Origin of the sequence: Actinokineospora auranticolor (assembly GCF_002934265.1) — a bacterium.
GTDB classification, from domain to species: Bacteria; Actinomycetota; Actinomycetes; order Mycobacteriales; family Pseudonocardiaceae; genus Actinokineospora; species Actinokineospora auranticolor.
This window is the reverse complement of sequence record NZ_PTIX01000014.1, coordinates 1-57,671: the sequence shown is the minus strand read 5'-3', so window position 1 is coordinate 57,671 and position 57,671 is coordinate 1. Positions and strand designations below refer to the sequence as shown.

Genomic DNA, 57,671 nt, shown 5'->3' with positions numbered 1-57,671 from the left:
CGCGTTCCACTGGCGCCACCCCGATGCCGACCGCGCGAACCGCAGCCGCAACGCGTCGTGGTGCTCGTGCAACGCGGACAGGGCCGTCGAGAGGGCGGTGGCGTCGGGGTTCAGCGTCAGCGCGGCGTAGTGCGCCTGGTTGAAGTGGTGGTAGCCGGCGCGGGGCGCGTCGAGGAACCAGCGCTGGATCGGCGTCAGCTCCACGTCCCCGGTCACCGGGGCCTTGTCGGCCACCGTGTCCACCACGGTCACCACCGGCGCGAGGTCGGCGATCGTCTGGTGCAGGAACAAGTCCTTAGTGGACACTCCCAGTCCCGCCTGCCGGGCGCGGGCGGCGACCTGGATGCTCAGGATCGAGTCGCCGCCGAGGGCGAAGAAGTTGTCCGCCAGGCCGATCCGCTCGACGCCGAGCACGTCCGCCCACACCTTCGCCAGCGCGCGCTCGACGTCGGTGTTCGGCGGCACGTACGCGGCGGTGGTCGCGGTGAGGTCGGGCTCCGGCAGCGCGCGCCGGTCGACCTTCCCGTTCGGCGACACCGGCAGCCGGTCGAGCAGCACGAACGCGGTCGGCACCAGGTGGTCGGGCTGGCTCTCGGTCAGGAACTCGCGCAGGGCCGCGGCGTCCGGCAGCTCGGCCCCGGCGACGTAGCCGACGAGCCGCTTGTGACCGCCCGCGTCGGTGTGCACGGCGGCCACGGCGTCCGCGACCGCCGGGTGCGCCCGCAGCGCCGACTCGACCTCGCCGAGCTCGATCCGGAACCCGCGCACCTTGACCTGGTCGTCGGCCCGGCCCACGAACATCAGCTGCCCGTCCCGGGTCCACCGCACGACGTCCCCGGTCCGGTACATCCGACCCGGCTCGAACGGGTTCGCCACGAACCGCGACGCGGTCAACCCGGGCTGCCCCAGGTAGCCGCGCGCCAAGCCGACACCGGCCACGTACAGCTCCCCGGGAACCCCGACCGGCACCGGCCGCAGGTCCGCGTCGAGCACGTACGCACGGGTGTTGTCGATGGCCCGGCCGATCGGCGGCACCCCGCCCGGCACCAGCGGCTCGCTCCACGTCGACACGACCGTGGCCTCGGTCGGCCCGTACGCGTTGATCATCCGGCGGCCCGGCGCCCAGCGCGCCACCAGCTCCGCCGAGCACGCGTCCGCGCCCACGACCAGCGTCCGCAGGTCCGGCAGCGGCACGGCGGGCACGGTGGCCAGCGCGACCGGCGGGATCAGCGTGTGCGAGATCCGCTGCGACACCAGCACTTCCGCGAGGTCGTCGCCGACCAGCGGCCCCGGCGGCGGCACCACCAGCGCGGCACCGGCCCCGAGCGCCATGCACAGCTCCAGCACCGACGCGTCGAAGCTGGGCGAGGAGAACGCCAAGACCCGGTCGCCGGGCCGCACCTCGAACCGCTCGACCTCCGCCGCGGCGAAGCTGGAGATCCCCCGGTGCGTCACCACGACGCCCTTGGGCCGACCGGTCGACCCGGAGGTGTAGATGACGTACGCCGGGTTGTCCAACGACGGTCCCCGCAGCTCTCCGCCGGGTGCCTCCGGCAGCGCCGGGTCGTCGACGACGAGCACCGGCCGCGCGTCGTCCAGCATGTAGGCGATGCGCTCCGCCGGGTAGTTCGGGTCGACCGGGAGGTAGGCGGCACCGGCCTTGGTCGCGGCCAGCGAGGCGATCACCAGCTCGGCGGAGCGGCCGAGCCGCACCGCGACCACGGTCTCCGGTCCGGCGCCGAGCTCGGCGAAGGCCCGCGCGACCCGGTCGGTCCGCTCGTCGAGCTCCCGGTAGGTCAGCACGGTGTCCCCGGCGATGATCGCGGGCGCGTCCGGGGTGTGCCGGGCCTGGGCCCGCAGCAGCCGCGGCAGCGTCCACTCGGGGGTCGAGGTGCGGGAGTCGTTCCACCCCACCAGGACCTGCTCGACGGCGTCGTCCGGCATCACCGGCAACGCCCCGAGCGCGGTGCCCGGCGCGGCGGACGCGGCGGCCAGCAGGACGTCGAGCCCGGACACGAGCCGCGCGGCGGTGTCGGCGTCGAAGAGGTCGGTGTTGTAGTCGAGCGTGCCCGCGAGCGCGCCGCCGTCCTCCTCGTGGAACTCGACGGTGACGTCGTAAGCGGCGGTCACCACTGGGAAGGCCACGTCCTCGGCCGCCAGCCCCGGCAGCCCGTCGGCCCGTCCGACGGCGTTCTGGAGCACGACCATCGCCTGGAACAGGGGCGTGCGGCTGGTGTCGCGTTCCGGGGCGACGGCGTCCACGACCCGCTCGAACGGCACGTCCTGGTTGGCGAAGGCGTCGAGCACGGTTCCCCGCACCCGTCCCAGGAACCCGGCGAACGACTCCCGCGAATCCACAGTGGATCGAAGCACCAGCGTGTTGACGAAGAACCCGATGAGGTTGTGCAGCTCCGGGTGCTCCCGACCGGCCGACACGGTGCCGACGGCGATGTCGTCCTGGCCGGAGAACCGGTGCAGCAGCGTCTGGCAGGCCGCGACCAGCACCATGAACAGCGTCGCGTCCTGCTCCCGGGCGATCGCCCGCAGCCGGTCCGCCACCTCGGCGGGCACCGCGAACGGCACCTGCGCCCCGGCGGTCGTGTGCACGGCGGGTCGCGGCCGGTCGGTCGGCAGGTCGAGCGCGGGCACGCCGGCCAGCGTCGACCGCCAGTGGTCCAACTGCGTGGCCAGCACGTCGGTCCGGCCGCGCTGCCAGGCCGCGAAGTCGCGGTAGCGCACCGGGAGCGCGGGCAGGTCGGGCGCGCCGCCCTCGGTCTCGGCGCGGTACAGCTCCGCGAGGTCCGCCATGAGCACACCGGCCGACCAGCCGTCGGTGACGATGTGGTGCATGGTCAGCGCGAGCACGTGGTCCGACTCGGAGATCCGGAACACCACGGGCCGCAGCAGAGGGCCGCGGGCCAGGTCGAACGGCTGGGCCGCCGCCCGGTCCAGGGCCGCCGCCAAGCCGTCGGCGGCGATGTCGACCACCGGCACGGCCACCTCGGCCGCCGGGTGCACGACCTGCGTGCCCTGGCCGTCGACGCCGTGGAACGTGGTCCGCAGCGACTCGTGCCGGGCGACCAGGCCGGTCATGGCGGCCGTCAGCGCGCCCAGGTCCAGCGGGCCGCGCAGGCGCAGCGCCAGCGGGGTCACGTACTCGGTGCTGTCGGGCTCGAACTCGTGCAGGAACCAGAGCCGCTGCTGCGCGAACGACAGCGGCGAGTCCGCGCCGTCGGCCAGCACCGGGATCGACTCGGCGACGGCGGAACCGGCGAGCGCGGCGGCCAGCCCCTCCACGGTCGGGTGGTCGAACAGCAGGCGCGGGGACACGTCGGTGCCCAGCGCCTCCCGCAGCCGCGCCACGACCCGGATGCTCAGGATCGAGTCGCCGCCGAGCGCGAAGAAGTTGTCCGTGGCGCCGACCTCGGGGATACCCAGCACGTCGGCCCACGCGGCGGCCACGACCCGCTCGGCCTCGCTGCGCGGCGCCACCACGTCGGCGGCGGTCCACTCCGGGATCGGCAGGGCCCGCCGGTCCAGTTTGCCGTTGGCGGTCAGGGGAAGCGCGTCGAGCGCCACGAACGCGGCGGGGACCATGTGCTCGGGCAGGGCCGCCAGCAGCGCCTCCCGCAACCCGTCGGTCGCGCCGACGACGTAGGCGACCAGCCGCTTGACGCCGGGCTCGTCCTCGCGGACCACCACGGCCACCGACCGCACGCCGGGGCGCGCGCCGATCACGGACTCGATCTCACCGAGTTCGATCCGGAATCCACGCACCTTGACCTGGTCGTCGGCGCGTCCCACGAACTCCAGTTGTCCGTCGCGGGTCCACCGGACGACGTCCCCGGTCCGGTACATCCGGCCCGGCTCGAAGGGATTCGCCACGAACCGCGACGCCGTCAACCCGGGCCGACGCAGGTACCCCCGCGCCAAACCGACACCCGCCACGTACAGCTCACCCGGCACGCCCGCGGGAACCGGCCGCAGGTCCTCGTCCAGCACATACGTCCGCGTGTTCGGCAGCGGCCGTCCGATCGGCGGCGCGCCGTCGGCGGCGGACAGCGGCTCGGTCCACGAGGCCACCACGGTGACCTCGGTCGGCCCGTAGGCGTTGACCAGCCGCGTGACCGGGGCCCACCGCCGCACCAGGTCGGCCGACGAGGCGTCGCCGCCCACGATCAGCGTCTTCAGGTGCGGGAACTCCATCGGGGGCACCGTCGCCAGCGCCACCGGCGGGATGAGCGCGTGCGTGATCCGCAGGTCGCGCAGCGCCGAGCCCAGCGGTTCGCCGACCAGCGGCCCGGCGGGCGGGATGACCAGCGTGGCCCCCGCCGGGAGCGCCATGCACAGCTCCAGCACCGACGCGTCGAAGCTGGGCGAGGAGAACGCCAGCACCCGGTCACCGGCGGCGACCTCGAACCGCTCGATCTCGGCGGCCGAGAAGTTCGCCAGCCCCCGGTGCGTCACCACGACGCCCTTGGGTCGACCGGTGGAGCCGGAGGTGTAGATGACATACGCGGGCGCGTCGACGGAGATGTCCACGCGCGGCGGCACGGCCGAGTACCCGGACGCGTCGAGCGGCTCGTCGATCACGAGCACCGGACGCGCGTCCTCGAGCATGAACGCGATGCGCTCCGCCGGGTAGTTCGGGTCCACCGGCAGGTACGCCGCACCGGCCTTGAGCACCGCGAGCTGCGCCACCACCAGGTCGATCGAACGCGGCAGCCGCAGCGCGACGATCCGCTCCGGCCCGGCGCCGCGCTCGATCAGCAGCCGCGCCAGCCGGTTCGCCGCCGCGTCCAGCTCGGCGTAGGTCAGCACCACGTCGCCCTGCTCGACGGCGGGCTCCGCGGTGACCCGCAGGAGGTCCGCGAACGGCGTCGGCGTGACCGGCCGGTCGGTGTCGTTCCAGTCGCGCACCACCAGCGCCCGCTCGGCGTCGGTGAGCCACGGCAGCGCCTCCAGGGGCCGCGTCGGGTCGGCCATCAGCGCGTCGACCAGGTCGACCAGCCGGTCGACCAGGGTGCGGGCGGTGGCCTCGTCGAACAACGCCGGGTCGTAGCCGAGTTCGATCCGCAGGTCGCCGCCGTCGACGTGCGCGGCGACGCTCAGCGGCAGGGTCGTCGACTCCTCGCCGTCGACGGTCTCGACGTCCGGGGCGCCCTCGGTCTCGGCACCGTCGGGGAAGTTCTCGAACGCGACAACGCTGTCGAACAGCGACGGCAACCCGCTCCAGGTCTGCGCCTGGGCCAGGGACACGAAGTCGAACCGCCGCGACTCGGCCTGGGCGGCCTGCACCCCGCGCAGCCAGGGCAGCGCGCTGCCCTGGCGTTCCACCAGGACGCGGGTCGGGATGGTGTTGATGAACATGCCGACCATGTCCTCGACCCCGGCCAGGTCCGACGGCCTGCCGGACACGGTGGCGCCGAAGACGACCTCGCGCTCGCCGCTGTGCCGGGCCAGCAGCAGCGCCCACGCGCCCTGCACGACCGTGTTCAGCGTCAACCCGTGCGCGCCGACATCGCCCGCGGGCAGGCTCGCCCGGACGTGCGCGGACGACTCGGCGCGGTGCGCGTCGACCGGCTTGCGGTCGAACGGCAGCGGCGTGCGTCCCTGCACACCGGACAGCACGGCCCGCCAGTGCCGCTCGGCCGCCGCCGCGTCCTGCTCGGCGAACCAGCGCAGGTAGTCGGCGAACGGGCGGCGCGGCGGCAAGTCGGCGCCGGTGTAGGCGGCGAGGACGTCGGAGAACACCTGCGCGGTGCTCCAGCCGTCGAGCAGCACGTGGTGCGAGACCCACAGCAGCTCGACCGTGCCGGGCTCGACCTCGTGGATGACGAGCTTGGTCAGCGAGCCGTGCGCGAGGTCGAGGCCCGCGCGCTCGTCGGCGGCGGTGATCGGCCGGTACTCGATGTCCAGCGGCAGGTCGCGGTGCACGACCTGCACCGGCTCCGGCACGCCCTGCCAGACGATGGTGCTGCGCAGCACGGGCGTCTTGGCCGCCACCTCCTGCCACGCCCGGCCGACGCGGCGCGGGTCGGTGACACCGCGCAGCCGGACACGGGTCCGGTTGACGTAGGCGTCGCCGTCGAGCAGGCCGTGGAACAGGATGCCCGCCTGCAACGGGGTCAGCGGGTAGATGTCCGCCACCCCGCTGCCATCGCCGACCAACGCGTCCACCTGGGACTGGGCCAGGCGGGCCAGCGGGAAGTCCGACGGCGTGCGGCCACCGACGCCCGGCGCGGCGCAGTGCACCACGATCTCCCGCAGCGCGGCCAGCATCCGGTCCGCCAGCGCGCGCACGGTGGCCTCGTCGTGCACACCCGGCGCGTACTCCCAGTCGACGGTGAGCGCGCCGTCGGTCACGGCGGCGTTGATGTCGAGCAGGTGGCCGCGCGGCATCGGCGGCCGAGTCCGCTCGGGGTCCGCCACCTGCTCCCGCAGCAGCCCGTCGGCTTCCTCGGCGGTGTCCCAGCGACCGAGGTAGTTGAACGCGACCTCCGGCGTGGGCACGTCGTCCAGCTCGTTCTTGAGGTACCGCAGCGCCTCGAAGCTCATGCCCTTGTGCGGCACGGCCCGCAGGCTCTCCTTGACGGCCTTCAGCGTGTCCGCCCAGTCGTCGGCCACGGGCAGCGCCACCGGGAACTGGCTGGTGAACCAGCCGACGGTGCCGTTGATGTCGATACCGTCGACGACCTCCTCGCGCCCATGCCCTTCGAGCGTGATGAGCGCGTTCGACTGCCCGCTCCAGTCCGTCAGGGACCGGGCCAGCGCCGCCAGCAGCACGTCGTTGACCTGGGTCCGGTAGACGTCCGGGACCTGGTGCAGCAGCGCGTCCGTGGTCTCCCGGTCGAGGGTGACGGTGAACTCGGCGGGCTTGGTGTTGGCGCCGTTGTGGTCACGCGGCAGCGCGGGCACGGAAGGCACGGACCGCCAGTGGTCGAGGTCGGCGTCGAACCCGCCGCCGACGGTGAAGTCGCCCAACCGGTGCGCCCACTGTCCGAACGAGACGGTCGGGGCCAGGAACTCGCCGCGGTAGGCGCGTTCCAGGTCCGCCAGCACGACGCGCCACGACACGGCGTCGATGACCAGGTGGTGTACCTCCAGGTGCAGCCGCTCGTCGATGACCACGCGGAGCACCCGACCGGCCTCGATGTCGATCGGCCCGTCGATGCCGATGTCCTCGACCGGCTCCTGCGTCCAGCCGTCGGCGCCGTAGGAGAACCTGGTCCGCAGCCCCGCGTGGTGGCGCACGACGTGCTCGACGGCCCGCCGCAGCCGCGGCCGGTCCACGTCGGCGGCGAGGGCGAAGGTCATCGTCATGGTGAAGTGGTCGCGCTGCACCGGCGAGTGCGTGTCGAAGAACCAGTGCTGGATCGGGGTCAGCGGCGCGGGCCCGGTGATCACCGGTGCCGCCGCCGGGGCCTCGACCCGCCGCGCGACGGCGGCGAGTTCGGCGACGGTCTGGCGGACGAAGATGTCCTTGGACGTCACCTCGATGCCCGCCCGCCGCGCCTGCGACACGACCTGCATGCTCAGGATCGAGTCGCCGCCGACGGCGAAGAAGTTGTCCGCCGCGCCGACCCGCTCGACCCCGAGCACGGTCGCCCAGATCGCGGCCAGGTCGGCCTCGATCCCGGGGCGCGGCGGGACGTGGTCGGCCGCGCGCGGGGCTGGCGGCTCGGGCAGGGCGCGGTGGTCGAGCTTGCCGTTGTGCGTGACGGGCAGCTTGTCGAGCAGCACGAACGCGCTCGGCACCATGTACTCCGGCAGCGACTGGCGCAGGAACGACGCGAAGTCGCGGTCCTCCCCGACCACGTACCCGACCAGGCGCAGGTGGCCGCCGTGCGGGCGGGCGACGACGGCCGCGTCGCGCACGTCCGGGTGCTTGCGCAGCGCGGCCTGCACCTCGCCGGGCTCGATGCGGTGGCCGCGGATCTTGACCTGGTCGTCGGTGCGGCCCAGGTACTCCAGCGTCCCCTCGGGCGTCCACCGGACCCGGTCGCCCGTGCGGTACATCCGGCCGCCGGGCGCGCCGTACGGGTCGGCCACGAACCGGTCGGCGGTCAGGCCCGGTCGACCCAGGTAGCCGCGCGTGACCTGCGGTCCCGCCAGGTGCAGCTCGCCGGGCACGCCGACGGGCAGCATCCGGAACCGCTCGTCGAGCACGTACGCGCGGATCGTGGACAGCGGGCGGCCGATGGTGATCCGGTCACTGGTGATCATGGTCTCGGTGGCGTCGACGGTCGTCTCCGTCGGCCCGTACACGTTGTGCCCGCGCGACGCCCCCGGCGGGCTGCCCGCCGCCAGCGTCTCGGCGGTGACCTCCCGCAGCCGGGCCCACAGCGCGGCGTCGACGGCCTCGCCGCCCAACATGACCTCGCGGACACCCGCGTCGAGCAGCCCGGCGGCGATGAGCCTGCGGGCGTGCGCGGGGGTCAGGTCGAGGACGTCGAGCAGGCCGCGGGCGTGCTCGACGAAGGCGTGCGGGTCGAGCCGGGTGTCGTCGTCGATGACGTGCCACTCGTGCCCGGCGGCCATGAACATCAGGCCCTCGATGGCGGTGTCGAAGGAGAACACCGCGGTCTGCCCGAACCGCAGCGGGATCTCGCGCGGCGCGGCGACCCCGGCGAGGTGGTGGGTGAACAGCGCGGACAGGTTGCCGTGCTCGACGACGACACCCTTGGGCGTGCCCGTCGACCCGGAGGTGTGGATGACGTACACCGGCGACCTCGGGTCGATCGCCACGCCCGGGTCGGCGTCCGGGTAGTCGGACAGGTCCGGGATGGCGGGCACGACCACGGTCGGTCGGGTGTCGTCGAGCAGGAACTGGGCCCGTTCGGCGGGCATGGTCGGCTCGATCGGCAGGTAGGCGGCGCCGGACTTCATCACGGCGAGGATGCCGACCACCATGTCCGCCGAGCGCGGCAGCGCCAGCGCGACCAGCTTCTCCGGCCCGGCGCCCTGGTCGACGAGCCACCGCGCCAGCCGGTTGGACTGCGCGTCGACCTCGGCGAAGGTGCGCCGGTCGGCGCCGAACACCAGCGCGGTGCGGTCCGGGGTCCGCGCGGCCTGCGCGGCGAACACGCGCGGCATCGGCGTCGGGTCGACCGCGCGCTTGCCCTGCCAGGTGTCCAGCAGCAGCGCCCGCTCGTCCGCGCCGAACAGCTCCACGTCACCGGGCGCCACGCCCGGGTTCGCGGCGACGGCGGTGAGCAGCGCGGTCAGGTGCCGCACCATCCGCTCGACCGTCTCGACGTCGAACAGGTCGGGGTTGTACTCGACGGCACCCCGCAGCCCGGCAACCGACTCCTGGAACTCGAAGGTCAGGTCGACCGCCGACGTGGTGACCGGGACGTCGACCTCGGACACGGTCAGGCCCGGCAGCACCGGCACCTCGTCCGGGGTGTTCTGCAGCAGCACCATGACGTCGAACAGCGGGGACCGGGCCGGGTCGCGTTCGGGGGCGACCGCGTCGACCACCCGCTCGAACGGCACGTCCTGGTGCGCGAACGCCTCAAGCGCGGTGGCCCGGGCACCGGCCAGCAGGTCGGTGAACGGCCGGTCCACGTCCACTGTGGAGTGCAGGACGATCGTGTTCACGAAGAACCCGACCACCCGCTCCAGCTCGGCGCGCTCGCGGCCGGAGGCGACGGTGCCGAGCGTGATGTCGCGCTGGCCGCTGTAGCGGGCGAACAGGGCCTGGCAGGCGGCGAGCAGCGTGACGAACAGCGTGCTGTCCGCCGACCGTCCGACGGCCCGCAGCGCGACCAGCGTCTCCTCGGGCAGCGTGAACTCGTGCTTGGCGCCCGCGGTGGTCCGGATCGCGGGCCGGGGCCGGTCGGTGGGCAGGTCGAGCGGTTCGACGCCGGCCAGCGCACGCCGCCAGAAGCCCAGGTCGGCGGTCTGCTCGCGCTGCCACAGGGTGAAGTCGGTGTAGCGGACCGGGATGTCCGGCAGGTTCGGGTCCACACCGGACAGCTCGGCGCGGTAGAGCGCGGCGAGGTCGTCGGTGAGCACGGACGTGGACCAGCCGTCGGTGATGATGTGGTGCAGGGTCAGCACGAGCACGTGCTCTTCCGGCCAGGTGCGGACCAGCGTCGTGCGCAGCAGCGGCCCCCGCTGGAGGTCGAACGGCGTCGCGCCTTCCGCGGCGAGGACCTGCTCGACCTCGGCCTCGACCACGCGCAGGTCCGCCGGGTAGGGCTCGCCGACGAGCTGCACGGCCTCGCCGTCGATCTCGGCGAAGGTGGTCCGCAGCGACGCGTGCCGGGCGATGAGCCGGGTCAGCGCGGCGGTCAGCGCGGCGACGTCGAGGGGCCCGGACAAGCGCAGCGCGGTCGGGCTGACGTACTCGGTGTCACCGGGCTCGAACTGGTCGAGGAACCAGAGACGGCGTTGCGCAAACGATTGCGGAGCGGGTCCGTCCGAGGTGGACACCGGGATCGCGTCGGTCCGCTCCCCCGGCGCGACCTTGGCCAACGCGGCCACGGTCGGGTGGTCGAACACCACGCGCGGCGAGAGCTGGGTGCCGAACGCGGCGCGCAGACGGGACACGACCTGGATGCTCAGGATCGAGTCGCCGCCGAGGGCGAAGAAGTTGTCCTCCGCGCCGACCTCGGCCAGCCCCAGCACGTCGGCCCACGCGGCGGCCACGACCCGCTCGGCCTCGGTGCGCGGGACGACGTGGGTCGTGGTCGCGGCGAAGTCGGGGGCGGGCAGGGCGCGGCGGTCGACCTTGCCGCTGGGGGTGACCGGCATCCGGTCGAGGGTGATGACCGCGGCGGGGACCATGTAGTCGGGCAGCACCTTGGCCAGCGCGGCGCGCGGATCCGGGCCGGGGTCGCCGACGACGTAACCGACCAGTCGGGTGCCGGTGGCGTCGGTGTGCGCGACGACGGTCGCGTCGGTCACCCCGGGCCGCTCCCGCAGCACGGCGGCGACCTCGCCGGGCTCGATCCGGAAGCCGCGGATCTTGACCTGGTCGTCGGCGCGGCCCAGGTAGTCGAGCAGGCCGCCCTCGGTCCAGCGGACCCGGTCGCCCGTGCGGTACATGCGGGTACCGGCCGGGCCGTGCGGGTCGGCCACGAACCGACCGGCGGTCAGGCCGGGCCGGTCGAGGTAGCCGCGCGCCAGCTGCGCGCCCGCCAGGTACAGCTCGCCGGGCACGCCGGGCGGCAGCGGGTCGAGGTTCTCGTCGAGCACGTACGCGCGGGTGCCGCGCAGGGGCCTGCCGATGAGCGGCCGGTCGGCCTCGCCGGAGAACAGGCCGGTGGCGTCGATCGTGGTCTCGGTGGGGCCGTAGTAGTTGACCACCCGAAGGCCCTTGGCCTGGGCGTCGCGCCACAGCTTCTCCGAGGTCGCCTCGCCGCCGAGCATGAGCACCCGCAGGCCGCTGTCGAGCAGGCCCGCCGCGGCCATGTGGGTGGCGTGGGTGGAGGTGAGGTCGACGTAGGCGATGCCGCGCTCGGTGACGTAGTGGACGAAGGCGGCCGGGTCGAGGCGCAGGTCCTCGGGGATGACGTGCACCTCGTGGCCGTCGACGAGGAACAGCATGCCTTCGAGGGAGGTGTCGAAGGAGAAGGTGGCGGTCAGCGCGAACCGGGTCCGCTCGACACCGGTGACGTCGACGCGGTGGTCCTGGTGCAGGGCGGAGAAGTTGCCGTGCGTGATCACCACGCCCTTGGGGCGGCCGGTGGACCCGGAGGTGTAGATGACGTAGATGGCCTGCTCGGGGCGGATGTCGAGGCCGGGTTTGGTGTCGGGGAAGCCGCTGGTGTCGGGGATGGCGTCGAGGACGCGGACCGGGCGGGCGTCGTCGAGCAAGTAGGCGATGCGGTCGGCGGGCAGGGTCGGGTCCACGGGCAGGAACGCCGCGCCCGCCTTGTTCACCGCGAGCATCGCGACCAGGCTGTCGGCCGAGCGCGGCATGGTCAGGGCGACGACCTGGTCCGGCCCGGCGCCGTCGGCGATGAGCTTGTGCGCCAACCGGTTCGCGGCGGACTCGACCTGCGCGAAGGTGAGTTCGCTGTCGCGGAAGACGAGCGCGGTGGCGTCCGGGGTGCGCGCGGCCTGCCGCTCGAACACCTCGGTCACCGGCTCGAACGGGAATCCGGCTTCGCGGTCGTTGAACGCCGTGAGGACCCGTCGACGGTCCTCATCGGACACCCACGGCAGCGCGCCGATCGGCCGATCGAGGTGCTCGACGAGCCCGGTCACCAACGCGCGCAGCCAGCCCGCCACGCGGGCGGCGGTGGTGGCGTCGAGGAGCGCGGGGTCGTAGCCGAGGTCGAGGTGGACGCGGTCGTCGACGTGCGCGGACAGGGTCAGCGGCAGGTTGGTCGTGTCGATCGCGTGCACCTCGGCGACACGCAGGCCGTCGGCGCGGGAGGCGTCCTCGAACGGGTAGTTCTCGAACACCACGACGCTGTCGAACAGCGCCGCGCCCGGGTCCAGCGCGCTGTGCGACTGGATGCGCGGCAGGGCCAGGAAGTCGTGGCGGCGGGACTCGCTCTGCCCGGCCTGGAGGTCGCGCAGCCAGTCACCGGCGTTCCGGTCGGGGTCGGCGTGCACGCGGGTGGGCACGGTGTTGATGAACATGCCGACCATCGACTCGACACCGGGCAGCTCCGCCGGGCGACCGGACACAGTGGACCCGAACACCACGTCGGCGCTGCCGGACCACCGCGCCAGCAGCAGCGCCCACGCGCCCTGCACGACGGTGTTGAGCGTCAGCCCGGCGCGCTGGGCAGCCGCGCGGATGCGGTCGGTCTCGGCGCGGTCGAGGTCGGCGCGCGCGGCGGCGCTGGACTCGGTGCGGTGGCTCTGCGCGGGCGAGCGGTCCCACGGCACGGCGACCGGCTCGGCGAACCCGTCGAGCACGCGGGCCCAGTGCGCGTCCGCGGCGGCGGAGTCCTGGTCGGCGAGCCAGCGCAGGTAGTCGCGGAACGGCCTGCGCACCGGCCCGGCCGGGGCCTGGCCCGCGACGATCGCGGTGTAGCGCTCGACGACCTCGCCGAACACCTGCGCGGTGCTCCAGCCGTCGAGCAGCACGTGGTGCGACGACCAGACCAGCACGACCCGGTCCCCGGCGAGGCGCAGCACCGCGATCCGCAGCAGCGGCGCCCGGTCGAGGGCGAAGGGCCGGGCGCGGTCCTCGGCGAGCAGGTTGCGCATGGCCGCGTCGACGTCGGCGGCGGCGAGGTCGCGCCAGTCGCGCACGTCGGCGTCGAGGCGCACCGAGCGGCGCACGACCTGCACGGGCTCGGCCACGTCCTCCCAGATCACGGCCGTGCGCAGCACCGGGGTGCGGTCCACGACGGACTGGAAGGCGGCGACCAGCGCGGTGGGGTCGGTGACGCCGTCGAGGACGAGCCGGACCTGGTCGACGTACGCGCCGCTGTCGGCGTCGACCAGCGTGTGGAAGACCATGCCCGCCTGCAACGGGGTCAGCGGGTAGATGTCGTCGACCTCGCTGCCGTCCCCGGCGATGGCGTCGACCTGGGTTTGGGTGAGCCGGGCCAGCGGGTAGTCGGACGGGGTGCGGCCACCGGCGCCGGGGGCCGCGCAGAACCGGACGATCTCGCGCAGCGTCGCGGCCATGGCCTCGGCGAGCCTGCGCACGGTCGCCTCGTGGTGCAGGGCAGTGGAGTACTCCCAGGTCAGCACCAGCTCGTCGGACTCGACGAGCCCGATGACCTCCAGCGCGAAGTCGCGTTCGGCGTCGGCGGCGACCTCGGCGCCCGCGTCGTGGCGGGCGCCGATCAGGCCGTCGTCGCCGGTGTCGAAGCGGCCGTGGTAGTTGAACCCGACCTTCGGCAGCGGTCGCCCGGCGAGCGGGCTGTCCGGGGTGAGGTAGCGCAGTGCCTCGTAGCTCATGCCGTTGTGCGGGACCGCGCGGAGCTGTTCCTTGACGGACTTGAGGACCGTGCCCCAGTTGCCCGTCGGGATGTCGAGCGCGACGGGGAACTGGGTGGTGAACCAGCCGATGGTGCGGGTGAGGTCGGTGCCGTCGATGACCTCTTCGCGGCCGTGGCCCTCGAGGGTGATCGCGGCGGTGCGGTCGCCGGTCCACCGGGACAGGACACTGGCGAGCGCGCTGAGCAGCACGTCGTTGACGCGGGTGCGGTAGCGGTCGGGGACCGCGCGCAGCACCGCGTCGGTCGTGGCGGGATCGAGCCGCACGGTGACCGACGCTGTGCTCCCGGCGCTCATGACGCCGTCATGGTCAACGGGCAGCGGTGCCGGGTCAGGCACCGAGGCCCAGTGGTCGGCGTCCCCGGCGAATCCGCCACCGGCGACGAAGTCGCGCAGCCGGTGGGCCCATTCGGCGAAGGTCGTGCCCACCGGCGGCAGCTCGACGGGACGCCCGGCCAGCGCCTGGGTGTAGGCGGTGGCCAGGTCGTCGAGCAGGACCCGCCAGGAGACGCCGTCCATGACGAGGTGGTGGACGGTCAGGAACAGCCTGCCGTCGTCGAGCAGCGCGGCCCGCAGCAGCGGACCGTCGGCGAGGTCGATGCCCGCGCGGATCTCGTCGATGTCCCCGCCGCGCGCCAACCAGAACGGGGTGTCACCCGGTTCCTGCCGCCACTGGCCGTCGACCTGGCGGAACCGGCTGCGCAGCGCGTCGTGGTGACCGACGACGGCCTTGAGCGCGGTCTCCAGCGCGCGGGGGTCGATGCCGTCGGCGAGGTCGACGAGCAGCGACATGGTGAAGTGCGCGCGGGCGCCGTGGGCGGTGAAGAACCAGTGCTGGATCGGGGTCAAGGGGGCGGGTCCCTCGGGCACCGCGCGGATCTCGGGCGCGACCTCCCGGCCGACGACCGGGGCCAGTTCGGCGATGGTCTGGTTGACGAAGATGTCGCGGGAGGACAGCCGCAGCCCGGCGGCGCGGGCGCGGGAGACGATCTGGATGCTGAGGATCGAGTCGCCGCCGAGCGCGAAGAAGTTGTCGGTGACGCCGACGCGGTCCGCGCCGAGCGCCTCGGCCCACAGCCCGGCCAGCAGCTCCTCGGTCTCGTCGCGCGGGGCGACGAAGTCGGCCTCGGCCTCGGCGCGGACCTCCGGCGCGGGCAGCGCGGCCTTGTCCAGCTTGCCGTTGCGGGTCATCGGGAGCCGGTCGAGCACGACGAACGCGGCCGGGACCATGTACTCCGGCAGCGTCGCCTTCAGCGCCATGCGCAGCGCGGTCGTGTCGGGCTCGTCGCCGACGAGGTAGGCGACCAGCCTGCGGTGGCCGCCGTCCTCGCGGGCGATCACGGCGGCCTCGCGGACCCCGGGCAGGGCCAGCAGCGCGGCCTCGATCTCGCCCGGCTCGATGCGGAACCCGCGGATCTTCACCTGGTCGTCGGTGCGGCCCAGGTATTCCACGGCCCCGTCGGCGGTCCAGCGGGCCAGGTCGCCCGTGCGGTACATGCGGCTGCCGGGGGCGCCGAAGGGGTCGGGGACGAACCGGTCGGCGGTGAGGCCGGGGCGGTTGAGGTAGCCGCGCGCGAGTTGGGCGCCCGCGATGTGCAGCTCGCCGGGAACACCGACCGGCACGGGCCGGTGGTCCGCGTCGAGGATGTAGGCGGCCAGGTTGCGCAGCGGTGTGCCGATGGTCGCACGGTCGCCGGAGACCACAGTGGACAGCGCGTCGACGGTGGTCTCGGTGGGGCCGTAGAAGTTGTGCACGGCAGTGTCCGGCAGCGCCCCGAGTTCACGCCACAGGTCGTCGCCGAGCGCCTCGCCGCCGAGCATCAGCACGGCGGGCTTGTGGTCGGCGTGCGAGAGCAGCCCGGCGGGCAGGAGCTTGCGCAGGTAGGACGGGGTGAGGTCGAGGAAGTCGATCCGCTCGCGGACGACGTAGGCGACGAGCGCGTCCGGGTCGAGCCGGACGTCGTCGCCGAGCAGGTGCAGCTCGTGGCCGCCCGCCATCAGGACGGGCCCTTCCCACGAGGTGTCGAAGGAGAACACCGCCGAGAGCGCGACCCGCAGCCGGTCGCCGCCCGCGAAGTCGGCTTGGTGGCTGCGCAGCAGGTTGACCAGCGCCCGGTGCTCGACCGCGACGCCCTTGGGCTTGCCGGTCGACCCCGAGGTGTAGATGACGTACGCGGTGTGATCCGGCCGCAGCCCCACCTCGGGGTTCCCGACCAGGCCATCGGTCTCCAGTGGACCATCGACGACCAGCACCGCGCCCGAGTCCGCCACGAGGTGCGCGCGGCGCTCCTCGGGCAGCGCCGGGTCGACCGGCAGGTAGACCGCGCCCGACTTGAGCACGGCGAGCTGAGCCACCACGGCGTCGACCGAGCGGGGCAGCGAGACCGCCACGACCCGCTCCGGCCCGGCGCCGTCCGCGATCAGCTTGTGCGCCAAGCGGTTCGCGCGCTCGTTCAGCTCGGCGTAGGTGAGGGAGGTGCCGTCGAACACCAGGGCCGTGGCGCGCGGGGTGCGGCGGGTCTGCTCCTCGAACACCGCCGGGAAGGTGACGGGCTCGACCGGCAGCGCGGTGTCGTTCCACTCCCGGGTCACCGCGCGCACCTCGGGCTCGGTGAGCCAGGGCAGCTCGGCCATCGGCCGGTCGGGGGCGGCGGTGGCCGCGTCGAGCAGGACCAGCAGGTGGCCTGCCAGCCGCTCGATGGTGGTCGCGTCGAACAGGTCGGTGCTGTACTCCAGCACGCAGTCCAGCTGCCCGGCGCGCTCGGTGAACTCGACGCTCAGGTCGAAGTTGGCCGCCCAGCGCCGCAGGTCCACCTCCTCGACCGCGAGCCCCGGGAACTCCGGCAGCCCCTTCGAGGCGTTCTGCAGCAGCACGAGCACGTCGAACAGCGGGTTGCGGCTCGGGTCGCGCGGCGCGCCGACGGCCTCGACGAGCCGGTCGAACGGCACCTCGTCGTGGCTGAACGCGTCCAGCGCGGTGCCGTTGACCGCGCGCAGGAATTCCGCGAACGTGGTGTTCTGGTCCACAGTGGAGCGCAGCACGACGGTGTTGACGAAGAACCCGATGACCCGGTTCAGCTCCGCGCGACCGCGGCCCGCGGTGACCGTGCCGAGCGCGACGTCGTCCTGGCCGCTGTAGCGGGCCGCGAGCAGCTGGCAGGCGGCCATCAGCGCGGTGAACAGCGTGGTGTCGTTGGCGCGGGCCAGGTCGGTGAGCCGGGTGGTCAGCTCGGCGGGCACCGTGAGGTGGTGCGCCGCGCCCGCCGGGGTGCGCACCGGCGGGCGCGGGCGGTCGGTGGGCAGGTCGAGCGGGCTCGCGCCGGCGAGGGTGTCCCGCCAGTACGCCAGGTGCTCGTCCATCCCAGGGCCGCGGAGCCTGCCCTGCTGCCACACCGCGAAGTCGGCGTAGTGCAGGTCGGGGTCGGCCACGGTCCGGCCCGCGTAGCGCGCGGCCAGTTCCTCGGTCAGCACGCCGAGTGACCAGCCGTCGACGGCGATGTGGTGCGAGGTCAGCAGGAGCACGTGCGCGGTCTCGCTCACCCGCACGATCAGCGCCCGCAGCAGCGGGCCGGTGCGCAGGTCGAACGGCCGGGAGAACTCGGCTTGCAGCGTGTCGGCGAGCGCGTCCTCCGCGCAGTCGCGCACCGGCACCGGCAGGTCGATCTCGGCGTGCACGACCTGCACCGGACGCCCGTCGACCTCGGCGAAGGTCGTGCGCAGCGACTCGTGCGCGGCGACCAGCCCGCGCACCGCCGCGACCAGCGCGGGCACGTCGAGGTCACCGGTGAACCGCAGCGCGGTGCCGGAGTTGTAGTCGTTGCCGCCCGGGTTGAACTCGCTCAGGAACCACAACCGCTGCTGCGCCGACGACAGCGGCAGGTCGGCTTCGCGGTTCGCGGTCGGGATGGTCTCGGGGGCCTTGGCGGCGGCCTTGCCCGCGAGCCTGCGCGCGAGTTGCGCGCGCAGGTGCTCGGGGAGGGCGTCGCGCCGAGGGGACTGGGAGGTGGTCATGGCAGCGGCTCCTCGGCTGGGTCAGAGTGCGTCGCCCGCGAGGGCTTCGAGTTCGCGCAGCACGTGGTCGGTCACCACGTCCGCGAGGGCGCGCACGGTGCGTGCGGTCAGCACGTCGCGCGGGGTGAGGGCCACCGCGAACGCCGCGTTGGCGCGGGCGGTGACGTGCAGGCTGGTGATGGAGTCGCCGCCGAGGTCGAAGAAGCTGTCGGTGGCCCCGACCCGGGGCACGTCGAGCACCTCGGCCCAGATGTCGGCCAGCACCTGCTCGGCGTCGCCGTCCGGCTCGACGTACTCGCCCGCCTGACCGAACTCGGGGTCCGGCAGGGCGCGCCGGTCGAGCTTGCCCGACGGGGTCAGCGGCAGCGCGTCCAGCGCGACGAGCGCGGCGGGCACCATGTGCTCGGGCAGTTCCCGGCCGAGCACGGCCCTCAGGTCGACCGCGTCCAGTGTGGATGGTGTGGCGTAGCCGATGAGCTTGCCGTCGCGGGCGATGACCGCGGCGGAGGTCACACCCGGCAGCGCGGACAGCGCGGCCTCGACCTCACCGGGCTCGATCCGCACGCCGCGGATCTTGACCTGCTGGTCGGTGCGGCCCAGGTACTCCACCGCACCGCCGCGGGTCCACCGCACCAGGTCGCCGGTGCGGTACATGCGGGTACCGGCCGGGCCGTAGGGGTCGGCGATGAACCGCTCCGCCGTGAGGCCCGGCCGGGCGAGGTACCCCCGGGCGAGCTGGACCCCGGACAGGAACAGCTCCCCCGGCGCGCCGACCGGCACAGGGTTCAGGTCGGCGTCGAGCACGTGCAAGCGGGTGTTCCACACCGGTCGCCCGATGGGTACCGCCGCCGCGCCCGGTTCGCAGGCCCAGTGGGTGACGTCGACCGCGGCCTCCGTCGGGCCGTACAGGTTGTGCAGTTCCGCCTCGATCGCGCCGTGGAACTCGGCCGCGAGGTCGGCGGGCAGCGCCTCACCGCTGCACAGCACCCGCCGCAGGCTCCCGCACGCGGTGCGGTCGCCGTGGGCGAGGAACGCGCGGAGCATCGACGGGACGAAGTGGACAGTCGTGACCCGCTGGTCGCGGATCACCTCGGACAGGTACGCCGGGTCGCGGTGCCCGTCGGCCTTGGCCACGACCAGGGTCGCGCCGACGGTCAGCGGCCAGAAGAACTCCCACACCGACACGTCGAAGCTCGCCGGGGTCTTCTGCAACACGCGGTCGTCCGCACCGAGCCCGAACCGCGCCTGGGTCCACACAAGACGGTTGACGATCGCCGAGTGCGGCACCACGACGCCCTTGGGCCGCCCGGTCGACCCGGAGGTGTAGATGATGTACGCCGCCATCTCTGGGGTCACCTCGACCTCCGGCGCGGTGGTCGGCGCGGGCCCCTCGGGCAGCGTCTCCAGCAGGCAGACCGCGTCGGCGTCGACCCGCATGAACTCGACCCGGTCGCGGGGCAGCTCGGGGTCCACCGGCAGGTAGGCGGCCCCTGCTCGCAGCACGGCCAACAGCGCGATGACCAGTTCGGCCGAGCGCGGCATGGCGACCGCGACGACCTTCTCCGGCCCGGCGCCGCGCCGGACCAGCGCGTGCGCGACCCGGTTGACCTCGGCGTCGAGCTGGGCGTAGGTCCACCGCCGCTCGCCTGCCACCAGCGCCTCGGCGTCCGGGGTCCGCGCGGCCTGCTCGGCGAGCATCGCGACCAGGGTCGTGTCGGGGACGTCGGCGGCGGTGTCGTTCCAGTCGACGAGCACGCGGTCGCGGTCGGTACCGGCCAGCGCCGGGATCGCCGTCACCGCGCGGGTTCCGTCCTCGACCAGCTCGCCGAGCAAGCGGCGCAGGTGCTCGGCGAGCGCGGTGACGGTCTCGGCGTCGAACAGGCGCGGCTCGTAGCCGAACAGCAGCCGCAGCCGCTCCCCCGGGTAGACGGTCACGCTGAGCGGGAACGTCGTGCTCTCCACCGCGGTCAGCTCGCGCAGCTCGGGGCCGTCGGCCGGGTAGTTCTCGAAGATCACGGCCGTGTCGAACAGGTCCATGCCGCCGGGGACCGCGCTGAACCCGTGCAACCGGGTGAGCGGGGTGTGCTCGAAGGCGCGGGACTCGACCTGGGTCCGCTGCGAACGGGCCAGCCAGTCGGCGACGGCGGAATCGTCCACCGTGGTCACGACCGGCAGCGTGTTGACGAACATGCCCGTGATCTCGTCGACCCGGGACAGGTCCGCCGGGCGGCCGGACACCGTGGCACCGAAGCAGACCTGCCGCTGACCGCTGTACTGGGCCAACAGCAACGCCCACGCGCCCTGCACGACCGTGCCCGCGGTGAGCCGGTGTTCCTTGGCGAAGCGGGTGAGGCGGGTGGTCTCGTCGGCGGTGAGCGCGATCTCGGTCCGCGCGGAGGTCGTGGGCTGCTCGACGGAGGCGCGCGGCCGGTCGAACGGCAGCGGGGTCGGCGCCGCCAGCTCGCCCAGCACGCCGCGCCAGTGCCGTTCGGCGTCGGCGGGGTCCTGGGCGGCCAGCCAGCGGTGGTAGTCGGCGAAGTCGGGGCGCTCCGGCAGCTGACCGCCCGCGTAGGCGGCGGCCACGTCGGAGAGGACGCCGAACACGCTCCAGCCGTCGAGGAGCACGTGGTGGAAGGTCCACACGACCTGGGTCGCGCCGTCGAGCCGGGCCAGGGTCAGCCGCATCAGCGGCGGGGCGGCCAGGTCGAACCCGCGCTCCCGGTCGTGGGCGAGCAGTTCGTCGAGCTGCGCCTCCCGGTTCCGACCGGTCCAGTCCAGCAGCGTGATCGGCAGCTCGACGCGCTCGCGCACCACCGCCAGCGGCTCCGGCACGTCCTGCCACACCACGCCGGACCGCAGGATCGGCGTGCGGTCGACCACCTGCCGCCAGGCGTCGGCGAGGCGGTCGAGGTCGGTGTGGCCGTCGAGGACGAACGCGGTCTGCTGGAAGTAGGCGCCCTGCCCGGACTGGGAAAGGCTGTGGAAGACCATGCCCGCCTGCATCGGCGTCAGCGGCCAGATGTCGGACACACCCGCCGTCGCGAGGGTGTCCACGGTGTCCTGGTCGAGGTCCACCAGCGGGAAGTCCGACGGCGTGCGGCCGTGGCCGCCCGCCGCGCAGTGCGCCACGATCGAGCGCAGCGCGTCGGCGATGGACTCGGTGAAGCGGGTGATCGTGGACGCACGGTGCAGGTTCTCGCTGTAGTACACGGTGAGGGCGAGCCGGTCGCGCTCGACGCGACCGACGACGTCGAGCACGTGCGGGCGGCGGGCGTCCGGGTGCGCGTCGAGCGCGAGGTCCCCGGCGGCGTCGATGCGGCCGAGGTAGTTGAACGACACCTCCGCCGTGCCACCGAGTTCCATCCCGGCGAGGTGGCGCAGCGCGCCGAAACCGATGCCCCGGCGCGGGATCGAGCGCAGGGACTCCTTGACGGCCTTGATCGCGGTGCCCCACTCGGCGGAGCCGGTGAGCACCACGGGGAACAGCGTGGTGAACCAGCCGACGGTCCGGGAGAGGTCGACGCCGTCGAAGAGGTCCTCGCGGCCGTGGCCCTCCAGGTGCACGAGCGTGGCGGGCCGCCGGGTCCACTCCCGCAGCGCGGCACCGAAAGCGGTCAGCAGCACGTCGTTGACCTGCGTGCGGTACGCGCTCGGCACCGCGCGCAGCAGCGCCTCGGTCTCCCCCTCGGTCAGGGTCACCGTGACCGACCGCTCGGAAGCGGTGGTGTTCGGCCCGCCTTGGTCGCGCGGCACGGACGTCTCGGCGCGCGCCACCCGCCAGTGCTCGATCTCGTCGGCGAACCCGCCCGCGGCGGCGTGCTCGGCGAGCCGGGTCGCCCACTCGCGGAACGACGTGGTGCGGCGCGGCAACCGGATCTCCTCGCCCAGCACGGCTTGCCGGTGCGCGGTCCGCAGGTCCTCCGCGAGCACCCGCCAGGACACGCCGTCCACCACGAGGTGGTGCGCGCGCAGCCGGACGGCGGTGTCGGGGTCGCCGGGGCCGGGCAGTTCGGCGACGAAGACCGGGCCGTGCTCGGCGACCATGCCGGTCTCGCCGACCGGCGCGTTCTCCTGGTGCCAGTCGGCGGCCTTGTGGAAGCGCATGCGCAGCGCGTCGTGGTGCTCCAGCACCGCGAACAGCGCGGTGGCCAGCGCGTCCGGCAGCACCGGCTCGCCGAGGTCGACCAGGCAGGTCTGGTCGAAGCGCTCCGGGTGCGCGGTGTGGGTGTCGAAGAACCAGCGCTGGATCGGGGTCAGCGGCACCGGCCCGGACACCGGCCCGTCGTCGTGCTCGTCGGCGGTGTCGACGGTGGTGACGTGCGGGGCGAGCGCGGCGACGGTCTGGTGCACGAACACCTCCCGCGCGGTCAGCACGAGCCCGGCGGCGCGGGCCGCGGTGACGACCTGGATGCTGAGGATCGAGTCGCCGCCGAGGGCGAAGAAGTTGTCCCGCACCCCGACCCGGGCCGCGCCCAGGACATCGGCGAACACCGCGGCGAGCGTGGCCTCGACGGGGGTGCGCGGCGCGAGGTAGCGGTCCGGCTCCCGGCGCGGCGACGGGACGGCGGGCGCGTCGCCCTCCGGCAGGTCCGCCAGCGTCCCGAGTGGGGTGTCGGGGCGCGCGGCGACGATGCCGAGCAGGGCCTCCAGTTCCTTGGCCAGCGCGGCGATCCGGTCGGCGTCGAAGAGCGCGGTGTCGTACTCCAGCACGGCGGTGAGCCGGTCGCCGGTCGGCCAGAACTCCACGGCCAGGTCGAAGCGCGCCGACGGGCGGGGCAGCGGCTGGTCGGCCCAGCCCAGTCCACCGGCCTCGGTCGTGCGCACGAGCGGCTGCTGCAGCGCCACCACGGCCTGCACCAGCGGGGTGCGGCTCGGGTCGCGCACCAGGGCGAGCTGGTCGGCGAGCCGGTCGAAGGGCACGTCGTCGTGGTCGAACGCGTCGAGCGTGGTTTCCCTTACCGCGCCGAGGAAGTCGCTGAACGGCAGCGTCGGGTCCACGCGCGAGCGCAGGACCAGGGTGTTGACGAAGAACCCGGCGACCCGGTCCAGCTCGGCCAGCGGCCTGCCCGCGCGGACCGCGCCCAACGCGATATCGCGGGTGCGTCCGTGCGCGGCGAGCAGCACCTGCACGGCGGCGGTGAGGGTCATGAACAGCGTCGCCTCGTGCGCCGTGCCGAGGGTGTTGAGGCCGCGCACCAGATCGGCGGACAGGACGTGGCGGTGCACGCCGCCGGAGCCGACCCGCACGGGCGGCCGGGGCCGGTCGGTGGGCAGGTTCAGCGGGGTCAGGCCTTCGAGCCGGGACTGCCAGTGCGCGGTGTCGGGCACCTCGCGGTCGGACTGCCAGGCGGCGTAGTCCGGGTACTGCGCCGACGGTTCGGGCAGGTCGGCGGGGACGCCGGTGGTCTCCTCGGCGTAGAGCGCGGTCAGCTCGTCGACGAGCAGGGCGGCCGACCAGCCATCGGTGATGATGTGGTGCTGGGCGAGGACGAGCACGTGGTCCTCGGGCCCGACCCCGATCAGCGCCACGCGGGTCAGCGGTCCGCGGGCGAGGTCGTAGGGCTCGGCGACCAGGTCGGTCAGCGCCGCGTCCAGGTCGGTGGCCACCATCTCCCGTACCGGCAGCGCGGCCGCGTCGGCGACGACCTGGTGCTCACCGTCCACTGTGGTCCGCAGCGCGTCGTGCCTGGTGGCCAGCCGGTTGAGCGCGGACTGGAGCGCGCGGCGGTCGAGCGGGCCGGTGAGGCGCAGCGCGAAGCCGGTGTTGTTGACCGGGCCGATCGAGGTCTGGTCCTCCAGCCACAGCCTGCGCTGCGCGGGCGAGAGCGGCAGCGGGCCTGCTCGGTGCGCGCGCGGCAGTCCGGTGGTCTCGGCGGGCCGCTCCGGCAGCAGGGCGGCCAAGGCCGCGACCGTGCGGGCGTCGAAGAGCGCGCGGCCGGACAGCGCGGTACCGAAGGCGGACGCGAGCCGGGTCTGCGCGCGCACGGCGAGGATGGAGTCGCCGCCGAGCGCGAAGAAGTCGTCGTCCACACCGACGGAGTCGACGCCGAGCACGTCCGCGACGACCTCGGCCACCACCCGCTCGCGCTCGTCGCGCGGCGCCACGTGGTCGACGGCGGCGACCCCGACGGTCGGCGCGGGCAGCGCGTCGCGGTCCAGCTTCCCGTTGGGGGTCAACGGGAACGCGTCCAGCACGACGATCGCCGCGGGCACCATGTGCGCGGGCAGCCGCTCCTCCAGCCGGGCCCGCAGCGCGGACGGCACGGGCCTGCCGTCACCGGGCACCACGTAGGCGACCAGCCGCTTGAGCCCGGTCTCCGCGCGGGCGACGACGACCGCGCGACCCACCGCCGGGTCGGCGGACAGCTCGGCCTCGATCTCGCCGGGCTCGATCCGGAAGCCGCGGATCTTGACCTGGTGGTCGGCGCGGCCGACGAACTCCAGGTCGCCGTCGGCGTTGCGGCGCACCACGTCCCCGGTGCGGTACATGCGCGCGCCGCCCGGCGCGGCCAGGAACCGCTCGGCGGTAAGGCCCGGGCGGTCGAGGTAGCCGCGCGCGGTGCCGACTCCGGTGACGTACAGCTCGCCCGCGGTGCCGTCGGGCACCGGGCGCAGGTCGTCGTCGAGCACCAAGGCCTCGGTGCCGGGGATGGCCCGGCCGATGGGCGGGGAGTCGTCGGCGGGGGCCAGCGGTCCGCTCCAGGTGGCGACCACCGTGGACTCGGTCGGTCCGTAGGCGTTGATCATCCGGCGGCCCGGTGCCCAGCGGCGCACCAGGTCCGCCGCGGTGGCGTCGCCGCCGACGACCAGCGTCCGGAAGTCGGGCAGGTCCGGGGGCGTCCCGTCGCCGACGGTCGCCAGGGCGACCGGGGGGATCAGCGCGTGGGTCACCCGGCGGGTCCGGAGCACCTCGGCGAGCTGCGCGCCGAGCAGCGGCCCCGGCGGCGGGACGACGAGCGCCGCGCCGCCCGCGAAGGCCATGCACAGCTCCAGCACCGACGCGTCGAAGCTCGGCGAGGAGAACTGGAGCACGCGGTCACCGGGGCGCACGTCGAACCGGTCGACCTCGGCCTGGGCGAAGGTCGCCAACCCGCGGTGGGCCACCACCACACCCTTGGGCCTGCCGGTGGAACCCGAGGTGTAGATCACGTACGCGGGCTGCTCGGGGTGCGGGCGCCCCGGTAGCGCTCCATCCTTTGTGGACTCATCAGTCCGCGCGGCCACGACCTCGGCGGGATCCGCGACGACCAGCAGCGGTTTGGCGTCGTCGAGCATCGCGGAGATCCGCTCGGCCGGGTAGGCGGGGTCCACGGGCAGGTAGGCGGCGCCGGACTTCAGCACGGCCAGCTGCGCCACCACGATCTCCACCGACCGGGGCAGGGCCAGCGCGACCAGCCGCTCGGGCCCCGCCCCGCGGGCCAGCATGGCGCGGGCCAACCGGTCCGACCAGTCGTCCAGCTCGGCGTAGGAGACGGGTCCGGCGTCGGCCAGCAGGGCGGGCGCCGCGGGCTTTCGGCGCACCTGGTCGGCGAAGAGGTCCAGCAGGGTCGGGAACGCTAACCGGGGGGCGGACATGACTGCACGAACCTTTCACGGCCTGGGGGCGCGATGGGGGAACGCGTGCGGGGAGACACGCGCGGAGGGTCCTGCCGATGGGGGCGGGTCGCACCCGCCGGTCGCGCCACTCGTGTGCGCCTTGACCGGGCGGGTCCCGCTCGATGTGCCGGTTGTGCTCGCGGTTACCGCGTTGTGGTGCTGGGGCTCCCGGTCAGGCCGCGGCCAAGACCGCGTCGACGCGGCAGGCGAGCCTGCCGCCGACCTGGAGCCAGGCCGGGGCGCCGTCCGGGCCGGGCAGGAACCGCCCCACCTGGTCGGTCTCGCCGGTGTCGCAGTCGCGCATGGCGAACCGCAGGCCGGACAACGGGGTCAGGTCGGCGAACGGCTCGTCGTCCACGGTGAGCCGCAGGTCGTCGGCAACCCGGTAGACGGTGTCGCCGTTGGCGTAGGCGCCCGCGAAGCCGCGCGGCGCCGGGACCGGTTCCACGACCGCGGGAACCGGGTTGTGGTCGGCGATCGGGACGCCGAACGCGGGTAGTTCCGCCGCCAGTTCCCGCCAGAGCGCGTAGCCCGCGCCCGCGTTGGCGGTGAAGGCGACCACGGTGCCGGTGGACGGGTTCATCCGCAGGTGCGCGGAGGTGCCGTCGCCGGTGCCGTCGTGGCCGGTCGCGGTCAGCTCGCCGGAGCCGAACACGGCCAGCCCGAGGCCCCAGCCGTCGGCCATGCCGAACGGCTCCGCGCCGGGCGCGGCGCCGCGCATCTCCTTGAGCGAACCGGGGTCGAGCAGGTCGTTGGGCTCGGCCCCGGCCAGCGCGCGTCCCAACCGGACCAGTTCGGTCGCGCTCATGGCCAGCGCGCCCGCCGCGGACTGCACGGCGGTGAGCGACTGCGCCACCGGCCGGACCAGGCCGCGGGAGCGGTTCACGGTGTGGCCGCTGACCACGCCCGCGTCCGCGCCCGGCCCTACGACCAGGCTCGCGCGCACGCCCAGCGGGTCGAGCACGACCGCCCGGACCGCCGCCGCCCAGTCCATCCCGGTCACGAACTCGACCGCGTGGCCCAGCAGCAGGTAGCCGACGTTGGAGTAGGAGAACGCGGTGCCCGGCGCGGCGACCGGGCGCAGCGCGTGGCCGGATTCCTGCAGCAGCCGCCGCAACGTGGGCGCGGTCACCTCCGCGGTGTCCGACGGCAGACCGGAGGTGTGGCTGAGCAGGTGCCGCGGTGTCACTCCGGCGAACCCGGGCAGCGCGCCGAGGCCGGGGACCTGCTCGACCATCGGCTCGTCGAGGTCCAGGTCGCCGTCGCCGACGAGGGCGAGCACCGCGGCGGCGGTCACCACCTTGGTGACCGAGCCGACCGGCACGGCGTGTGACTCTGTCATCGGTGTGTCGCAACCGTGTCGGGCCACCCCCGTGGTGACCGACCACGTGCGCTCGTCGTGGTGGATGACCAACTGCGTTCCGGGGACCGCGTGCTCGGCGGCGAGTGCCGCCAGTCGGGCTCGCAGGTCGGCTCTGACGGATGCGTCCATTGAGTCCTCACTGTTGTTAGAGCGCGGTGGGGCGCACGCGCGGGATTCGTGGTCGCGCACGGGCGGTCTGCGGGGATCGGTGCGGGGAACAATTGCCCTGCCGGAGCACTCAAGCTCCTAGTGCCAGGTTCCCCGTTGCCACTCGATTCAATCGTCGAGCGGAAACAATGTTGACCAGCGGCCAAGCAGACCAGCTACCGCCGAACGGAGCAATCAAACCCCCTATATCGCAGAACCATAGCATGGCTATATGACCCACGGCGAAATCCAGCCAAACGCGTTTGAACGTCCAATAGACGTATTCACAAAAGATATTCGCGACGCAACGAGGGAGGGTTTAGCCCGTTGCTGTGACGCCAGTCACCGACAGTTGGGAGCGTTTCCACCGTCCACAGTGGTCACTTAGCATTCCTTTTGGTACAAACAACTCCACACCTCGTCGCCGGTGACTGAACTTCTTTCGCGTTGACCGAACGGTATACTCGGCGGTAGCTTGCACATGCATCCGGCCATTCGGCGGGCAATCTCGACGATCCAATAACATAGATTATCGAGTTCTGTGAACACCGGACTCCCGGTAACACCCACCGGTCGGGCCGTCGAGATTCGCACCACATTCCGCGCCGGATGGACCAGCATCTGGGAATCCGGGACCAGCTAATGTGTTTGACCTCTCAACCACCTTCGGTCTTTGCCCCACTCCGGCACCGGTTATTGGTGCGCTACGCGCCCTAGCGGATAGCTACCGGACACGTCCGGGTGACATGGCTGGTGCGCGGCGGACCGGGCGGGCAACCTGGCAGGCTGAGCCAGCACCGACCCGAGGGGGAACCGTCTCCGGATGATCAGCACCAGGTCTCTGCCGTTCGACAAGGTCCGGGTCACCTTCACCCTGGACCGCGACGACCCGCCCGGGCCGACGAGCGTGGTCGGCTGCTTCAACGGCTGGACACCCGGCCTGCACCCGCTGCGCGCCCGCTCCAACGGCAAGCGGTCCAGCTCGATCGTGCTGCCCGCGGGCAGTTCGCTGTCCTTCCGCTACCTCACCCAGGGCGGCGTGTGGACCGACGACCCCGCCGTCACCGCGCGGGACGTCGAGGGCAACCCGCACATCACGGTCTGAGGCACCGCAACCGGACCAGGACGACGAAAGGCCCCGCCGAGCGGCGGGGCCTTTCGTCCGCGGTGGACGGAACGGGCGACGGCTCAGGCGGCGACCAGCTCGCGCTCGGCCACCGTGGACCGCCCGGCCAGCACCAGGCACACGAACGCCAGCGAGCCGATCGCCGCGCCGACCACGGGCAGGGCCGAAACCCCCCACGCGCCCACGACCACACCGCCGACGACCCCGGAAAGCCCGACCCCCAGGTAGATCGCCGACGCGTTGATCGACAGCAGTAGACCCGCGCTGCCGGGCGCCAGCTCGATGAGCCAGTTCTGGATCGGCGGGTTGACCGACCAGGTGATCAGCCCCCAGGCGAACAGCGCCACCGCCGCCGAGACCGCGCTGACCGCGGTCAGCGTGAGCGTGCCCATCACCAGCACGTAGGCGACGAAGACGTAGCGCAGCAGGCCCCGGCTGCCGTAGCGGTCGGTCAGCCGACCGCCGAGCGTGTTGCCGATCGCGCCGCCGAGGCCGTAGGCGAGCAGCATCAGGCTGATGACCCCGCCGCGCAGATCGGCGGTGTCGGCCAGCAGCGGCGCCAGGAAGGTGAAGACGCTGAACGCGGAGAGGCAGCCGAGCACGGTCATGCTCAGCACCAGCCGCACCCGGCCGTCGCCCAGCACGGAGAACCGCTCGCGCAGGCCGACCGCGGGCGGCGCCGCCACCGTCGGCAACCAGACCGCGCACGCCACCGCGGCGAGCGCGGAGACACCCGCCACCAGCGCGAAGACCCCCTGGTAGCCGAGCGGTCCACCGAGGACGTTGCCCGCGGGCACGCCGATGATCAGTGCGAAGGTGAGGCCGCCGAAGACGATGGCGACCACCCGGCCGCGCCGCTCGGGCGGGTTGATCGTGGTGGCCACGGCGACGGCCACCGGGGTGAACACCGCCGCGCCCAGCGCGCTGACCACCCGCGCGCCCAGCAGCAGCTCGTAGGTCGGGGCCAGCGCGGACAGCGCGTTGCCCAGCGCGCTGACGCCCAGCGCGGTCACCGCCAGCCGCTTGCGCTCCCAACGGCCGGTGACCGTGGCCAGGACCGGCGAGGCGATCGCGTAGGCGATGGCGAACGCGGTGACCAACTGGCCCGCGACGGAGGTGGTGACGCCCAGCTCGCGGCTCACCTGCGGGAGCAGCCCGGAGATGATGTACCCGCTGGTGCCCACCGTGAACGCGCCCGCGGCCAGCAGGTACGTGCGTGCGGTCATGGATGTCCCCCTTGGACCGGGATTTGGTACGACGCTCATCGTACTACGGCGATAGCCGAACTACGAGAGACGTCGTACTAAGGGGTACGATGTCCGGTATGGCCGAAGAACTGCCGCACCCGGACCGCGAGGACATCCGCCTCGTCCCGGTCCTGCACGCCCTCGCCGACCCGATGCGGCTGCACATGGTCCGCGAGCTGGCGCGGATCGACGACGAGGTGGCCTGCGGCTCGATCGACCTGCCGATCAGCAAGTCGACCCGCACCCACCACCTGCGCACGCTGCGGGAGGCGGGGGTGGTCCGGATCCGGCCCAGCGGCACCGCCCGGCTGACCAGCCTGCGCCGCGCGGACCTGGACGCGCTGTACCCCGGCCTGCTCGACGTCGTCCTGCGCGCCCCGCACTAGCGGCGACCAGCCGCCGGATCGCGGTTGCGACGCGCTGGCGGCGGCCACGCACGGTAAGCGAACCGTACGGCGAACGGTCGAATGTGCGGCAGTTGGGTCGATCCCGTCCGGTGATGGCATCCGCGCCCGCGAACCGGCTCATGATGTCGCGCAGTGGGTCGCGACGCGCGAGGGAGCAGGCACCATCGAGAGCCGCGAGATCATCACGATGACACCGCGGTGGTTGCGGGAGGCCGCGCGCCTGGCCGCGGAGCACGGCCGCACCCGCACCGCGAACGCGGTCGAGCGGCTCTCGGCGGGCCGGGAGCGGCAGGCGTGGCGGGTCACCGTGGTCGGGGAGCCGGGTGCGGGGAAGACAACGTTGATCACCCGGCTGCTCGGCCGCGAGGGACTGCCCGGCGTGGAGGTGGTCGAGGCCCCGTGGGAACCCGGCGGGCCGCCGCTCGAAGCGGTCACCGACACCGACGGGGTGCTGCTGACCGTGCCCGCCACCGGGGTCTGGGGCGCGGCGCAGGCGCGGCTGCTCGAGGACGCGGTCGCCGCGCACGTGCCGTCGGTCGCCGTGGTGGTCACCATGCTCGACCGCGTCGGCCCGGCCGAGCGCGGCCGCGTGCTCAGCCACACCAGCGCCCGCACGGGTCGGGTCATCCTGCTGTCCGGTCCGGGGCCCGCGCCCGACGACCCGGCGCGCACGGCGATCCGGTCGTTCGTCGCCGACTCGGCGCCGGTCCCGGAACGCGCGCGGCTGCGCGCCCGGCGGATCGCGGCCCAGGTCGCCGACCAGTGCACGGCGATGGCCACGAGCGCCACGGAGACCATCGCCGACGCCCGGCGCGTCCACAGTGTCCAGTCGGCGGAGTTCGACCCGGACGCGAGTGCGAACCGGGCGTGGGACCTGCTGCGGTCGCAGCTGGCCGCGCGGCAGCTGGGGCTGATCGGGAGGGTCGGGGACACGCTGCGCACGGCCCGAGTCGCGGCCCTGGGCAGGCTGCGCGCCGAGCGGGCGCGGACCCTGGACGCGAAGACCTGGTGGCGCGGGGAGCTGGTCGACCTGCTGCGCGCGGAGTTGGTGGCGCAGGCGGAGCGGACCGAGCGGCTCATCCTGTCCGGTTTCACCTCCGACGCATCCTGGTTGGAGTCCGAGGTGCGGCGGCTGCACCCGGACGGCGAGGCCGCGCGGCCGATGGGCGCGCTGACGCTGCGCGTGGCAGCCTCGTCGGAGGACGGCGTGCTGGGCGAGGTGGTGGCCCGCGGCGGCGACGCGGAGAGCAGGCTCCCGGCCGTGGTCGCGGGGGACGCGCTGGACCAGGTGGTGGAGGGCTGCGCGGGGGTGGTGGTGCGGCAGGCGTGGAAGCTGCTCGACGCCGCCTACGAGCCGCTGTTCGCCGACCTGGTCGACCGGCAGCGCGCCTGGGCGGTGGCCAGGGAGAACTCCGGCGAGCGCGAGCAGCGGGTCGACTGGCACACCCTGGCGCGGGCGGCGACCGCGCTGGCGGGCAGCATCAACGCGGCTCTGCGGTCGTCGTGAAGATGTCCACAAAGGACTCCACGCCGGCGTACCTGACCAGCGCCGGGACGTCGGTGACGACCACCCGCCGGTAGCGGGTCTCGACCAGACCGTCCTTGCGGAACCGGCGCAGCACGCGCTGCACGGACGGCACCGACGTCCCCGACAGCGCGGCGAGTTCGGGTTGGCTCAGCCGGACCGGCACGGTGCCGCCGCTGTCCGGCGGCGGGTCCTTCTCGACCAGTTCGGCCAGGACGCAGGCGACGCGCCGGTCGACGGCGGCCCCGGTCAGCTCCGAGAGCCTGCGCGTGGTCCACCGCTGCTTCGCCGACACGGCACGCAAAACGGCCCGCAACGCGCCGCCGTGCGCGGTGAGGAAGGCGAGGAAGTCCTCGCGCTCGATGCGCCGCACCACGCCCGGCCCGACCGCCCGCACCGACACGGCCCGGGGTTTGGCGTCGAAGGCCGCCAACTCGCCGACCAGGTCACCCCCCGACCGCACGGCGATCAGCGCCTCGTCCCCCGTCGCGCGGCTGGCGTGCACCTTGAACCAGCCGAGCAGCAGCAGGTAGACGTGGGTGGCCGGGTCCCCCGCGCGGAGGAGGCGGTCACCGTCGCGCACCCGGACGGACTGGCCGAGGGACAGCATGTCCCGGCGGACGCGGTCGTCCAGACCACCCAGCAGACTCGCCGGGGGCCACCGGCTCGCCAGTGTCATCGGCCCACCGATCCCCGTGGTCGACAGACTTTGCCGGTGTCACTTTCGCACCTGTCCGAGCGGTGTGGTCGGCTTGGCGCGACTCTCCCCTGAACGGCCCAGGCGAAACAGTCCACTTGGGTGGCCCGGGACTACCATTGGCATCCCACCCATGCGAACACGGCAATCCTTCGTCGCCCGCCGTGCAATTGCAGGACACACCCGGAAAGGCAGGCGGACCCCTGAGCGCCGAGGACGCCCTACCAGCCCTGGAAGCGGAACTCGCCGCCCTCTGGCGCCGCGGCCGCACGGTCGCCCGGACGTCGGCCAGGGCCATCCACCCGAAGCTGGACCCCACGGCGTACCCGCTGTTGGTGCTCCTGTTCCACGCCGGTGAGCTGCGGATGTCCGAACTGGCCTCGACCATGGGGTTGGACAAGTCCACGGTGACCCGCCAGGTGGACGCAGCGGCCCGCCTGGGGCTGCTGGAACGCGCCACGGACCCCGCCGACGCCCGCGCCCGCCTGGTCACCCTCACCGAGAACGGCCGGGGCCGCGTCACAGCCGTCCTGGCCGCCCAACGCACCCGCTGGCGCACCGCCCTGTCCACCTGGCCCGTGGAAGACATCGAATCCCTCACCACCCTCCTCCACAACCTCGGCGACTCCGACATCACCTGACGAGCGCCCCGCTCTCACCTCCGACCCCAACCCCGCCCCGTCCTGCTTGGCCACTCCGCCGCACCCGCTTCCCCCTTCCCTGCCCCCTTCTCCGCCGCACCCGCTTCCCCGCCGCCAGCCTCACCCGCCGGTCCGCCCTTCACCTTTCCCTGCTCGGTCACCCCGCCGAACTCCCCGCCTCGCTTTCCGCACAGCCCCGTCGGTCCACGCCCTCAACATGCCCCTCTCCTGCTCAGCCATCCCGCCGCACCCACGCCTTCCGTCCCGCGCCGCGCCACTGCCCTGCCCCACCCGCCGGTCCACCCTCACATCGCCCACTCCTTCTCTGCCACCCCGCCTCGCTCCCCCTTCTCAGCCCGCACCGCGCGCCCACTTCTCCCACCTGGCCGGCCCGCCAAACTCCCCATCTGCCGCTCCACTAGGCCGCCATCCCTCCTTCCATCCCGCTCAGCACCCGCCGCTGACCCACCGATGGCTTCCCTCTTCCACGCCTGCCCTCCGGCCTCTCCACAACGCACCTCCCACACCTTCTTCGCCTTCCCCTCCCCGCACCGAGTTCCCCCTCGCCCCTTGTCCCCGACCCCAATCCCATAGCTCCCCTCCCCACCCCCCGGCGCACCGCCAGCCCTCCTCCCCAACCGATTCCCCCGCCCACCTCCTCACCCCCAGCCGCCTGCCGCTCCGCGCTCCCCGCCGGGTCCTCACCTCCGCGCACCGCGCCCCCACCTCTCCTCTTTCCCCACCCAGCCCTCCGGTTCACCGATTCCCTCTCCGCACCCAACGTGACCGCGCGCCCCCTGCCTCAGCGCCCTCCTTCCCGCCCTCACCCCAGCCGCCTCATCGCCCTCCCACCAGCCCAACACCACCACCCCCGCCCCCTCCGTGACCGCCACCACCCCACGAAGTAGTTGCATACACCAACCAACCGCCTTATGGTTGCAACTATCAACTTCCCCGGGGAGGCGGCATGATCGCCACCGAGACCGCCACCGGCCTCATCGACGCGCTCCGAGCGATCCTCCGACTCGGCCGCACCATCCACCACAACCACCCGGACGAGTCCCAGTCCGCCGTGGCCGTCCTGACCCTCCTCGACCGCGCGGGCGAGCAACGCCTGGGCCGAGTCGCTTGCCTCCTGGCCGTCGACCCCTCCGTCATCAGCCGCCAGGTCACCCTCCTGACCAGGGACGGCCTCGTCGCGAGACGCCCCGACCCGCATGACGGCCGCGCCTGGCTCCTCAGCCTCACCGACGCCGGTCAGGCCCGCCTCGCCGAGCTCCAAAGACGCCACGCCGAGCTACTCGTCACCGCCCTCCGCACCTGGTCCGAGGACGACGCGACCGCGCTCCTCACCGCCCTGCGCAGGCTCACCGACGACGTCCACCGCGCCCACACCCCGTAACCACCAAGGAGTCCAGCCGTGCCCCCTGAACCGATGTCCGCCGAGGAGACCGGACGGATGGACCACCGCAGGGTCATCGAGGCGCTCACCGGCCTGCTGCTGGCGATGCTCACCGCGTTCCTGTCGTCCACCATCGTGTCCAACGCCCTGCCCACGATCATCCGCGACCTGCACGGCTCCCAGCGCCAGTACACCTGGGTCATCACCGCCGCCCTGCTCGCCTCCACCGCCAGCACCCCGATCTGGGGCAAGCTCTCCGACCTCGTCAGCAAGAAGCTCCTGGTCCAGCTCGCCATCGGCGTCTTCACCGCGGGCTCGGTCCTCGCGGGCTTCGCCCAGTCGGTCGACACGCTCATCGTCTGGCGCGCGCTGCAGGGCCTCGGCCTCGGCGGGCTGCAGTCCCTGGTGGTCATCGTGATCGCGGCGATGATCAGCCCCCGCGAGCGCGGCAAGTACAGCGGCCCGATCGCCGCCGTCATGTCCGTGGCGACCGTCGCGGGCCCGCTGCTCGGCGGCGTCATCGTGGACACGAGCTGGCTGGGCTGGCGCTGGTGCTTCTTCGTCTGCGTACCGCTGGCGGTCGTCTCGCTGCTCGTCGTGCAGCGGACCTTGAACCTGCCGGTCGCCAAGCGCGCGGTGCAGGTCGACTACCTGGGCGCCGCGCTGATCGCCGCGGGCGTGAGCGACCTGCTGATCTGGATCACGCTGGCGGGCGGCGAGTTCGCCTGGGGCTCCGGCACGTCACTGCTCCTCGCGGGCACCGGGGTCGCGCTGCTCGCCCTCGCGATCTGGGTGGAGTCGCGCGCGGTCGAGCCGATCATCCCGTTGCGCCTGTTCCGCGACCGCACCACCGCGCTGGCCACCGTCGCCAGCATCGCCGTCGGCACCGCGCTCTTCGGCGGCGCGGTCTTCCTCGGTCAGTACTTCCAGATCGCGCGCGGGTACTCCCCGACCGCAGCGGGCCTGTTGACCCTGCCGATGATCGTCGGCTCGATGCTGTCGTCGACGCTGTCCGGCATCCTGATCACCAGACTCGGCCGCTGGAAGGCGTTCCTGGTCGCGGGCGCGGTGCTGATGGTGGCGGGCTTCGGCCTGCTGGGCACGATCGACCACACCACCGACATGGCCGTCATGGGCGTGTTCCTGTTCGTCCTCGGGGTCGGCATGGGCATGACGATGCAGAACCTGGTGCTGGTCGTGCAGAACGCCGTCGCGCCGAGCGACCTCGGCGCCGCCAGCTCCACGGTCGCGTTCTTCCGTTCGCTGGGCGGAACCGTCGGCGTGTCGGTGCTCGGCGCGATCCTCGCCTCCCGCGTCGGCGACCTCACCGCGCAGGGGCTCACCGAGGCGGGCGTCACCGTCCCGGCGGGCACGGGCAGCGCGGGAATCGGTTCCCTGAACGAACTCCCGCCGTTCGTCGCCGACATCGTCCGCGCGGCCTACGGGGACGGCACCGCCACCATCCTCCTGATCGCCGCCGCCCTGTCGATCATCACGGTCGTGGCCATCGCCGCCATCAAGGAGACCCCGTTGCGCACCCAGTCCGGCCTCGAACGCCAACGCGAAGAGGCCACCGCGTAGGGGAAAACCGTGCCCGGCGGATGCCCCCGCCGGGCACGGTCACCTCACCCCTCAGCCTCAGGCCGGGACCATCCCCATGAACAGCAACAGGTTCGGCGACCCGGCACCCGGGCCGACCACGACACCGGGCGTCGCGTTGCCCGCCAGCGCGGTGGCCGTCTGCCAGGCGGTGTCACCGGGGAACCGCTGCCGCCACAGGGCTGCCGTGCCCGCCACGTGCGGCGAGGCCATCGACGTCCCGCTCAACGTCTGGTAGGCGTTGTCCGCGGTCGCCCACGCCGACACGATGTTGCGGCCCGGCGCGAACAGGTCCACGCACGGTCCCCAGTTCGAGAACGACGACCGCGCGTCGTTGGGGTCCGTGGAACCGACCGTCGTCGCCGCGGGCGTGCTCGCGGGCGAGAACGAGCAGGCGTTGGCGTTGGAGTTGCCCGCCGCCACCGAGTAGTGCACGTTGGCCGCGACCGAGTTGGTCACCGCCATGTTCAGCGGCGCGAAGGTGCCGCCGCCGAGGCTCATGTTCGCCACGGCCTTGCGCCCGTTGAGGATCGTGTCGTTGGTGACCCAGTCGACGCCCGCGATGACACCGGCGTACGTGCCCGCGCCCGCGCAGTCGAGCACCCGCACCGACACCAGCTGCACCTGCTTGGCCACACCGGTCGTGGTGCCGCCGACGGTCCCGGCGACGTGCGTGCCGTGGCCGTTGCAGTCGTTGCCGGGCGGGAAGGTCCCGCCGATGGTGTCGATGCCGTAGATGGCCCGGCCGCCGAACTCCTGGTGCGTGTACCGGATGCCGGTGTCGATGATGTAGGCGTAGATCGACGGCGCGGTGTTCGGGTAGTGGTACTTGGTGTCCAGCGGCAGCGACCGCTGGTCGATCCGGTTCAGGCCCCACGACGGCGGCCCCACCTGCACGGCCAGCGCCTGCGTGGTCACCTCCTGGTCCTGGGCGATGAGCTTGTACGCGGTGTCGGTGGCGATCCGCTTCGCGGCGTCCTCCGAGCCCTTGACCGCGAACCCGCGCAGGGCGGTGTAGTAGGAAGCCGTCACCGTCACCCCGTACTTCTGGGTGATCTCGGTGGCCCGGCGCTTCACCACGTCGGCCGAGGCGTTGTCGTCGGCCAGGACGACGATGTAGCTGTCGGGCACGGCGGCGGCGGTGCCCGCGTACTGCACCACGCCGATCTTGGTCGGCGCGGGCGGCGCCGCCGACACCGGGCCCGCCCCACCGATGCCGGAGGACACCACGGCGACCGCCGCGGCGGCCACCGCCACTCTCTTGCCCAACCTCCGCGTTCGCGAGCTCATCTCGAAAAGCCTCCTGGGATCAGGGAAACCACAGCGAGGCTCGAGCACAGCGCACGGGGGTTGTGGCTCGGTTGCGACCGGCGCGTAGCCGCCCACCGGCGCACCGCCACCGACCGGATGGTGGAAGCCTTGGTGGTCCGAGAAGTCCACTGGTCCACAGTAGACTCATCGGACGACCGGACCTCAGGTCCCGTAGGCGCGGACCACCGTCTGCTCCACCGCGCTCCCCTGCGCGTCGACCGCCTTCGCCCGCAGGGACACGAACCTGGTGCCGCGCGGGTGGGTCACGGTCACCACGCCGTCAACCACCGGCACGTCCACCCAGGTCGTTCCATCATCGAAGGACGCGGACACGGTCGTTTGCACGATCGGCACGGCAGGCAGGTCCGGCTGACGCCCCACCTGAACCGTAGTCCGTACGGACCGCCCCGTCGCATGGTTGCGCGAGTCCAAGCCCTCCGGCCCGAACCGAACCGCCAGCAGCGGCAGCTGCACCCCACCCTTGCGCGCCTGAGGCCGAGCCGACGTGAAGCTCCACACCGCCGACACCCGAGGACTCAAGGGCGCCGCCCGCGAAGCCGTCGTCTCCAACCGGTAGGACGCCGACTGCTCCGGCACCTCGAACACCCCCTGCCCCGGCTGGTTCGTCTGCCCGACCAACTGCCCGTCCCGGTAGAGCGCGGTGGCCGCCGACTCGATCGTCGAACTACCCACCCGCCGCGGCGAGTCCGTGAACAGCGGCACCCCCAGCGAGATCGTGTCGTTGATCCGCACCGCGAGCCCGTTGCGCGGCAACCCGGGCCCGATCACCGCCGAGTTCCAGTCCTCGCGGTAGACCTGCCCAGGCTCATGCCGCACCTTCTCGTCCCCTGACACGAAGTCGGTGACGATCTGCTTGCGCACCACCCGCCACTGCTGGAACTCCACCGCCCAATCACCCGCCCTCGGGTCATAGAACTCCGTACGCGTCAACGGAAGCGCCACCGGCAACCCATATCCCGACCCACTGCGGAACACCGGATCCGACACCAACCACAACTTCGTCCCAGACCGCTTGTTCTGCACCTGCCGATAGGTCGACTCAACTCGAGCCAACGGCTCGTCCTCAACCCGCCGACTGAACCCCGTAGGCAACTCCCCGGCCTGGAACCAGGCGAGGTTGTACGTCACCGTAGACCCCTCGACCCCACCCGCAGCATCGGGAACATAGAACCCGCCTCCGATATCGGCCACCACAGTGGACACAGGCCCCCCAACCTGCGCCGTGTAGATCCGATCCAAACTGTCCCCGATAATCCCGGCATACAAATTCCCCCAAGGCATCCGCCGCGCATAACCGGCCCCCACAGCCCGCGACCGCACCCCCGCCCGCGCAAATTCCACCCGAATCTGCCGCGCCGCCCCAGAATCCAACACCACAGCAGTATCCCCGGTAACCGACACCGAAGGCCGCACAACCTTGCGCGACGCGATCAACCCATCCGGCAAATACGTGGAAACCACGGTATCCACATGATAAGTCCCCCGCCGAACCCGAACCTTCCCAGCCCCACCCATAGTCCAAATAGGACGGAACCGATACGCGTCCACCCCCCACAGCAAAGTGTAATTGCTATCCGTCACCACCCCCTTGTCATCCAACGCCTTCACCGCCAAGTCATAACTCTCCGCCTCCCGATCAACCGCGACCGGCGTAGTGATCCTCTCCGTACCCCCCTCGGCCACGATCCACGCACTATGCACCCCCTCCACGTCCCCCAACCTCGTATCCACCGCGACCTTGACCCCCGCCTTCCCCCGCGGCGGCACGGTGATCTCCCGCCCGGAAAGCACAAACATCCCCTCCGGCACTCCCCCTTCCAACACTCCCCTCCCCGCCTTCTTCTCCGGCGTTCCCCCCTTCGGCGCTCCCCCATCCGCAGCCCATCCTTCAGCCGCGCCCCTCTCCGGCACTCCTCTTCCCGCCGCTCCCCATCCCGCCGTTCCCCCCTCCACCGACAACCTCAACACCAACGGCACATCCGCCGTATTGACGTACGAAACCTCCTTCACCACAACCGGATCATCCTCATGCGGCCAACTCTGCCGCCCCACCGACACCACACTGGGCTCGGCATACCCAACCTGGTTCACCGCACGCGAGACATCAACCCGCCCCGCCCCTTGCTCAAACGCCCCCACCCCATCCAACCGCTTGGCCGACGCCACCAACGCCGCCTTCAACCGCTGCCCAGTCCACTCCGGATGCCGCTGCAACAACAAGGCAGCCGACCCAGCCACATGCGGCGTAGCCATGGACGTCCCCCCAAGCGAGACATACCGATCCCGCTTCTTCCCCAACGCCGAGTACTTCGACCGAGCAGCCGTGATGTTCACCCCCGGCGCCACGATCTCCGGCTTGACCCCGGCATCCCCCACCCGAGGCCCCCGCCCGGAAAAACTCGCCATCCGATCGGACTTGTCCACCGCCCCCACCGCCAACGCCGCGTCCGCACTGGCAGGCGACGACACCGTCTCAGCCCCATACCCACCATCGTTCCCCGCCGCCACAACGAACAAGGCACGATCACTCAACCGATTCACCGCCTCCTCCAACGGATCCACAGCCTCGGAATCGGTCCCACCCAAGCTCAGATTGATGATCTTGACACCGGAGTCCACCGCCCACTGGATCCCCGCCAAGATCGCCGACTCAGGACACCCCCAGCTCCCGCAAACCTTCCCCACCAGCAACCGAGCATCCGGCGCCACCCCCACGTATTTCCCACTGGACGCCGCCCCGGTCCCCGCGATCGTCGACGCGACATGCGTCCCATGCCCGTCCTTGTCGGCATCCTCACCCCCCTCCCCCGTAAAGTCCTTCGACGCCGCGATCCGCCGACGCAAGTCCGGGTGAGTCGCATCGATCCCGGTATCGAGCACCGCGACCTGCACCCCCTTCCCCGTCCACCCCGACTTCCAGGCGGCAGGCGCCCCGATCTGCGGCACACTCACATCAAGGCTGGGCCGACGCATCCCATCGAGCCAAACCCGCCCCCCACCCCGGTTCCTGGCCAGCTCTTCCCAAAACCCCGCCACATCCCCCTTGGGAACGGCAACGGCCTTCCCACCCACAGCCCCCAACGCCACCCCAACCCCGGGCGCCCCCGCAGGCAGGATCAGCGGCACATCGTCCCGATCCCCATCCCCATACCCACCCCGCAACAGCGCGGCCACATCGAACAACCGCGGATCAAGCACCCCCTCCCGCAACCCACCCCAGGCATCCGAAGGCACCACATCCAGCCGATCCCCCACCCCGGCCGTAGCGAACTGCACGTGCTCCCGCCCAGGCCCGGGATCAACGGCCGGAACGAGCCGATCCCCGAACTCCCGAACCGAGACCCGATCCCCGGTCACCAACGTGACGGCACCCAGATACCGCCCGCCGGAGCCCCCCACATCCCCTTGGCCACCCACCTCAGCCGCCGCAGGCACCCCCAACCCGAACACGGCAACGGACAACCCGGCAACCACCCCAAGGAGTCTGCGCATCCCCCCAACCAAGCCGCCAACCCCACCCCAACACCAGCGTCCAAACGTAGGGTGCCGTTCCCAGAACCATCCCCACCCCCGCCGGAGTTATCCACAGCCAAGATCAGCTTCTCCGAGAACTGTCACCCCTCCCCACTAGAATGGATTTCGGGGGCCGGAGGCATATCAAGATCATCCTCTCCTCTCCTCTCCTCTCCTCTCCTCTCCTCTCCTCTCCTCTCCTCTCCTCTCCCCCGAGCCTCTCCTCGGCACACCCCATCCGCCCCTGCGTCTTCCAGTCCCATCTCGCTCCTACGCCACACGTTCCCCTTTCCCTTCCCCCTCGGCGCCACCCACTTCCCCACTTCTCTCTCATCACCCCCTCTCTGCCCCCTCCTCTTCGCCATTCCCCTCGCTCTACCTCTGTCCTCCACTCCCTCGCTCCACCTCTCCCCTCCTCGATCCCGAGCCTCCCTCGACACATCCCCCGCCCCGCGTCGCCGGCCCCATCTCGCCCCTACGTCACCCTGCCCTCCTGGCATCACCCCCTCTTCCCCACTTCCCCCTCGCTTCACCCCTTCCTCGCTCCCCTCTCTTCGCCATCCCCTCGCTCCACCTCTCCCCTCCATGCCATCCCATTCGCCCCGCAACACCTATCCACAACCTTGATCATTATCGTCCGAAACTGTCACCCCCCACCGCTAGAATGGATTTCGGGGGCCGGAGGCACAATGCCACTAACTTAGCGCGTTTTCGCTGGCCAGTATCGGTCTAAGCGATTGGCGATCGACCTCTGGAACACTCGGATCAAGTCCACTTGCGACAGTGGGTTGCGTGTTCGCTCGATGCCCCAATGCGGGCCATGGAACTATGGTGTGCCGCAGGGCGTCGTCGCACGTGCCGCCTGCCTCTCGCACGGCACCCCTCAAGATGCCGTTGACCTGCAACGATGCTCCGTAAGTTAGTGGCATTGGGCCGGAGGCATGCCAAGATCAAGAACCATCCCGCCCCGAGCCCCGCCCGACAAGAGCCGCCCCTCAACGCGGGCCCACCCCAAGCCCAAGGCGCCTCACCCCAGACGCGCCCAGCCACCCGCCCCCATCAAGAACTCCAGCGCACCCAACCCATCCTGAAGAACCTCTAAGCCACCCCGCGCAACACTCTGCCCATGCGCAGCCTGTGGACCCGAGCCCGCCGAACCGAGAAGGCCGCCTACCTGATCAGCGCCGCCCTCATCCTCAGCGGCCTGGTCCACGTCGCCGTCCTCCTGACCACCGGCCGCACCTGGGAAGGCCCCCTCTCCCTCCGCAAAGCCGCCACCTTCGGCCTCTCCTTCGGCCTGACCCTCGCCACCGTCACCTGGGCGACCTCCTACCTGACCATCAAACGCCGAACCCCACTCCTGGCCCTCTTCGCCACCGCCAGCATCATCGAGGTCATCCTCGTCACCACCCAGGCCTGGCGCGGCGTCCCCTCCCACTTCAACTTCGAAACCCCCCAGGACACCGCCGTCTCCATGACCCTCGCCGCAGGCGGCGGCGTCCTGGTCCTCACCTCGATCGCCCTCACCGTCGCCGCCACAACCGGCGCCCGCAATACAACACCAACAATGCGCTTGGCGGTACGGTTCGGGCTAGCCGCTCTCCTCATAGCGCTCGCCACCGGCGCAGCCATGATCGCTAAAGGCGTCATCGCATCCCGCTCAGGCAACCCGGACCTGGCCTACACCACCGCGGGCTCCCTCAAGCCCCTGCACGCGGTAGCCATGCACGCCATCCTCGTCGTCCCAGCCCTAGCCTGGCTCCTCGACCGGACAACAATTCACAACCACATGCGACTGGTCTGGACCGCCATCGCCGCATACAGCACCCTGATCACCCTGGTCGGCGTCGAGTCCATCACCGGCGTGTCACCACTGGCCCCACCCACCATCGCGGCCATCGCGTCAATCCTGGCCATCACCACACTCGGCGCGGTTACCCTGTACGGCTGGGCACACCGAGCAAAGGCTTGACCACCGCGGGCCGCACCGCATAACCAGCAACCACCACCGCGACCCCCAACGTGACCCACCCCGCCAACACCTGGTCCCCGTTGACGTCATGCGGCCACTCCAACGCCAGCCGTGAGTAGAACCCACGCCCCAACGCCGTCTCACGGCACAACAGCACCAACCCGGTAAGACCATGCGCAAGCGCCACTACGACAACCGGCGTGCGACTGGTCCGAGCAAAGAGCGCCACCCCGGCCGCAAGAGAGCACCCCAGGATCACCAACCGCGCCCAGTGCTGTCCCGCAAGACCGTCATAGAGACCAAACCCGTACAAGACAACAGGAATGGCCGATGCCGCGAACGCGGCAACCTCCGGACGCGGCAACCACACCCGCACCGGCCCCAACAACGCACGCGGCTTCCCAAGAGCGAGCAACGCGGGTGCCACCAACCCGACCAACAGCCGAACCACCGTGTGCGCGCTGAACACCGCCGGTTCGTACTCGCCAAGCCCGGAACAGGTGGCGATGAACAACACCGCGCACCCGGCTAACCACGCGACGGTCCGCTCCACCGGCCACGGCTCCGTCCGTCGGCCCACCCGGTAGAGGTACCAGACCGCAGCTGCGACAGCGAGAGTGCCGAAGACAAGGTCAGGACGCCACCCGGCAAGAAGCCGCCCCAGGCTGGGAGGGTCAGGCAGCGGAAAACCGATAAGGACCTCGGTAGCCGACAGCCGACGCCGCGCGCCAAGAGGACTGGGCGTCCGACTAAGCCCAACCGCGAGACCAATGGTGACCAACATGAGCAGCACCTCAACGGCCGCCAACCGCAGGAAGGGCCGCGCTTGCGCGCTGTCCAGCTGTCGTAGTGTGCGCTGCCGGTGCAGGTAGCCAAACCCGCCTAAGAGGATCGCAGCGGCCAGCTTCGCCACTACGAGCAACCCGTAGCGCGTGCCAAGCTCATCGACCGCGAGCCGTAGTGACGCGTTGACGAGTCCGGTCACTACGACCGCAATCCAGCAGGCAAGCGCGATTGCGGAGTAGGTCCGCGCAGCAGTCGCGCCGTAAGAGCGCCGCGCAACTGCCAACAGCGCGACAAGCCCACCGGCCCACACGGACATCGCGATGACATGCAGCATAAGGCTGTCACTCGCGATGTCGTGGTCACCACCGGACGAAGAGTGTCCGGTGAGCGCTACCGGCGCCACACCAACGATCGCACCGGCCAAGAGCCACCCCGGCGGCAACTCGAGCCGACTACCGACCCACACCAACGCAGCCAAATTCGCCACTACGAGCCAAGCAAGCGCCACCGAGAGCCGACCAACCGCAGGACCCAAGACGCGGAAAACCTCGGGAATGCCCTGTCCCAACGCGTCAGCGACGGTCAACACGACCATGAACGCGGACAGAATCGCCCACCAACCCGCCAAGCGCCCCGCGACCCGCACCGCCTTGTCCCGGTCATCACCCGTCGACGCCAGCAGCGCGGCAAGAACCAGCGCGCCCACAACCCCAACAGCCGCAACCTCTGCGACCACCCGAGCGCCGGGTAGCGCCATCCGCACGAAGGCACCCGCATCCGGCAAGCCCACTACGGGAGGCGGAGCGGCGGCGGAGACTCCCACGGCTACTACGGCACCAGAAGCGATTCCGGCCCCAATCAGCGGCCTCAAGGCGCCGGTTCGCGCGAACCAAATCCGGCGATTCATCCACATACCCTCGAGTTATCCACAGCCCAGCCCTTTCGTCTGGCCACCCACTTGCCTGCTCGGCAAACTGGCTTCATCCCGGTCGAGCGACCGCGACCGTCCACTCGGGACTCAGGGCCGCCCGTGCCCGCGATCGGACGAGATGACCTCGAAGGAAGCGATCCGCCAATGCCCATCTACCTGCACCATCGTCGCCACGTCCACCAGCGTCAGATTGGGCCGGACCAGCGTCACGGTGACCTTCGCCCCCTCCGCCGTCATGGTGGTGTCCCCCACCTGGAAGGACAGCAGCGTGTCGGCCTTGGCCCGCTCGCACAGGCGGTCCACCGTGCCGTAGCTGCCCACGACGGGCGCGGTCAACAGCCCGAACGCCGTGCCGCAGTCCTCGTCGATCGCCGCCCGGAAGTACCCGCTGACGGCGTCCGCGGGGCTGTCCCCGGGTGCGCTGAACAACCAGACCTGCGTGGAAACGGCCGCCACCACGAGCGCGCCGACCATGCCCCGACCCCGTGGCCGCCGCCACAAGGAGACCCGACCAGGCCCACCGGCCTCCCGCTCGACCACAGCACCACCGGTCACCCAGCCCACCTCCCCAACCCGACCACGTACCCGAACGCCCGCCCGGCAACCGCGCCGACCCGGTCCCGATGGCCGACCCGCTTGTCCACAACAGCCTGAGCGGCAGACCTGGTGCCATCACCCGGCCCACCTCCGCAGCCCACCCCACAACCGCGGACGCGTACGACCAAGCCGACCGGTCCCCAGGTGTCGGAACGCCACTCCTACCGACCGCCCAAGGTGAGAACACCGACCCAGCCTGACGCTTCGAACCCAACCACCCCGAAACGCGGGGCGGGCACCCGACGACCGCCGCCAGGTGCGCCGCTGACGCGTTCGGCCACCTCAAACCGCCGAAACGACCCACCACGAGGAGCCCGAACTCCCACTGACAGATCAAGGCGCCAACGCCCCAGCCCGCCCACGAGACGCGGCGACCCGACGATCACCGCCAGGTGCGCCACCGACACGTTCGGCCACCCCAAACCCGGAGCAACCCATCACGACGAGCGGGAACGCCGCCAGCACCGACAGACCAAGGCACTACCACCTCCGAGACGCGAAGCGGAAACCCGACGACCACCGCCGGGTGCACCGCCCACGCGCTCGGCCAACCCGAACGGCAACGACCCGTCACCAGGTGTCGGAACGCCACTCCTGCCGACCGACCATGGCGATGGCGCCGACCCAGTCCACATAGCCGACCTGCTCGTCCACAACGGCCTCGTCCGCCGCCGCGGCGGGCGCGTTCCCCTCACCGACCCACTCGCCCAGATCGATGTCGAACCGCTCCACCCCGTCGAGCCAACCAGTCCGCCCAAGCGCAGAGGACCAGTCGTGCCCATCGAGTTCCGTCTCGCCGAACCGCTCGAATCCGCCCATGACTTCGGCACCGCCCACCATGTCGTCTACACCGACCCCGCAGCCAGGGCGCTAAGCCCAACCCGCAACGCGCTCACCACCGAACCGGGCGCCCCACCCGGGCCGTCGCACCGCTCCACGCGCGACACCGGTATCCGCGGACCCCGTGCCACACCCGGGGCCCCACACCGAGGTCCCGTACTGCCGTCGACATCGCCGCAACCGGCACCGTTGTTTCCTCGGTACCGCGGGCGTCCACCGGGGAGCCCCGGCCGCCCGCCGGGGTCCACTTCAGCCATTGAGCGCTCGACCAGCGGTCGACCGCCGGACGGGACCGGCCGGAGCCGGCCCCGTCCGAGGTGGTCAGCCGTGTTTGAACACGACGGTGGTCACCATCCACGGCGTGCTCGTCGCGCTGTTGACCGTCGCGTTCGGGCGGGCGCCGAGGACGGCGGGCTGGTCCTCGATCAGCATCTCCATGTCCCCGGCGGGCGAGGAGTTGAGCCGCTGGGTGAAGCCCGCGCCCGGTGTCAGGTTCCGGCTGAAACCGGAGTCCAGGTAGAACCCGACCGCCAGCTGGTCCCCGTCCGTGGTCGCCGCGGTCTGCCCGGAGGAGGCCACGGCCGTGGTGCCGGTCGCCGACTTGATCTGGTCGACCGCGCCCGTGCCCGCGGCCAGGGACAGGCCGGAGTACTCGACGACCCCGACGCCGATGTCCGCCGTGCCCGAGGCCGAGGCGGTCACGGTCAGCGGCGCGCCACCGCCCGCGGTGATCGGCGCGGTCCAGACGCTCTGCTCGGTGTTGTCCGTGCCGACCGTGCTCGACAGCTTCGTGTAGACGTTGCCCGCCGAGTCGCGGACGCCGGTGGCCCGGGAGCCCACGGTGTTCCAGATGCCGACCTGCACGACCATCCGGTCGCCGACCTGCACCGCCGACGGCGTGGTCACCGCGCGTTCGGCGCCGGGTCCACGCGCGGTGGCCTTCTGCACGAACCCGGGTGTCGGGGTCGCGGTCGGGGTCACCGGGTTGGACGCCAGCGAGGGGGCGCTGGTGCCGATGGCGTTGGTCGCGGTCACCCGGAACGTGTAGGTGGTCCCGTTCGCGAGCCCGGTGACCTGGGCGGACGTCCCGGTCACGGCGACCGGGGTCTGCGCGGCCTCCCCGATGTACGGGGTGACGGTGTAGCCGGTGATGGCGTTGCCGCCGTCGCCGGGGGCCGACCAGCTCACCGTCGCCGAGCCGTTGCCCGCCACCGCGGCGACCGCGGACGGGGCGGACGGTGCGGTGATCGACGGCAGGATCCGCACGGTCTTGGCCACCGACGGCACACCGGCGTCGTTGACCAGGAACAGCATGTAGTCACCGGGTGGGGCGAGGTTGGCGCCCGCGGGCGTCTGGATGTCGAGCTTGCCCACGCCCTTGGTGTACGAGAGCGGCACGAACCGCTGGTCCATGTCGCTCTGGTGGGTGTTCGCGCCCACCGACACCAGGTTGACCGCGCTGATCGACGCGGCGTCCGGGGTGCTCACCGAGATCGTCTGGCCGTACGCCGTGGACGGCGGGGCGGCGGTGATCGTCGGCCGGGCCCCGTTGAACAGGTAGGGCGGCGAGTAGATCTGGGCGGAGAACTGGCCGGGCACGGTGGCGCTGATGTGGTGCCCGCCGCCCGCGACCAGCACGCGACCGTCCGCCATCAGCAGCGCGGTCTGGTGGTACTGCCGGGGCACCGCCATGGACGCCGCGGTGGTCCACTTCTCGGTGGCCGGGTCCCAGAGCTCGGCGGCGAGGATGTTGGTGTTGAGCTTGCTCTGGTCGCTCGACGGCGAACCGCCGACCGCCAGCACCTTGCCGTCGGCGAGGGTCGTGAGGGTGTGGAAGTCCCGCGCGGTGTTCATCGGCGAGGTCTGCCGCCAGGCGGCGGTGGGCGCGGTGAGGTCGATGACCGGTGAGGTCGATGACCGAGGTGTTGGCCATCGCCGGGGCGCCGTCGGACACGGTGCTCGACCCTCCGCTGTAGAGGATCTTGCCGGGCCGGTACATGGTGGACGATCCGTTGACCACGCCGCTGGCGCCGACCGGGGTCCAGGTCTGGTTGTTCACGTCGAGCCAGAACGACACGTCCTCGGACGGGCCCATGGTGAAGACCTTGCCGTTGGGCGCGAGGTAGGCGAACGGGTACTCGACCTCGTGGATCTGCGAGGTGTTGACGTTGGACAGCACCGTCCACGTGTTGTTGCCCGGGTCGTAGACCTCGGGGTGCTCGGCCCAGGTGTAGGCGTCGGCGGTGTTGCCGCTGATGGTCACGTACCGGCCGTCGGGCAGCTCGGTGACGCTCGGGTACCAGCGCGGGTAGTGCATGTCCGCGACGCGGCTCCACGAGTTGGTGGCCGGGTCGAAGATCGTGGTGTCCTTGATGCCCAGTTCACCGGTGGAGACCACGCCGTAGCCGCCGACGACGAGCACGCGGCCGTCGGGCAGGTGGGCGTTGGCGGCGCAGAAGATGCTGTCCGGCGCCATGATCGTGGTGAAGGTGTTGGCGGCCGGGTCCCACAGGTAGGTCGGCTCGGGCTGGTGCCAGCCGTCCCACAGGATGTACTTGCCGTTGTTGAGGGCGACCATGTGCACCGCGACGAACGGCCAGTCCATCGGTGCCGACCACTGGCCCTGCGGCGACGCCGTCGGGGTGACCGCGTTGGACGGTGCCGACGCCGGGCCGGTGCCGACGTTGTTGGTGGCGGACACGGTGAAGGTGTACGAGGTGCCGTTGGTCAGGTTGGGGACCTGCAGCGTCGTGGCGGAGCCGCTGAGCACGATCGGCGTCTGCGCGGCCGCCCCGGCGAACGGGGTGATCGTGTAGGACACGATCGGGCTGCCGCCGTTGGGCGGGGCGTTCCAGTTCAGCGTGGCGGTCCCGTTGCCCGCCTGCGCGACGACGGAGGTCGGCGCGCCCGGCGCGGTCGGTCCACCGCCGCCGCCGGTGCCGTCGGCTCCCTTGAAGACCACGGTCGCCATCAGCCACGGCACGCCCGCGCCCGTGGTGACCCCGGCGCTGGGCTGCTCGCCGATGCCGACGGGCCGGTCCTCGAGCACGAACTCCATGTCGGAGGCGGGCGAGACGTTGACCCGCTCGGTGAAGCCGCTGCCCGCGGTCAGGGTCTTGCCGAAGCCGGAGTCCACGTAGAACCCGAGCGCGAGCCCGCCCGCCGCGGTCGTCGGCGGGGTCGGCCCGGAGGTGACCACGCCCGCGACGGTGCTGGTGCCGGTGGCCTGCGCCTTCTGGTCGACCACGGTGGCGTCGGCGGCCGCGGCGAGCCCCGAGTACTCGGCGACGGCGATGCCGATGTCGGCCTTGGCGGTCGGGGTGACCGTGATGGCGGGCTTGGTGCCGCCGCCGTTGACGACGGGCGCGCTCCACACGCTCAGCTCGGTGCCGTCCGGGGCGGTGACCGCGGTGAGCTTGGTGTAGGTGTTGTTGGCCGCGTCCTTGACGGTCTTCGCCGTCGCGTTGCCGCTGCTCCACACCCCCACCTGCACGACGATCCGGTTGCCCGCGACCACCGCGTTGGGCAGGGTCACCGCCTTGCTGGTGGCTATCGCGCGGGCGCTGGCCTTCTGCACGAAGGCAGGCGCCGCGGCCACGGCGATCCCGGGTAGTCCCAGCGTGAGCATGACCAGCGCGACCACCGCGCTGATCGCCACACGCCCCCGGCGGGCGCGAAGGAGTCTCATCAACCGTCCTCGATGAAAAGGGTCCTGGGCCGACCACGCCGGCGACGCTTACATCGCTGCGCCGCACCACGCGTTTCGCTTTTTCCGGACGCCCTAATCCATCCCACCGAACGGCGCAGAGCAACAAACTTCCCTATTGGAAAGCGAATTCTTCACTGGGTCAATTATTCGGTGACCGAAATAGGTCCACAGTGGAGCAAACCGGACACGCGCCACGTCCGAGGCGTACCGGCCGCACCCGCGCGGTCACCCACCGCAGGAAAGGTAGGGAATCAAGTTGCGCGTACCAACCACACAATCCGCCACGCGGTGCCGCGTTTCACGCGACCGCTCCAGGCCGCGCGCGGACGCTCCACCGCGCGGGTCAACGACCCTGGTTGAGCCCGCCGTGCACGTGGCCGACCTGGATGGTGGTCCCGTGGTGGGTCCCGCCGCTGATCTCGTTGTGCACGGGCCGGTACCGCTCCCCGGCGTCCACCGGCACCTGCCCGGCGGGGGCCTCCGCCGCGGGCGCGCCACCGGCGAGCCCGTTGTCGAGCAACTCGCCGGAGAGCACCGGGACGTGCAGGTACGCCCTGGTGTCGAGTTCCTTGTTGTGCGTGTCGACCGGCCGGGCGTCCACCTTGGCGTAGCCCTCGGCCACGACGTCGGCGTACACCCGCTCCGAGAGCAGGACGGCCAGGAAGGTCAGGTCCCGGTCCGACCTGGCCAGCGCCCCGCGCAGCACGTCGGTGTCCAGCAGCCGGTACGCGTTGACCAGCGTGCGGCCCCCGGAACGCAGCAGCGGTCCCACGTGCAGCACGGCCCGCAGCCGCAACCGCAGTCCCCGGTCCCGCGCGCGCAGCCGGACGTCCTGCTCGGCCAGGATCTCCTGCAGCGCCGCGAACACGCGGTCGACCACGGCGGGCAGGTGGTGGGTGTCGAACGCGACGCCGATCCCGTCGCCGTTCTCGTGCTCCATGAGCCGCCGGTCCCACACGTCGGCCAGGCCCGCCCGCCCGAAGGCGTTCTCGACCACCTGCGGGATCATGAAGGTGAGGTGCTCCTGGTTGACGTCGGTGTTGCGCCCGAACCGCTCGGCGTCGACCACCAGCACCCCGCGATAGGGCGGCAGCTCGGCATCGGGGTCGCTCACGGCAGCACTCCATTCACCTCATGCGCGGACGCCCTCCAACCTAGTGCCCCCGCCCACCCCCATCACTGGACAATTCCTGGTCGTTTTTCGCCCACCCGACCCGTCGGAACCACACGCGCACCCCATGCCTCGCCCGCCCCGGCACACCCCGCCCAATCGTGTACTCCCTCAAGTCCGGTCCCCAGCCGCACCACGCCCCACCCCAATCCGGCCAAGACGCTCCCCTGAATCACACAGGCGAACACACCCCGCCCAGCCGCCAAACACCCTTGTGTCCACAGGCGTCTCCCCGCCTTCAAGACCCGACACGCGGCCAACCACAACCACAGGGTCCGGCCGCGCCCCAAAGATCACTCCACATCCACCCCGCCGCCCCTTTGAGGACGGGTCCCTCTTGTCGCATAGCCAACGGGCACCGGCAATCCGAGCGCCAATGCGACCCGCCGATAACTCATCACTATCCGACGACTCGAAACCACACAGCATTCGCGGCCGGTTTCGGACGCGTCCCGCGCACGCCAGGCCAACCCGAGGTCCGCGTCAGCCCGCCCGCGGCACACGAGCCCACCCCTCGACCGCCCAGACAACTCGCCGGTCCAACCAAAGCAAAGGTCAAGACAGGCTCACTACCCACCGTCACCCGACTCGACCACGCCGACGCCCATCCCGCCGAGCCGCGAACCCCGCGAGCGACCACCCGGTCCGCACCCCGGGCACCCCGGCTCCGCCAACCGCACCCCGTCGACCGCGAATTCCCAGATCTCCACCCGGACGCCACCGCCCGCCAACCGGTCATTTACCCGGTGAACTGGGCGATCTCCTCCTCGGTGTCGGATTCGTCCCGCCGTCGAGGACCCACCACCCGCCCGGTCAACTGGTGATTTCCAAGAGTGACATTGGTCTAGACCTACCCCAATCCACCCGCTAGATTCGGGTTGTGGTCTAGACCACACTCGGCACACCCTGCATCCATCCTGGAGCCGATGCCATGAGACGCACCCTTCGTCGCTTGTCCACCGCGGCGGTCGGCCTAGCACTGGCCACCTCCGCCTTGATCGCACTGAACCCATCAGCCTCGGCGGCGGGCGCTCTCCGCGCGACGCTCACCATGAACGGCAACATCGGTGAGTACACCGTCACCAACTCCGGCAGCGCGGCCGTCACCGGCTGGGCCGTCACGTTCGAGCTGCCCGCGGGCGTCACCGCCTCGGCCAACGCGAACTCGAAGGTCAGCCAGACCGGCACCCGGGTCACGCTGAGCCCGGAGTACTACATCAACACCCTGCAGCCGGGTCGCTCGACGTACCCGTACAACCCGTCGTTCCGGCTCAGCGCCGCCGCGACCCCGGCCAAGTGCCGGGTCGACAACGGCAACTGCGACGGCTCGCCCGACACCCCGCCCGGCGCCCCCGGCAACGTGCGGGCGACGGTGAAGACCACCAAGACCATCACCCTCGCGTGGGACGCCGCGTCGATGGGTTCGCTGCCCATCGCCAACTACGACGTCTACCAGGGCAGCACGCTGGTCAAGACCGTGGTCGACCCGACGATCAGCGTCAACGGCCTGACCCCGGCCACGGCCTACACCTTCACGGTCAAGGCCAAGGACACCAACGGCCTCGCCGGTCCCGCCAGCGCCCCGCTGACGGTGACCACGAACAACCCGGCCGACGACACCCAGGCACCCACCGTGCCGGGTGGTCTGCGCACCACCGCGGTCGACGCGGGCAGCGTCAGCCTCGCGTGGAACGCCTCGACCGACAACACCGGTGTCGTGGCCTACGACGTGTACCGCGACGGCCAGGAAGTCCAGACCGTCACGACCACCACGGCGAAGGTCACCGGCCTGGCCCCGTCCAAGGCCTACAGCTTCACCGTCCGGGCCCGCGACGGCTACGACAACGCCTCCGCGCAGAGCGGCGCCGTCTCGGCGACGACCAAGGACATCGTCGACGGCTACGCCCGCGTCGGCTACTTCGTCCAGTGGGGCATCTACGGCCGCCAGTACTTCGTCAAGAACCTGGTGACCACCGGCGCCGCGGCGAAGCTGACGCACCTGCTCTACGCGTTCGGCAACATCGACCCGACCAACCTGACCTGCCTCACCGGTGTTACGAAGAGCACCACGAGCAACCCCCAGGACCCCAGCCAGGGTGACGGTTCGGGTGACGCCGAGGCGGACTACTCGCGTCCGTTCGCCGCGGGCCAGTCGGTCGACGGCGTCGGCGACACCGGCTGGGAGACGCTGCGCGGCAACTTCAACCAGCTCAAGAAGCTCAAGGCGAAGTACCCGAACCTGAAGGTGCTGATCTCGCTGGGTGGCTGGACGTACTCGAAGTACTTCTCCGACGTGGCGGCCACCGACGCCTCCCGCAAGAAGTTCGTGTCGTCCTGCATCGACACCTACATCGACGGCAACATCAAGGCCTACGGCGGCGCGGGTGGCCCCGGCACCGCGGCGGGCATCTTCGACGGCATCGACATCGACTGGGAGTGGCCGGGCAGCGGTGACGGCCACCCGGGCAACCACTGGTCGGTCAACGACAAGGACAACCTGACCCTGCTGCTCAAGGAGTTCCGCGAGCAGCTGGACGCGAAGTCCAAGACGACCGGCAAGCGCTACGAGATCCAGGCGTTCACCCCGGCCGACCCGGCCAAGGTGGCGCAGGGCTGGGACGTGCCGAAGATCTTCGACTACCTCGACGTGGCGAACGTCCAGGGCTACGACTTCCACGGCTCGGGCAGCGACAACTCGTGGGAGCCCAACCGCACCGGCCACCAGGGCAACCTGTACCCGGACGCGGACGACCCGTACGACCACAAGTTCAGCGTCGTGGACGCGATCAAGGCGTACACCGACAAGGGCGCCAACCCAAGAAAGCTGACATTGGGTCTAGCGTTCTACGGCCGAGGTTGGCAGGGCGTGCCCGACAACGGCAAGAAGGGTGAATGGCAGTCGGCGACCGGCGCGGCACCGGGCCAGTTCGCCGAGGAAGCGGGCACCCGCGGGTACTCCAACCTGCTGGCCAGCGTCCCGAACTGCACCATCTACCACGACACAGCGGCCGTCGCGACCGCCTGCCACACCGGCGGCACCAACGGCCAGTTCTGGACCTTCGACGACGCCTGGTCGATCCAGCAGAAGATCGCCTGGCTCAAACAACAACGCCTACTGGGCGTCATGGCCTGGGAGATGTCGGGCGACCCCGGCACCCTCATGACGGCCGTCGACACCAGCCTCAAGTAGGCCGATGACCCGAGTGGCTCCCCCGTCGTCCCACGGGGGAGCCACTCGCGTTCTCACCCCACGAACCGGTTCTGCCGGTGCCAGACGAAGTACTTCTCGTTCCGAGGCCGATAGACAACACACCGGCGACCCCTCAGCTCGTGGAGGCTGTCCTGCAGCCGCCCCTCGGCCACCTCCGCGACCACCACCGTCCCCTCGGGCCCGACCGCCACGAGACCGCGGTCGAAAAGCCGGTCGCACCCGAGCGCGCAAAACAGCACGGAGAGGTTCCCGAGCTCCCCGAGCTCGTCCTCCTCGCACTCCGCCCGCGGCTTGATGAACGCGGGCATCAGCATGGATCCGGGCAGGAGCTCCCCGCAGAGCCCGCACCGCCCCGAGTCCGCGCCTTGGAGCAACAGCCCCCGCAGGTCCGCCTCCCCGACCCGTCGCCCCACCTCGGCGGCCCGGTCGAACGCCGAATACTCCCGCAGCCGACGCATCCACCCGAAAACCCCGCCGCGCAAGACCACCTCGACCACGGGATCCCGCTCCACCACCACATTGGGCAGCATCCCCAGCAACGTCCCCACGAACGAACTGCGGTGCCCCAACACCGCGGGCGTGACCCGGACCCGCCCCCGACTCCACAACAGGTCAAGCCCCCGCTGCACATCCGCCAACGGCACCGGCCTCCCCTCCGGCGACCGCTCCGTCCCCACCCAAACCTGCCGAGCGGTCATCCGAACAATCCTGTTCCGCCGCCCACCCGGCGTCTCGAAGGACTCCCCGACCAGCGGCCCGATCACTTCTCGGGCATCGGGCCCCACGGCGTCCACGGGCGTTGATAAGTCGTCATCCGGGCTCGAGGTCACCCGCCAGTGGTACACCATTGCGGGGGTGGCAACAGGGGCGACATTCAGGGCACGGCCGCACGACCACCGGTTCGTCCCACCTTGCCGACCTCGCCTTGAAGGCCGTGCATCAGCACGTGCATCAACGCTTTTCGAAAGTGTCGTCTTTCGACACATCACCCGGGTCGGCCAACGGCGGGCCCTACCCAGGTGGTTGAACCAACAAGCGAGGCAACGGATGTCCGGCCCACGTCGCACGGGTTACTCCTCACGGCGGATTGGTATGGCGCGGGCGGTCCGGGCGCGTCTACGGGTGTCGACGATGATCGTTACCAAGCGCGAAGATGCTCGTTGGCAGTACGTCATTCCTTGCGAGGCATGCGCTGTGGGTCACTTCCTGCGGGCTGACATATACGGACAGTAAATGGGAAGACCTGGGGTGCCGCTACTGATGGGTGACGTGGCACCATCTGCGCACGCGCGCGGGGACCGGAAGGACGCACCCATGAACAACCGGACCGAACAGATGGACGACCTCCAGTTGGTCGCCCTGCCGACCGCTGTCGGGTGTACCGAGATGTTCGTCCGCTTCGCGTTGACCGAGTGGAAGCTGCGGCCGATGCGGGACGAGGCGGCGCTGGCGGGCAGGCGGCTGGCCGAGGCCGTGGTGGGCGCGGCCGACCAGGCAAACCCCGGCATGCTCACCGCCCGCGTCCGGCTCACCGGCGGCGACCTGGTCATCGAACTGGAGACGCCGCGCGTCGTGCGGGTCCCGGCCGTCCCGGACGGCCCACGGGTGGGTGTAACCGAACTGGGCCACGGCCGTTACCTCCTGTGGGCGAGCCTGGCCCTGCCCGGCGGCATGAACGCGTCGTCGGTCCCCCTGCCGCGCAGGCAGCGCAGGCCCTCCCCGGCCGCAGCGATCGAGGCCGCCCGCGAGCCGCTCAAGGACAACACCGACGAGGTCATGCAGCGGATCCTGTTCGGGCTCTCCGGCTCGCAGGACCGCCACCGCCGCTAAATCCACTGTGGACACCTGACGCGCGGCGGGTCGCGCGGGTGCCGGTCCCCCTGGCCCGCCGCCGATCGGAGTCGAGGATGCGTCCATCGGAGGCCCCCACGCTGGAGGAGGTCGCACGGGTCGCCGGGGTGTCGCGGTCGACCGTGTCCCGGGTCATCAACAACCTGCCCGGGGTCAGCAAGCGCGCGAAGGTCGCGGTGGACCAGGCCATCACCGAGCTGCGCTACGTGCCCAACCAGGCCGCGCGCAACCTGGTCACCCGCCGCACCAACTCGATCGCGCTCGTGGTGTCCGAGCACGGCGACCGCGTGTTCAGCGACCCGTTCTTCGCCAAGATCCTGCGCGGCGTGTACGCGGGCATGGCCGACAGCCGCAGGCAGCTGGTCCTGCTGATGGACCAGACCCGCGACGACAGCACCCTCGCCGACTACCTGTGCGGCGGGCACGTCGACGGCGCCATCGTGGTGAGCCTGCACGGCCGCGACCCGCTCCCCGCGCGCCTGGTGTCCGCGGGCCTGCCCGCCGTGCTGGTCGGCAGGCCGCTGGCCGACGTCGAGGTTCCGTACGTCGACTCCGATAACCTCGCGGGTTCCCTCGCCGCCGCCCGGCACCTGGTGGGCCTGGGCCGCCGCCGGATCGCGTCCATCGCGGGACCGGCGGACATGGCCGTCGGCATCGACCGCCTCGCGGGCTGGCAGCGCGGCATGGCAGAGGCGGGCAGGCCGGACGACCTCGTCGCGTACTCCGACTTCTCCGTCGACGGCGGCGCCGCGGCGATGGCCGAACTGCTCGAGGAACACCCCGACATCGACGCTGTCTTCGCCGCAGCGGACATAATCGCCGTCGGCGCACTACGCACCCTCTCCGAGCGCGGTAAGCGAGTACCGGAGGATGTGGCCGTCGTCGGCTTCGACGACTCGGTGCTCGCCACTACTACGACACCGAAACTGACCACCGTGCGCCAAGACATCGAAGAACTGGGCCGCACCACCACAGCCCGCCTCTTGGCCCAACTCAGCGCCGAAGCAGACCTCCCTCGCTCGCTCCTGCTCCCCACCCGCCTGGTGGTCCGCGAGTCCGCGTGAACCGGGTGCCCTCCCGGACGTCCGAGAGTGTGTACGAGGACGTGCCCGTGTCCCCGAAGCCCGCCTGAGCCCACCGCTCGACAACAGTCGGTGACGCAGGCAGGTCACGGGACTACCGACCGTCGTCCATACGGGTGATGCTCGGTATCCGAGAAGGGTCTAGCGACCTCTTCTCTCACGATACGGTCACGTTCATAACGCGCACGGGGGGTCAATCCGATGGACCCCGCAGAGGGGCCTCGCGCTCTACGTGACTGCCAGTGACGACACGGAACGACAACGAGAAACCCATCAGGGGGGACGACCGAGATGACCAGTGAGCCCGCTGAACAGACCGAGCTGAGCCACCGCGCCCGCGCCATGCTGCGGGCCGTCGCCGAGGGCCGGGCGCACCTGGCCACCAGCCGCGAGCCGGACCTCTACATCGACGGCGTGCCGTGCTGCGACCAGTTCACCGCGCACCTGCTGACCCACGCCGGCCTGATCACCGCCGACCAGGGCCGCTTCGGCGAGCTGATGCCCGCCACCCTCACCCCGGAAGGCGCCACCGCCATCGGCGCCGTGGCCGTCGCCGCCTGACGACGAGGCACCACGGGCCCGAGCCCGGCCACTCGGGCCCGCGCGGCTGTCCACAGGCATGATCGTCTTCGCCCGGAACTGTCGCCCCTCCCCGGTAAACTTGATTCCGGGGGCCGGAGGCCAGCCACCCCAAACCAGGCGCACGGCCCCAGTGGCCAGCAAGCAGCCCCCAATCCCCCGCCGACTCGGCACCAGCCAGCCGTCGCTCAATCGAGACACCTCGCCCCCCGAGTTGTCCACAGGCATGATCGTCATCTCGCGAGATTGTCGGTGCTCGCCGGTAAAGTTGATTCCGGGGGCCGGAGGCGCAATGCCACTAACTTAAGCGAGGAGCTGCTATTGTTTTCGGGTGGCTCGCGTGGTGCAGGTTCGTGGTGGTGTCGTTGATTCGTCGGCTGTTCGGTTGACCGATCGGATCTCGTTGGGTGTGTTGGCGG

The 57,671-nt window shown here is 71.7% G+C and carries 23 protein-coding genes and 2 pseudogenes (1 of these 25 running past the window's edge); 11 read left to right on the top strand and 14 right to left on the bottom strand.

Annotation, left to right across the window (positions count from 1 at the left end):
- From CLV40_RS23490 to CLV40_RS23480, 3 genes and pseudogenes are all read right to left on the bottom strand, one after another.
- Positions 1-17,928: the 5' portion of a non-ribosomal peptide synthetase gene (locus CLV40_RS23490; RefSeq protein WP_104481149.1), read on the bottom strand. 1,086 nt of this gene lie to the left of the window's left edge; 17,928 of the gene's 19,014 nt are visible here — the first part of the coding sequence; its start codon is at positions 17,926-17,928; its stop codon lies off the left edge, out of view.
- A 21-nt stretch (positions 17,929-17,949) separates the two neighbouring features.
- Positions 17,950-25,476: pseudogene (locus CLV40_RS23485) on the bottom strand (amino acid adenylation domain-containing protein); the annotation flags it as partial.
- A 220-nt stretch (positions 25,477-25,696) separates the two neighbouring features.
- On the bottom strand, positions 25,697-27,016 hold the full coding sequence (locus tag CLV40_RS23480; RefSeq protein ID WP_104481147.1) for a serine hydrolase domain-containing protein: 1,320 nt from the start codon (positions 27,014-27,016) through the stop codon (positions 25,697-25,699).
- Between the two features lie 841 nt (positions 27,017-27,857).
- Between CLV40_RS23480 and CLV40_RS23475 the strand changes: the two genes are divergently transcribed.
- The gene (locus tag CLV40_RS23475; RefSeq protein WP_104481146.1) at positions 27,858-28,139 is read left to right on the top strand and encodes an early set domain-containing protein; all 282 of its coding nucleotides are present in this window, start codon (positions 27,858-27,860) and stop codon (positions 28,137-28,139) included.
- Between the two features lie 83 nt (positions 28,140-28,222).
- Here the strand turns inward: CLV40_RS23475 and CLV40_RS23470 are convergent, their stop codons facing one another.
- Entirely contained in the window at positions 28,223-29,386 is a 1,164-nt protein-coding gene (locus tag CLV40_RS23470) for an MFS transporter (RefSeq protein WP_104481145.1), read from the bottom strand.
- Positions 29,387-29,475: 89 nt separating this feature from the next.
- On the opposite strand from CLV40_RS23470, the gene CLV40_RS23465 reads away from it, so the two are divergent.
- Both CLV40_RS23465 and CLV40_RS23460 read left to right on the top strand, forming a co-directional pair.
- Positions 29,476-29,793: an ArsR/SmtB family transcription factor gene (locus tag CLV40_RS23465; protein ID WP_104481144.1), complete on the top strand. Its 318-nt coding sequence runs from the start codon at positions 29,476-29,478 to the stop codon at positions 29,791-29,793.
- 208 nt (positions 29,794-30,001) lie between these two features.
- A complete protein-coding gene (locus CLV40_RS23460) occupies positions 30,002-31,321 on the top strand; it encodes a P-loop NTPase family protein (RefSeq protein ID WP_104481143.1) in 1,320 nt (439 codons plus the stop codon).
- Here the strand turns inward: CLV40_RS23460 and CLV40_RS23455 are convergent.
- Positions 31,296-32,018 (bottom strand): Crp/Fnr family transcriptional regulator, encoded by a 723-nt coding sequence (locus CLV40_RS23455; RefSeq protein ID WP_104481142.1) that lies wholly within the window; start codon positions 32,016-32,018, stop codon positions 31,296-31,298. The genes CLV40_RS23460 and CLV40_RS23455 overlap by 26 nt on opposite strands.
- Positions 32,019-32,200: 182 nt before the next feature.
- Between CLV40_RS23455 and CLV40_RS23450 the strand changes: the two genes are divergently transcribed.
- The 3 genes from CLV40_RS23450 (at position 32,201) to CLV40_RS23440 (ending at position 35,660) form a co-directional block, all read left to right on the top strand.
- Positions 32,201-32,677 (top strand): MarR family winged helix-turn-helix transcriptional regulator, encoded by a 477-nt coding sequence (locus CLV40_RS23450; protein ID WP_219824084.1) that lies wholly within the window; start codon positions 32,201-32,203, stop codon positions 32,675-32,677.
- Positions 32,678-33,644: 967 nt separating this feature from the next.
- Positions 33,645-34,079: a MarR family winged helix-turn-helix transcriptional regulator gene (locus tag CLV40_RS23445; protein ID WP_104481140.1), complete on the top strand. Its 435-nt coding sequence runs from the start codon at positions 33,645-33,647 to the stop codon at positions 34,077-34,079.
- 18 nt (positions 34,080-34,097) lie between these two features.
- Complete coding sequence (locus tag CLV40_RS23440) at positions 34,098-35,660, top strand: MFS transporter (protein WP_245931509.1); 1,563 nt, start codon at positions 34,098-34,100, stop codon at positions 35,658-35,660.
- Positions 35,661-35,717: 57 nt separating this feature from the next.
- Here the strand turns inward: CLV40_RS23440 and CLV40_RS23435 are convergent, their stop codons facing one another.
- Together CLV40_RS23435 and CLV40_RS23430 are read right to left on the bottom strand one after the other, a co-directional pair.
- Entirely contained in the window at positions 35,718-36,968 is a 1,251-nt protein-coding gene (locus CLV40_RS23435; protein ID WP_104481139.1) for a S8 family peptidase, read from the bottom strand.
- 183 nt (positions 36,969-37,151) lie between these two features.
- Positions 37,152-40,286, bottom strand: coding sequence for a S8 family peptidase (locus CLV40_RS23430; protein WP_181043683.1), 3,135 nt, complete (start codon positions 40,284-40,286; stop codon positions 37,152-37,154).
- Between the two features lie 1,363 nt (positions 40,287-41,649).
- On the opposite strand from CLV40_RS23430, the gene CLV40_RS23425 reads away from it, so the two are divergent.
- Complete coding sequence (locus CLV40_RS23425; protein WP_104481137.1) at positions 41,650-42,495, top strand: hypothetical protein; 846 nt, start codon at positions 41,650-41,652, stop codon at positions 42,493-42,495.
- On the opposite strand, the gene CLV40_RS23420 is transcribed toward CLV40_RS23425, so the two are convergent.
- From CLV40_RS23420 to CLV40_RS23395, 6 genes and pseudogenes are all read right to left on the bottom strand, one after another.
- Positions 42,458-44,038 (bottom strand): bifunctional copper resistance protein CopD/cytochrome c oxidase assembly protein, encoded by a 1,581-nt coding sequence (locus CLV40_RS23420; protein ID WP_245931531.1) that lies wholly within the window; start codon positions 44,036-44,038, stop codon positions 42,458-42,460. The genes CLV40_RS23425 and CLV40_RS23420 overlap by 38 nt on opposite strands.
- 261 nt (positions 44,039-44,299) lie before the next feature.
- Entirely contained in the window at positions 44,300-44,767 is a 468-nt protein-coding gene (locus tag CLV40_RS23415; protein WP_146108200.1) for a hypothetical protein, read from the bottom strand.
- A gap of 612 nt (positions 44,768-45,379) precedes the next feature.
- Positions 45,380-45,628 (bottom strand): hypothetical protein, encoded by a 249-nt coding sequence (locus tag CLV40_RS23410; RefSeq protein ID WP_146108199.1) that lies wholly within the window; start codon positions 45,626-45,628, stop codon positions 45,380-45,382.
- A gap of 342 nt (positions 45,629-45,970) precedes the next feature.
- A complete protein-coding gene (locus CLV40_RS23405) occupies positions 45,971-47,302 on the bottom strand; it encodes a galactose oxidase-like domain-containing protein (RefSeq protein WP_245931507.1) in 1,332 nt (443 codons plus the stop codon).
- A 427-nt stretch (positions 47,303-47,729) separates the two neighbouring features.
- Positions 47,730-48,620, bottom strand: a pseudogene (locus CLV40_RS39760) (fibronectin type III domain-containing protein); the annotation flags it as partial.
- A gap of 1,081 nt (positions 48,621-49,701) precedes the next feature.
- A complete protein-coding gene (locus tag CLV40_RS23395) occupies positions 49,702-50,472 on the bottom strand; it encodes a hypothetical protein (RefSeq protein ID WP_181043680.1) in 771 nt (256 codons plus the stop codon).
- Between the two features lie 1,108 nt (positions 50,473-51,580).
- On the opposite strand from CLV40_RS23395, the gene CLV40_RS23390 reads away from it, so the two are divergent.
- Positions 51,581-53,719: a glycosyl hydrolase family 18 protein gene (locus CLV40_RS23390; protein ID WP_245931529.1), complete on the top strand. Its 2,139-nt coding sequence runs from the start codon at positions 51,581-51,583 to the stop codon at positions 53,717-53,719.
- 53 nt (positions 53,720-53,772) lie between these two features.
- Here the strand turns inward: CLV40_RS23390 and CLV40_RS23385 are convergent, their stop codons facing one another.
- Positions 53,773-54,570: a hypothetical protein gene (locus CLV40_RS23385; protein ID WP_146108197.1), complete on the bottom strand. Its 798-nt coding sequence runs from the start codon at positions 54,568-54,570 to the stop codon at positions 53,773-53,775.
- Positions 54,571-55,054: 484 nt separating this feature from the next.
- On the opposite strand from CLV40_RS23385, the gene CLV40_RS23380 reads away from it, so the two are divergent.
- The 3 genes from CLV40_RS23380 to CLV40_RS23370 all read left to right on the top strand — a co-directional run bounded on the left by CLV40_RS23380 (position 55,055) and on the right by CLV40_RS23370 (position 57,234).
- Positions 55,055-55,570: a histidine kinase gene (locus tag CLV40_RS23380; RefSeq protein ID WP_104481129.1), complete on the top strand. Its 516-nt coding sequence runs from the start codon at positions 55,055-55,057 to the stop codon at positions 55,568-55,570.
- Between the two features lie 77 nt (positions 55,571-55,647).
- Positions 55,648-56,655, top strand: a complete 1,008-nt coding sequence (locus tag CLV40_RS23375; RefSeq protein ID WP_104481128.1) for a LacI family DNA-binding transcriptional regulator — start codon at positions 55,648-55,650, stop codon at positions 56,653-56,655.
- A gap of 309 nt (positions 56,656-56,964) precedes the next feature.
- A complete protein-coding gene (locus tag CLV40_RS23370) occupies positions 56,965-57,234 on the top strand; it encodes a hypothetical protein (RefSeq protein ID WP_181043679.1) in 270 nt (89 codons plus the stop codon).
- Positions 57,235-57,671: the final 437 nt, after the last annotated feature.

Bases quoted from the DNA above. Each gene is read 5' to 3' on its own strand.
- CLV40_RS23420 (WP_245931531.1), bottom strand. From the start codon at position 44,038: ATGGCGCTACCCGGCGCTCGGGTGGTCGCAGAGGTTGCGGCTGTTGGG.
- CLV40_RS23480 (WP_104481147.1), bottom strand. From the start codon at position 27,016: ATGGACGCATCCGTCAGAGCCGACCTGCGAGCCCGACTGGCGGCACTC.
- CLV40_RS23405 (WP_245931507.1), bottom strand. From the start codon at position 47,302: ATGGCGGACGGTCGCGTGCTGGTCGCGGGCGGCGGGCACCACATCAGC.
- CLV40_RS23435 (WP_104481139.1), bottom strand. From the start codon at position 36,968: ATGAGCTCGCGAACGCGGAGGTTGGGCAAGAGAGTGGCGGTGGCCGCC.
- CLV40_RS23380 (WP_104481129.1), top strand. From the start codon at position 55,055: ATGAACAACCGGACCGAACAGATGGACGACCTCCAGTTGGTCGCCCTG.
- CLV40_RS23410 (WP_146108199.1), bottom strand. From the start codon at position 45,628: ATGGGCGGATTCGAGCGGTTCGGCGAGACGGAACTCGATGGGCACGAC.
- CLV40_RS23390 (WP_245931529.1), top strand. From the start codon at position 51,581: ATGAACGGCAACATCGGTGAGTACACCGTCACCAACTCCGGCAGCGCG.
- CLV40_RS23475 (WP_104481146.1), top strand. From the start codon at position 27,858: ATGATCAGCACCAGGTCTCTGCCGTTCGACAAGGTCCGGGTCACCTTC.
- CLV40_RS23425 (WP_104481137.1), top strand. From the start codon at position 41,650: ATGCGCAGCCTGTGGACCCGAGCCCGCCGAACCGAGAAGGCCGCCTAC.
- CLV40_RS23455 (WP_104481142.1), bottom strand. From the start codon at position 32,018: ATGACACTGGCGAGCCGGTGGCCCCCGGCGAGTCTGCTGGGTGGTCTG.
- CLV40_RS23465 (WP_104481144.1), top strand. From the start codon at position 29,476: ATGTCCGGTATGGCCGAAGAACTGCCGCACCCGGACCGCGAGGACATC.
- CLV40_RS23370 (WP_181043679.1), top strand. From the start codon at position 56,965: ATGACCAGTGAGCCCGCTGAACAGACCGAGCTGAGCCACCGCGCCCGC.
- CLV40_RS23445 (WP_104481140.1), top strand. From the start codon at position 33,645: ATGATCGCCACCGAGACCGCCACCGGCCTCATCGACGCGCTCCGAGCG.
- CLV40_RS23375 (WP_104481128.1), top strand. From the start codon at position 55,648: ATGCGTCCATCGGAGGCCCCCACGCTGGAGGAGGTCGCACGGGTCGCC.
- CLV40_RS23460 (WP_104481143.1), top strand. From the start codon at position 30,002: ATGACACCGCGGTGGTTGCGGGAGGCCGCGCGCCTGGCCGCGGAGCAC.
- CLV40_RS23470 (WP_104481145.1), bottom strand. From the start codon at position 29,386: ATGACCGCACGCACGTACCTGCTGGCCGCGGGCGCGTTCACGGTGGGC.